The sequence below is a fragment of the Limnohabitans sp. T6-20 genome, from assembly GCF_003063505.1.
Taxonomy (GTDB): Bacteria; Pseudomonadota; Gammaproteobacteria; order Burkholderiales; family Burkholderiaceae_C; genus Limnohabitans_A.
The window spans coordinates 224093-278777 of record NZ_NERW01000002.1; the positions used below are offsets into that span (position 1 = coordinate 224093).

The 54685-nt window shown below is 57.7% G+C and carries 56 protein-coding genes, 3 tRNA genes and 1 other RNA gene (2 of these 60 cut by a window edge); 36 read left to right on the forward strand and 24 right to left on the reverse strand.

Going from position 1 to position 54685, the window contains the following annotated elements; genetic code table 11:
- The 4 genes in view from B9Z33_RS07290 to gyrA are tightly spaced (at most 40 nt apart) and all read right to left on the reverse strand, a layout consistent with a single transcriptional unit that may run on beyond the window.
- Positions 1-254: the beginning of a prephenate dehydrogenase/arogenate dehydrogenase family protein gene (locus tag B9Z33_RS07290; protein WP_108286370.1), read on the reverse strand. The gene continues 643 nt to the left of window position 1, outside the view; the window shows 254 of its 897 coding nt (coding positions 1-254); the start codon lies at positions 252-254; its stop codon lies off the left edge, out of view.
- Positions 251-1351, reverse strand: a complete 1101-nt coding sequence (pheA, locus tag B9Z33_RS07295; RefSeq protein ID WP_108286371.1) for a prephenate dehydratase — start codon at positions 1349-1351, stop codon at positions 251-253. The genes B9Z33_RS07290 and pheA overlap by 4 nt, the downstream gene beginning before the upstream one ends.
- A gap of 40 nt (positions 1352-1391) precedes the next feature.
- Positions 1392-2483 carry a 3-phosphoserine/phosphohydroxythreonine transaminase gene (gene serC / locus B9Z33_RS07300; RefSeq protein ID WP_108286372.1) on the reverse strand — a complete coding sequence of 364 codons (1092 nt, stop codon included), beginning with the start codon at positions 2481-2483 and terminating at the stop codon, positions 1392-1394.
- 3 nt (positions 2484-2486) lie between these two features.
- Positions 2487-5144, reverse strand: coding sequence for a DNA gyrase subunit A (gene gyrA, locus B9Z33_RS07305; protein WP_108286373.1), 2658 nt, complete (start codon positions 5142-5144; stop codon positions 2487-2489).
- A 234-nt stretch (positions 5145-5378) separates the two neighbouring features.
- Between gyrA and ompA the strand changes: the two genes are divergently transcribed.
- The 4 genes from ompA (at position 5379) to ssrA (ending at position 7912) form a co-directional block, all read left to right on the forward strand.
- Positions 5379-6026, forward strand: a complete 648-nt coding sequence (gene ompA / locus B9Z33_RS07310; RefSeq protein ID WP_108286374.1) for an outer membrane protein OmpA — start codon at positions 5379-5381, stop codon at positions 6024-6026.
- Between the two features lie 92 nt (positions 6027-6118).
- The gene (gene ubiG, locus B9Z33_RS07315; RefSeq protein ID WP_108286375.1) at positions 6119-6838 is read left to right on the forward strand and encodes a bifunctional 2-polyprenyl-6-hydroxyphenol methylase/3-demethylubiquinol 3-O-methyltransferase UbiG; all 720 of its coding nucleotides are present in this window, start codon (positions 6119-6121) and stop codon (positions 6836-6838) included.
- A gap of 6 nt (positions 6839-6844) precedes the next feature.
- Positions 6845-7510, forward strand: a complete 666-nt coding sequence (locus tag B9Z33_RS07320) for an HAD-IA family hydrolase (RefSeq protein WP_108286376.1) — start codon at positions 6845-6847, stop codon at positions 7508-7510.
- Positions 7511-7523: 13 nt separating this feature from the next.
- Positions 7524-7912: a transfer-messenger RNA gene (gene ssrA / locus B9Z33_RS07325) on the forward strand.
- A 292-nt stretch (positions 7913-8204) separates the two neighbouring features.
- Here ssrA and B9Z33_RS07330 read toward each other — a convergent pair.
- Entirely contained in the window at positions 8205-8705 is a 501-nt protein-coding gene (locus tag B9Z33_RS07330) for a hypothetical protein (protein WP_108286377.1), read from the reverse strand.
- 807 nt (positions 8706-9512) lie between these two features.
- On the opposite strand from B9Z33_RS07330, the gene B9Z33_RS07335 reads away from it, so the two are divergent.
- The 6 genes from B9Z33_RS07335 to B9Z33_RS07360 all read left to right on the forward strand — a co-directional run bounded on the left by B9Z33_RS07335 (position 9513) and on the right by B9Z33_RS07360 (position 14604).
- Positions 9513-9998, forward strand: coding sequence for a hypothetical protein (locus B9Z33_RS07335; protein WP_146183838.1), 486 nt, complete (start codon positions 9513-9515; stop codon positions 9996-9998).
- An 86-nt stretch (positions 9999-10084) separates the two neighbouring features.
- Complete coding sequence (locus tag B9Z33_RS07340) at positions 10085-10507, forward strand: hypothetical protein (RefSeq protein WP_108286379.1); 423 nt, start codon at positions 10085-10087, stop codon at positions 10505-10507.
- Positions 10508-10607: 100 nt separating this feature from the next.
- Complete coding sequence (locus B9Z33_RS07345) at positions 10608-12314, forward strand: DUF4384 domain-containing protein (protein ID WP_233252763.1); 1707 nt, start codon at positions 10608-10610, stop codon at positions 12312-12314.
- Between the two features lie 3 nt (positions 12315-12317).
- A complete protein-coding gene (locus B9Z33_RS07350; RefSeq protein WP_108286380.1) occupies positions 12318-13466 on the forward strand; it encodes a tetratricopeptide repeat protein in 1149 nt (382 codons plus the stop codon).
- 407 nt (positions 13467-13873) lie between these two features.
- Positions 13874-14242: a glutaredoxin domain-containing protein gene (locus B9Z33_RS07355; RefSeq protein ID WP_108286381.1), complete on the forward strand. Its 369-nt coding sequence runs from the start codon at positions 13874-13876 to the stop codon at positions 14240-14242.
- Positions 14243-14256: 14 nt separating this feature from the next.
- A complete protein-coding gene (locus B9Z33_RS07360) occupies positions 14257-14604 on the forward strand; it encodes a hypothetical protein (protein ID WP_233252764.1) in 348 nt (115 codons plus the stop codon).
- A 31-nt stretch (positions 14605-14635) separates the two neighbouring features.
- Here the strand turns inward: B9Z33_RS07360 and B9Z33_RS07365 are convergent, their stop codons facing one another.
- Complete coding sequence (locus B9Z33_RS07365; protein WP_108286383.1) at positions 14636-15286, reverse strand: response regulator; 651 nt, start codon at positions 15284-15286, stop codon at positions 14636-14638.
- A 282-nt stretch (positions 15287-15568) separates the two neighbouring features.
- Here B9Z33_RS07365 and B9Z33_RS07370 point away from each other — a divergent pair, with 282 nt between their 5' ends.
- The 3 genes from B9Z33_RS07370 to B9Z33_RS07380 are packed head-to-tail and all read left to right on the forward strand — an operon-like array spanning position 15569 to position 19351.
- Complete coding sequence (locus tag B9Z33_RS07370) at positions 15569-17290, forward strand: long-chain fatty acid--CoA ligase (RefSeq protein ID WP_108286384.1); 1722 nt, start codon at positions 15569-15571, stop codon at positions 17288-17290.
- On the forward strand, positions 17287-18300 hold the full coding sequence (locus tag B9Z33_RS07375; RefSeq protein ID WP_199220310.1) for an LLM class flavin-dependent oxidoreductase: 1014 nt from the start codon (positions 17287-17289) through the stop codon (positions 18298-18300). Before B9Z33_RS07370 ends, B9Z33_RS07375 begins: the two co-directional genes overlap by 4 nt.
- Before the next feature lie 31 nt (positions 18301-18331).
- A complete protein-coding gene (locus B9Z33_RS07380; RefSeq protein ID WP_108286385.1) occupies positions 18332-19351 on the forward strand; it encodes a methionine synthase in 1020 nt (339 codons plus the stop codon).
- On the opposite strand, the gene B9Z33_RS07385 is transcribed toward B9Z33_RS07380, so the two are convergent.
- Positions 19342-19806, reverse strand: a complete 465-nt coding sequence (locus tag B9Z33_RS07385) for a hemerythrin (protein WP_108286386.1) — start codon at positions 19804-19806, stop codon at positions 19342-19344. The two genes, B9Z33_RS07380 and B9Z33_RS07385, sit on opposite strands and share 10 nt — an antisense overlap.
- Before the next feature lie 177 nt (positions 19807-19983).
- Between B9Z33_RS07385 and B9Z33_RS07390 the strand changes: the two genes are divergently transcribed.
- Entirely contained in the window at positions 19984-20736 is a 753-nt protein-coding gene (locus tag B9Z33_RS07390; protein WP_108286387.1) for a 2OG-Fe dioxygenase family protein, read from the forward strand.
- A gap of 12 nt (positions 20737-20748) precedes the next feature.
- On the opposite strand, the gene B9Z33_RS07395 is transcribed toward B9Z33_RS07390, so the two are convergent.
- Positions 20749-21234, reverse strand: coding sequence for a YajQ family cyclic di-GMP-binding protein (locus B9Z33_RS07395; protein WP_108286388.1), 486 nt, complete (start codon positions 21232-21234; stop codon positions 20749-20751).
- A 40-nt stretch (positions 21235-21274) separates the two neighbouring features.
- Here B9Z33_RS07395 and murB point away from each other — a divergent pair, with 40 nt between their 5' ends.
- On the forward strand, positions 21275-22327 hold the full coding sequence (murB, locus tag B9Z33_RS07400) for a UDP-N-acetylmuramate dehydrogenase (RefSeq protein ID WP_108286389.1): 1053 nt from the start codon (positions 21275-21277) through the stop codon (positions 22325-22327).
- A 170-nt stretch (positions 22328-22497) separates the two neighbouring features.
- Here murB and B9Z33_RS15420 read toward each other — a convergent pair whose 3' ends face one another.
- Positions 22498-23235 carry a hypothetical protein gene (locus B9Z33_RS15420; RefSeq protein WP_158270191.1) on the reverse strand — a complete coding sequence of 246 codons (738 nt, stop codon included), beginning with the start codon at positions 23233-23235 and terminating at the stop codon, positions 22498-22500.
- A gap of 119 nt (positions 23236-23354) precedes the next feature.
- Here B9Z33_RS15420 and B9Z33_RS07405 point away from each other — a divergent pair, with 119 nt between their 5' ends.
- Positions 23355-23591: a helix-turn-helix domain-containing protein gene (locus tag B9Z33_RS07405; protein ID WP_255418205.1), complete on the forward strand. Its 237-nt coding sequence runs from the start codon at positions 23355-23357 to the stop codon at positions 23589-23591.
- A 191-nt stretch (positions 23592-23782) separates the two neighbouring features.
- Here the strand turns inward: B9Z33_RS07405 and argG are convergent, their stop codons facing one another.
- The 4 genes from argG to B9Z33_RS07425 form a co-directional block, all read right to left on the reverse strand.
- Positions 23783-25123 (reverse strand): argininosuccinate synthase, encoded by a 1341-nt coding sequence (argG, locus tag B9Z33_RS07410; protein WP_108286391.1) that lies wholly within the window; start codon positions 25121-25123, stop codon positions 23783-23785.
- A gap of 7 nt (positions 25124-25130) precedes the next feature.
- Positions 25131-25448 (reverse strand): pyrimidine/purine nucleoside phosphorylase, encoded by a 318-nt coding sequence (locus B9Z33_RS07415; protein ID WP_108286392.1) that lies wholly within the window; start codon positions 25446-25448, stop codon positions 25131-25133.
- A 135-nt stretch (positions 25449-25583) separates the two neighbouring features.
- Positions 25584-26237, reverse strand: a complete 654-nt coding sequence (locus tag B9Z33_RS07420; protein WP_108286393.1) for a glycine zipper 2TM domain-containing protein — start codon at positions 26235-26237, stop codon at positions 25584-25586.
- 93 nt (positions 26238-26330) lie between these two features.
- Positions 26331-26675: an arsenate reductase gene (locus tag B9Z33_RS07425; protein WP_108286394.1), complete on the reverse strand. Its 345-nt coding sequence runs from the start codon at positions 26673-26675 to the stop codon at positions 26331-26333.
- Positions 26676-26725: 50 nt separating this feature from the next.
- Between B9Z33_RS07425 and folC the strand changes: the two genes are divergently transcribed.
- The 9 genes from folC to B9Z33_RS07470 all read left to right on the forward strand — a co-directional run bounded on the left by folC (position 26726) and on the right by B9Z33_RS07470 (position 33917).
- Positions 26726-28015 (forward strand): bifunctional tetrahydrofolate synthase/dihydrofolate synthase, encoded by a 1290-nt coding sequence (gene folC / locus B9Z33_RS07430; RefSeq protein ID WP_108286395.1) that lies wholly within the window; start codon positions 26726-26728, stop codon positions 28013-28015.
- Between the two features lie 10 nt (positions 28016-28025).
- The gene (locus B9Z33_RS07435) at positions 28026-28838 is read left to right on the forward strand and encodes an SPOR domain-containing protein (protein ID WP_108286396.1); all 813 of its coding nucleotides are present in this window, start codon (positions 28026-28028) and stop codon (positions 28836-28838) included.
- Position 28839: 1 nt separating this feature from the next.
- The gene (locus B9Z33_RS07440) at positions 28840-29334 is read left to right on the forward strand and encodes a CvpA family protein (protein WP_108286397.1); all 495 of its coding nucleotides are present in this window, start codon (positions 28840-28842) and stop codon (positions 29332-29334) included.
- A 38-nt stretch (positions 29335-29372) separates the two neighbouring features.
- Complete coding sequence (gene purF, locus B9Z33_RS07445) at positions 29373-30887, forward strand: amidophosphoribosyltransferase (protein WP_108286398.1); 1515 nt, start codon at positions 29373-29375, stop codon at positions 30885-30887.
- A gap of 9 nt (positions 30888-30896) precedes the next feature.
- Positions 30897-32108, forward strand: coding sequence for an O-succinylhomoserine sulfhydrylase (locus B9Z33_RS07450; RefSeq protein WP_108286399.1), 1212 nt, complete (start codon positions 30897-30899; stop codon positions 32106-32108).
- Position 32109: 1 nt separating this feature from the next.
- The gene (gltX, locus tag B9Z33_RS07455) at positions 32110-33504 is read left to right on the forward strand and encodes a glutamate--tRNA ligase (RefSeq protein WP_108286400.1); all 1395 of its coding nucleotides are present in this window, start codon (positions 32110-32112) and stop codon (positions 33502-33504) included.
- Positions 33505-33579: 75 nt separating this feature from the next.
- Positions 33580-33655, forward strand: a tRNA-Ala gene (locus B9Z33_RS07460).
- A gap of 53 nt (positions 33656-33708) precedes the next feature.
- Positions 33709-33784: transfer RNA gene (locus B9Z33_RS07465), tRNA-Glu, on the forward strand.
- Between the two features lie 56 nt (positions 33785-33840).
- Positions 33841-33917, forward strand: a tRNA-Asp gene (locus tag B9Z33_RS07470).
- Positions 33918-34184: 267 nt separating this feature from the next.
- Here B9Z33_RS07470 and B9Z33_RS07475 read toward each other — a convergent pair.
- Genes B9Z33_RS07475 through B9Z33_RS07490 form a run of 4 tightly spaced genes read right to left on the reverse strand, consistent with a single transcriptional unit; the run spans position 34185 to position 37059 of the window.
- On the reverse strand, positions 34185-34856 hold the full coding sequence (locus tag B9Z33_RS07475) for a Crp/Fnr family transcriptional regulator (RefSeq protein ID WP_108286401.1): 672 nt from the start codon (positions 34854-34856) through the stop codon (positions 34185-34187).
- A gap of 8 nt (positions 34857-34864) precedes the next feature.
- Positions 34865-35281: a RidA family protein gene (locus B9Z33_RS07480; RefSeq protein WP_108286402.1), complete on the reverse strand. Its 417-nt coding sequence runs from the start codon at positions 35279-35281 to the stop codon at positions 34865-34867.
- Positions 35282-35300: 19 nt separating this feature from the next.
- Positions 35301-36503: an acyl-CoA dehydrogenase family protein gene (locus B9Z33_RS07485; RefSeq protein ID WP_158270192.1), complete on the reverse strand. Its 1203-nt coding sequence runs from the start codon at positions 36501-36503 to the stop codon at positions 35301-35303.
- Between the two features lie 46 nt (positions 36504-36549).
- Positions 36550-37059: a flavin reductase family protein gene (locus tag B9Z33_RS07490; protein ID WP_108286404.1), complete on the reverse strand. Its 510-nt coding sequence runs from the start codon at positions 37057-37059 to the stop codon at positions 36550-36552.
- Between the two features lie 198 nt (positions 37060-37257).
- Here B9Z33_RS07490 and B9Z33_RS07495 point away from each other — a divergent pair, with 198 nt between their 5' ends.
- The 3 genes from B9Z33_RS07495 (at position 37258) to B9Z33_RS07510 (ending at position 40596) form a co-directional block, all read left to right on the forward strand.
- The gene (locus B9Z33_RS07495) at positions 37258-38277 is read left to right on the forward strand and encodes a TRAP transporter substrate-binding protein (RefSeq protein ID WP_233252765.1); all 1020 of its coding nucleotides are present in this window, start codon (positions 37258-37260) and stop codon (positions 38275-38277) included.
- A gap of 24 nt (positions 38278-38301) precedes the next feature.
- Positions 38302-39609 carry an amidase gene (locus tag B9Z33_RS07500; RefSeq protein ID WP_108286405.1) on the forward strand — a complete coding sequence of 436 codons (1308 nt, stop codon included), beginning with the start codon at positions 38302-38304 and terminating at the stop codon, positions 39607-39609.
- 552 nt (positions 39610-40161) lie between these two features.
- Positions 40162-40596 carry an Hsp20/alpha crystallin family protein gene (locus B9Z33_RS07510; RefSeq protein ID WP_108286407.1) on the forward strand — a complete coding sequence of 145 codons (435 nt, stop codon included), beginning with the start codon at positions 40162-40164 and terminating at the stop codon, positions 40594-40596.
- Positions 40597-40660: 64 nt separating this feature from the next.
- Here the strand turns inward: B9Z33_RS07510 and B9Z33_RS07515 are convergent, their stop codons facing one another.
- The gene (locus B9Z33_RS07515; RefSeq protein WP_108286408.1) at positions 40661-41239 is read right to left on the reverse strand and encodes an HPF/RaiA family ribosome-associated protein; all 579 of its coding nucleotides are present in this window, start codon (positions 41237-41239) and stop codon (positions 40661-40663) included.
- Positions 41240-41442: 203 nt separating this feature from the next.
- Between B9Z33_RS07515 and B9Z33_RS07520 the strand changes: the two genes are divergently transcribed.
- Positions 41443-41904 (forward strand): CBS domain-containing protein, encoded by a 462-nt coding sequence (locus tag B9Z33_RS07520; protein WP_108287045.1) that lies wholly within the window; start codon positions 41443-41445, stop codon positions 41902-41904.
- A 300-nt stretch (positions 41905-42204) separates the two neighbouring features.
- Positions 42205-42639, forward strand: coding sequence for a host attachment protein (locus tag B9Z33_RS07525; RefSeq protein ID WP_108286409.1), 435 nt, complete (start codon positions 42205-42207; stop codon positions 42637-42639).
- Here B9Z33_RS07525 and B9Z33_RS07530 read toward each other — a convergent pair.
- Together B9Z33_RS07530 and metK are read right to left on the reverse strand one after the other, a co-directional pair.
- On the reverse strand, positions 42616-43248 hold the full coding sequence (locus B9Z33_RS07530; protein ID WP_108286410.1) for a phosphoribosyltransferase: 633 nt from the start codon (positions 43246-43248) through the stop codon (positions 42616-42618). The genes B9Z33_RS07525 and B9Z33_RS07530 overlap by 24 nt on opposite strands.
- A gap of 191 nt (positions 43249-43439) precedes the next feature.
- A complete protein-coding gene (gene metK / locus B9Z33_RS07535; RefSeq protein WP_108286411.1) occupies positions 43440-44621 on the reverse strand; it encodes a methionine adenosyltransferase in 1182 nt (393 codons plus the stop codon).
- A 177-nt stretch (positions 44622-44798) separates the two neighbouring features.
- Here metK and B9Z33_RS07540 point away from each other — a divergent pair, with 177 nt between their 5' ends.
- Together B9Z33_RS07540 and B9Z33_RS07545 are read left to right on the forward strand one after the other, a co-directional pair.
- The gene (locus B9Z33_RS07540) at positions 44799-45020 is read left to right on the forward strand and encodes a SlyX family protein (RefSeq protein WP_108286412.1); all 222 of its coding nucleotides are present in this window, start codon (positions 44799-44801) and stop codon (positions 45018-45020) included.
- Positions 45020-46138, forward strand: coding sequence for an RNA methyltransferase (locus tag B9Z33_RS07545; RefSeq protein ID WP_233252766.1), 1119 nt, complete (start codon positions 45020-45022; stop codon positions 46136-46138). Before B9Z33_RS07540 ends, B9Z33_RS07545 begins: the two co-directional genes overlap by 1 nt.
- A 67-nt stretch (positions 46139-46205) precedes the next feature.
- Here the strand turns inward: B9Z33_RS07545 and B9Z33_RS07550 are convergent, their stop codons facing one another.
- The 3 genes from B9Z33_RS07550 to B9Z33_RS07560 are packed head-to-tail and all read right to left on the reverse strand — an operon-like array spanning position 46206 to position 49167.
- Positions 46206-47102, reverse strand: a complete 897-nt coding sequence (locus tag B9Z33_RS07550) for a DMT family transporter (protein WP_108286413.1) — start codon at positions 47100-47102, stop codon at positions 46206-46208.
- A 9-nt stretch (positions 47103-47111) separates the two neighbouring features.
- A complete protein-coding gene (locus B9Z33_RS07555) occupies positions 47112-47612 on the reverse strand; it encodes a methylated-DNA--[protein]-cysteine S-methyltransferase (RefSeq protein WP_108286414.1) in 501 nt (166 codons plus the stop codon).
- A gap of 7 nt (positions 47613-47619) precedes the next feature.
- Complete coding sequence (locus B9Z33_RS07560) at positions 47620-49167, reverse strand: DNA-3-methyladenine glycosylase 2 family protein (RefSeq protein WP_108286415.1); 1548 nt, start codon at positions 49165-49167, stop codon at positions 47620-47622.
- A 151-nt stretch (positions 49168-49318) separates the two neighbouring features.
- Between B9Z33_RS07560 and B9Z33_RS07565 the strand changes: the two genes are divergently transcribed.
- From B9Z33_RS07565 to B9Z33_RS07580, 4 genes are read left to right on the forward strand one after another with little or no spacing between them, the layout of a single operon-like run.
- Positions 49319-50722: a phosphomannomutase/phosphoglucomutase gene (locus B9Z33_RS07565; protein WP_108286416.1), complete on the forward strand. Its 1404-nt coding sequence runs from the start codon at positions 49319-49321 to the stop codon at positions 50720-50722.
- A 26-nt stretch (positions 50723-50748) separates the two neighbouring features.
- Positions 50749-51828 carry a glycosyltransferase family 4 protein gene (locus B9Z33_RS07570; RefSeq protein ID WP_108286417.1) on the forward strand — a complete coding sequence of 360 codons (1080 nt, stop codon included), beginning with the start codon at positions 50749-50751 and terminating at the stop codon, positions 51826-51828.
- A complete protein-coding gene (locus B9Z33_RS07575) occupies positions 51828-53183 on the forward strand; it encodes a 3-deoxy-D-manno-octulosonic acid transferase (protein ID WP_199220311.1) in 1356 nt (451 codons plus the stop codon). Before B9Z33_RS07570 ends, B9Z33_RS07575 begins: the two co-directional genes overlap by 1 nt.
- A gap of 5 nt (positions 53184-53188) precedes the next feature.
- On the forward strand, positions 53189-54037 hold the full coding sequence (locus tag B9Z33_RS07580; RefSeq protein ID WP_233252767.1) for a glycosyltransferase family 2 protein: 849 nt from the start codon (positions 53189-53191) through the stop codon (positions 54035-54037).
- Positions 54038-54079: 42 nt separating this feature from the next.
- Here B9Z33_RS07580 and B9Z33_RS07585 read toward each other — a convergent pair whose 3' ends face one another.
- Positions 54080-54685, reverse strand: partial view of an O-antigen ligase gene (locus B9Z33_RS07585; protein ID WP_146183840.1) — the 3' portion only. 600 nt of this gene lie beyond the right edge of the window; only the last 606 of its 1206 coding nucleotides appear in the window; its start codon lies beyond the right edge, outside the window; it ends in the stop codon at positions 54080-54082.

Here is a 54685-nt window from a genome sequence, read left to right on the forward strand (position 1 = left end):
TCGCGCATGGCGGCAAAGCTGCTTTGCATGGCACCCACAGGCACGGCCAGCAAGACCAAATCTGCGGCTTGCACGGCCTCGGCCACGCTGGTGCAGGCTTGGTCAATGACTTTAAGTTCAAGCGCGCGTTGGCGGGTTCTTTCAGAAGCGCTGAAGCCGACGATGGTGTGCACTAAGTCAGCTTTGCGCAAGGCGAGCGCAAACGAGCCACCCATCAGGCCGCAGCCAATCAGGGCCAGGCGCTGGAACGTCATTCCGAAATGGGGTAAGACCCCAAGACCTTGTAGAAGGCGCACAGGCCTTGCAACTCTTGCAAGGCAGCGGCCACATGCGGTTCGCTGATGTGGCCTTGCAGGTCGATGTAGAAGTAATACTCCCACTGGCCCGATTTGGCGGGACGCGACTCAAAGCGGGTCATCGACACGCCGTTGTTTTTGAGCGGCACCAACAGGTCGTGCACGGCACCCGGGCGGTTGGGCACCGACACCACCAAGCTGGTGCAGTCCTTGCCCGAGGCGGGTGGGGTGGCCAAGGTTTGGGGCAGGGCGATCACGGCAAAGCGGGTGCGGTTGAAAGCCTCGTCCTGGATGGCATGGTGCACGATGTGCAAGCCAAACTGGCTGGCTGCGCGTTCGCTGGCCAAGGCGGCCCAGGCGGGGTTGGTGGCGGCCAAGCGGGCACCTTCGGCATTGCTTGACACAGCGCGGCGCTCCACATGCGGCAGGTGCTTGGACAGCCAGCCTTGGCACTGGGCCAGCGCTTGGGGGTGGGCCATCACGACCTCGATGCCGGCGTCCGAGTTGAGCTGGCGCAGCAAGTTGAAGCGCACTTGCAAGCTGACTTCACCCACCACATGCACGGGCGAGCGCAAGAACAGATCGAGCGAGCGTGCCACCACGCCTTCGGTGGAGTTTTCCATGCCGACCACGCCATATTGGGCGGTGCCCGCAGCGGTGGCGTGGAAGACTTCGTCGAAGTTGGCGCAGTAAATCAGGTTGGCGGCGCTGCCAAAAAATTCAATCGCGGCTTGCTCGCAAAACGTGCCTTGGGGGCCAAGCACCGCCACGCGTTGTGGCGCTTCGAGGGCCAAGCAAGCCGACATGATTTCTCGCCAAATCGAGGCAACGTGCTCGTTTTTGAGCGGGCCGGGGTTGGCTTGGGTGATTTTGTCGATGACTTGCGCCACGCGGTCGGGGCGAAAGAAGGGCGAGCCTTCGGCGCGTTTGATCTCGCCCACTTGCTCGGCCACATGGGCGCGCTGGTTCAGCAGGCTCAGCAGCTGTTTGTCCAACGCGTCAATTTGCACGCGCAAGGCACCCAGGGCATCCGACTGAATGGGTTGTTGGCTCATGTCTCGTGTTCTTTCTGGCGGCCTGTTTCGGGTGAAAACTTCAGGCCTGTGTTTTTTCAAATTCGCGCATGTAGGCCACCAGTGCCTGCACGCCTTCAATAGGCATGGCGTTGTAAATGCTGGCGCGCATGCCGCCGACCGATTTGTGCCCTTTGAGCTGCAGCAAGTTGGCGGCTTTGGCTCCAGCAAGAAATGCCTCGTTGCGTGATTCGTCACGCAGGAAAAACGGCACGTTCATGCGCGAGCGGCAATCCTTGGCCACCTTGTTCACGTACAAGCTGGAGTTGTCCAGAAAGTCATACAGCAGCTGCGCTTTGGCGATGTTGCGTTGTTCCATCGCTGCCATGCCGCCGTTCTTCTTGAGCCACTGAAACACCAGCCCGGCGATGTAGATGCTGTAAGTGGGCGGCGTGTTGTACATCGACTGGTTGTCGGCCACCAGCTTGTAGTCAAAGGCGCTGGGGCAGTGGGGCATGGCATGGCCGATCAGGTCTTCGCGCACGATGACCAAAGTCAGGCCGGCTGGCCCCAGGTTTTTTTGCGCGCCGCCAAAGGCCAGACCCACGCGCGACCAATTCACTGAGCGTGATGCGACATGGGATGAAAAATCCACCACCAGGGGGGCATCGCAACCCAAGGTTTTCAGGTCGGGCAGCTCATGAAACTCCACGCCGTGGATGGTTTCGTTGCCACAGATGTGCACGTAGCGGCTGTCTGCACCAATTTGCCAAGTGGCAGGCGAGGGCAAGGTGGTGAAGCCATCGGCCTGCGCCGTGGCGGCCACACGCGCTGCGCCGTATTTACCGCCTTCTTTGTGCGACTTTTGGCTCCAGCTGCCCGTCAGCACAAAGTCCATGGCCCCGCCTTGCGACAGGTTCAAAGGCACGATGGCGTTTTCTGCCAGGCCTCCGCCTTGCATGAACAGGATCTTGAAGTGGGCAGGCACCGCCAGCAGTTCGCGCAGGTCGGCTTCGGCCTGCTCATAAATGCTGATGAATTCTTTGCCGCGATGGCTCATTTCCATCACGCTCATACCCGAACCGTGCCAGTCCAGCATCTCGGTTGCAGCTTGTTGCAACACGGCTTCGGGCATCACGGCAGGGCCTGCCGAGAAGTTGAAAGCGCGCCCCATCACTTATTCCGCCGCAGGTGCATTTTCGTCAGGCGTGCCATCGGTGTCGCTTTCCGAGGCTTCGCCTTCAGACGCATTTGCGTCATTTTCGACAATGCGTTGCAAGCCGGACAGCTTGGCACCTTCGTCCAGACCGATCAAGGTCACGCCCTGCGTGGCACGGCCCAACTCGCGGATTTCGGAGACGCGGGTGCGCACCAAAACGCCGGTGTCGGTGATCAGCATGATTTCATCGTCGGCATGCACCAAAGTGGCAGCCACCACTTTGCCATTGCGCTCGGATTGCTGGATGGCGATCATGCCTTTGGTGCCCCGGCCATGGCGGGTGTATTCGGCAATCGAGGTGCGTTTGCCATAGCCATTTTCAGTGGCTGTCAGCACGCTTTGCGTTTCGTCGCCCGCCACCAGCATGGCGATCACGCTCTGGCTTTCTTCGATCATCATGCCGCGTACACCGCGGGCACTGCGGCCCAAGGGGCGCACGTCGTTTTCGTCAAAGCGCACTGCTTTGCCGCCATCGCTGAACAGCATCACATCGTGCTTGCCGTCGGTCAAAGCCGCGCCAATCAAGTAGTCGCCTTCGTCCAGGTTCACGGCAATGATGCCGCCCTTGCGCGGGTTGCTGAATTCATCCAGCGAAGTCTTCTTGACCGTGCCCATGGATGTGCCCATGAAAACGTAGTGGTCGGCAGGGAAAGTGCGCATCTCACCAGTCAGGGCCAGCACGACGTTGATTTTTTCGCCTTCTTGCAGAGGGAACATGTTCACGATCGGACGTCCGCGTGAGCCACGTGAACCCGCAGGCACCTCCCACACCTTGAGCCAGTACAGGCGGCCGCGGTTCGAGAAGCACAGCAGGTAATCGTGTGTGTTGGCAATGAAGAGCTGGTCGATCCAATCGTCTTCTTTGGTGACGGCGGCTTGTTTGCCCCGGCCACCGCGCTTTTGCGAACGGTATTCGGACAGGGGTTGACTCTTGATGTAACCGCTGTGCGACAAGGTGACGACCATGTCGGTCGGTGTGATCAGGTCTTCTGTGGCCAGATCTTGTGCGTTGTGCTCGATCTCGCTGCGACGGGCACCGATCTTGGTTTGCCCAAATTCCTGGCGCACAGTGCCCAGCTCATCGCCAATGATGGTGGAAACGCGTTCGGGCTTGGCCAGGATGTCCAGCAGGTCTTCGATTTCGGACATGACCTCTTTGTATTCAGCCACGATCTTGTCTTGTTCCAGACCCGTCAGACGTTGCAAACGCATCTGCAAAATTTCTTGCGCTTGCGTGTCGGACAAGCGGTACAGGCCGTCCTGGCCCAAACCATATTCACGCTCCAGGCCTTCTGGGCGGTAGTCGTCAGCGTTGATCACCGAGCCGTCATCACGGGCCCGCGTCAGCATGGTGCGCACCATCTGGCTGTCCCAGGCGCGGGTCATCAGCTCAGCCTTGGCCACAGGTGGTGTGGGCGCGCCACGGATGATGGCAATGAAATCGTCGATGTTGGCCAGAGCCACGGCCAGGCCTTCCAGCACATGGCCACGGTCGCGTGCCTTGCGCAACTCGAACACGGTGCGGCGTGTCACCACTTCGCGGCGGTGTTGCAAGAAGACCTGGATCAGGTCTTTCAGGTTGCACAACTTGGGTTGCCCGTCGATCAGGGCCACCATGTTCATGCCGAAAGTGTCTTGCAGCTGGGTCTGTTTGTACAGGTTGTTCAGCACCACTTCGGGCACAGCGCCGCGCTTGAGCTCCATCACCAGGCGCATGCCCGACTTGTCGGACTCGTCCTGGATGTGGCTGATGTCTTCGATTTTCTTTTCGTGCACCAATTCGGCCATGCGTTCCTGCAAGGTCTTTTTGTTGACCTGATAGGGCAGTTCATCGACCACGATGCACTGGCGTTGGCCTTTGTCGATGTCTTCAAAGTGGCACTTGGCCCGCATGATCACGCGGCCACGGCCGGTGCGGTAACCGTCCTTGACACCGCTCATACCGTAAATGATGGCCCCTGTCGGGAAATCGGGTGCCGGCACAATTTCCATCAGTTCGTCGATGGATGCTTCGGGGTTGCGCAGCAAATGCAGGCAAGCATCCACCACTTCATTCAGGTTGTGTGGAGGGATGTTGGTGGCCATGCCCACGGCAATACCGCCCGAGCCGTTGATCAGCAGGTTGGGCAGGCGCGAAGGCAGCACCAACGGTTCTTTTTCCGAACCGTCGTAGTTGGGGCCGAAATCGACGGTTTCCTTGTCGATGTCACCGAGCATTTCGTGGGCGATCTTGGCCAGCCGGATTTCGGTGTACCGCATGGCCGCGGCGTTGTCGCCGTCCACCGAGCCGAAGTTACCTTGACCATCCACCAACATGTGGCGCATTGAAAAGTCTTGTGCCATTCGGACGATGGTGTCGTACACCGACTGGTCGCCGTGTGGGTGGTACTTACCAATCACATCACCCACGATACGGGCTGACTTTTTGTAAGGACGGTTCCAGTCGTTGTTCAGCTCGTGCATGGCGAACAGTGCGCGGCGGTGAACCGGCTTCAAGCCGTCGCGGGCATCAGGCAGTGCGCGACCCACGATCACGCTCATGGCGTAATCGAGGTAGCTGCGCCGCATTTCCTCTTCCAGACTGATGGGCAGTGTTTCTTTGGCGAACTGGGTCATAAAAGATAGAGGGGTATTGGACGCAATGTGAAACCCTGATTTTAGGTGCAAGCGGATGTCGCGGATATGCAACATTTGTCATTCATTCCAAGTGAGGCCTAGTTTGTCAGCACATGATTTATGAATTCCCTCTTCCGTCTATGGCACAATATTTGTCAACGGTTCAGGTGACGGTCATCTGGAGCGTATTTTTTTCGCAGCGAGTCTGCGGCTTTATCCCTTAAGAGGAAGACCATGAAGAAATTCAACAAAGTGGCGATGTTGTTTGCCTCCGCAGCTCTCGTAACAGCCGCAGGCGCTCAATCTGTTGACAACTGGCGCAACGGTTCCGGCGATCTCGTTTGGAAAAACGGCACCCAAGAACTGTGCTGGCGCGATGCCAACTGGACACCTGCTACTGCAGCTGCCGGTTGCGATGGCGCTATCGTCGCTCCTAAAGCAGCTCCTGCACCAGCACCAGCTCCACAGGCTGCTCCGGCACCAGTGGCACCTAAGGCTGCTGCTCCAGCCCCTGCACCAGCTGCTGCAACCAAAGTCACTTATGCCGCTGACGCATTCTTCGACTTCGACAAAGCTGTGTTGAAAGCTGAAGGCAAAGCCAAGCTGGACGACCTGGTTGGCAAAGTCAAAGGCATCAACTTGGAAGTCATCATCGCTGTGGGTCACACCGACTCCGTGGGTTCGGATGCTTACAACCAGAAGCTGTCTGTCAAGCGTTCTGACGCTGTGAAGGCTTACTTGGTGTCCAAAGGCATCGAGAAAAACCGCGTTTACACCGAAGGCAAAGGCGAGAAGCAGCCAGTTGCTGACAACAAGACTTCTGCTGGCCGTTCCAAGAACCGCCGCGTGGAAATCGAAGTTGTGGGCACACGCGCCAACTGATCGTTCCTGATCACAAGAAAAAGCCCCAGCGATGGGGCTTTTTTTCGCCTGTGCTTTTTGGCCTGGCAGTCTCTTGACCGACAATCCAAGTCATGAACGCATCCACCACACCCGATTCCAACGTCGATCCGGCCGAATTGGCCAAATTTTCTGATCTGGCCCACCGTTGGTGGGATCCGGAAAGCGAATTTCGCCCTTTGCACCTGATCAACCCTTTGCGCTTGGAATGGATCAATGGGCTGGCGCCCTTGGCGGGATTGAACGTCGTGGATGTCGGTTGCGGCGGGGGCATTCTTGCCGATGCCATGGCCCGTAAAGGTGCGCAGGTTCTCGGTGTCGATCTGGCCACAAAATCCCTCAAGGTTGCCCAGCTGCACGCGTTGGAAGCGGGCACGATGGGTGTTCAATACCGCGAAGTCAGTGCCGAGACCTTGGCTGCAGAACAAGCTGCGCAGTTTGATGTGGTGACTTGCATGGAAATGCTGGAGCACGTTCCTGATCCGGCGTCCGTGGTGAGGGCGTGTGCCCAAATGGTCAAACCCGGTGGTTGGGTTTTCTTTTCCACGCTCAACCGCAACCCCAAGTCATTCCTGTTTGCCATTGTGGGTGCCGAATACATCCTGAACTTGCTGCCCAAGGGCACCCACGAATTTGCCCGTCTGATCAAGCCCAGTGAGCTGGTCACTTGGGCCAGAGAGGCGGGGCTTCAGCCCCAAGGCTTCAAGGGCATGGAATACAACCCGTTTACCAAACGCTATTGGCTTAGCCAGGACACCAGTGTGAACTACTTGCTGGCTTGCCAAAAAGGATAAGTACGCATGTTTAAGAACGTAGAAGCCGTGCTGTTTGACCTGGATGGTACCCTGATCGACAGTGCCCCCGATTTGGGCGCAGCGGTCGACAAAATGCGCGTTGACCGTGGTTTGTCGTCTTTTCCGCTGGAACACTATCGCCACATGGCAGGGGCTGGCGCACGCGGCATGATCGGTATTGCTTTCGGTTTGACGCCCGAGCATCCGGAATTTGAGGCCATGAAGGAAGAGTTTTTTGTCAACTACGAAAACTGCATGACAGAGCGCACGCGCATTTTTGATGGCGTGGTCGACATGATTGCCATGTTGGTTGCCCAACGGTTGCCGTGGGGCGTGGTGACCAACAAATCCAGTCGCTTCACCGATCCCTTGACTTCGGCGATGCCACTTTTCTCGACGGCAGGCGCCATTGTGAGCGGCAACACCACGCCGCATGCCAAACCGCATCCTGAGCCCTTGTTTGAGGCTGCAAGGCGTTTATCGATTGATCCTGCACGCTGTGTTTATGTGGGCGATGATGAGCGCGACATCGTCGCGGGACTGGCCGCTGGCATGGGCACGGTCGCTGCCACTTACGGTTATTTGGGCCAGCAGACCGATATTTCGCGCTGGAAAGCCCATTTGCACATTGATTCGCCGATGGATCTCTTGAAATTCCTGAACAAGGCCTAAAATAGGAAGCTCAGGGGCTGCACTGGTTTCGACATGGGTTCGGACGCGTGGCAGGGCATGTCGAGGTTCTGATCCTCGTAAAACAGCAGAAAAAAAACTAACTGCAAACGACGAACGTTTCGCACTCGCCGCTTAATCCGGTGAGCCTTGCAACAGTTGGCCGATAGGCTGGGTTAGGGTGATGGGGGTGTTAAAGCCTCCAAAGTCCTAGCTGCAAGGTAAAACATATGGGCTGGCATCACCTCGGGTACCTTGGGGTGGTGTGAGAAAAAAGGGTACTGGCTGGGTGTTCAGCGTGTCGCTGCGCGGTTCATTTGGCGAGACTCAAATCAGACGACTACACATGTAGAACTGTACGAAAAAGACTTATGGACGGGGGTTCAAATCCCCCCAGCTCCACCAATACGAATTGTCCCTCTTGAGTACGAAAAGAGGGACACTGTCCCCCTCTAGATGGAGGCATCAGAGGGGGATATTCTTTTTTATTGGCACTTAATGGTTAATTCGAGAGACGTTTTCTCGGATAACTGCAAACCAAGCCAGTTGTTGCTATTTCTAGTTCTGTCGGAACTATGCCCGTGGATCAGAAGGCATGCCGACGGAGTCATTTCACTTCCACCCACAAAAACTTATTTGATATCAAGGAGTTAAGGTTTCTCCTGCTTGGACTCGGAACGACTCTAACGAGCAACAATCAGCTTGAATCTGTTTTGTCTGGTTGCACGTGCTCGCGGCCCAGTTTAGCGGGCTTGTTGTCTTGGTTTTTCAGGGTTTGAGGGAAGACGATCGATTGTTGTTCGTATGCCTGTATGTCTTCAATTCGATAGAGCACACGGCCAAGCATCTTCAGATAGGGCAGCCCTTGATCAGTTGAGCGCCAATATTGAAGCCGAGATGTTGAGCAGTGCCATCTGGCGGCAAGCATCTGGTCTGTAAACAGGGCTGAATCGGTCGTGATGCCAGTTGGAGGTAACTTTGGGGCTTTCTTCTTCCTGGGCTTGGTAACCCAACGCTGATTTCGTTCAATCAGTGTTTCCAGTGCTTGCACCTCACGGCTAAACAGCGGGGTGCGAGTAGTCACCTTCCCATCGACAAAGTTGGTGACGGTCTCTTCGCGCGCTCTATTTTTTATTTCCTCAAGGCGCTTTTGTGCATCCTTGACTCGTTGGATCCGTTCTTTCTCGCGCTCTCGCATACTGCATCTTTAAGTTGTGAAAGGGAGGCATTGTCGAGTCTAGGCTGATTGCCGTCGTTCACGGCTCATCGACTGACCGGCAGCCGCCGACCCATTGCAGCCGGTCACATCTTCTAAGACGTTGACTTGTGTGCAGCGGTGCTGCCGGTCGTGTCCCGCAGTCACTTTTGGGCTTCAACGCTGAAGCAGTCAGTCGAACACACTACACCCTTCATCTACGCAGACCGGTTTCAGGAGACAAACTGACGGTGGCAAAGATCAGGATCGCAGCAATGCAATGAAGTTTCGCTTTTGTCGGTGCGAACGCGTACTGCCGAACCAATGCTGCATTTCGGTCTTTGCATGTCGACATCCGGTTCGCAGCGAATTGCTGCCTTCGTCAACTTCGTGCTGTCGAACCCAGTCGTTGAGGGTTTTCGGCATTCAGCCGATCTTGGGTGCAATGGAAACAATGGTTGCCCACAGGAGGGTACTCGCCGCGGTGTTCGAGCACCAAACGCAAAGCGCGTTGGCGCACCTCGGGTGAAAACGGTTTGATTTCTTGCTCACGGCTCCATCTTCTCAAAGTGTGGCGCCTGCTCAAAATTCGGGGCGATTCAAATTTGAATTTTCAATCTATCTGAAGTTGTACTTGATTAAGGGAGTTACTGAGAGCACCGCAAATTGAGAGACTGAACACAGGCAAAGGAAAAAGTGGACAAAAAACTAAACACAGTGGTCATGTCTTTTTGGAATTTGCCCAAGCTGTCAAAGATCAATTACTGACATTTGACAAAAATTCTCTTCATCTTCATTTAGGAAATCATCATGAAAAAACTTACCAAAACAGCAATCGCTATCATTGCAATAACAACTGGTGCCTTTGCATTCGCTTCTGACAACGGAAACGGTAACGGTAACCATGGCAACGGCAACGGTGGTTCCAGCAGCACACCGACATTACAAGCCACTATGTTGGTCAACACTGCGGTGGTCAACAGCGCATCTGGCGCCAATGGCACTGCGCAACAAAACTTGGCTTCTAACGTGGGCAGCTTCTCATCAACGAATACCGAGCTGCAAATGGTAAGTGCCAAAAATTCGATGATTGCCAACACTGCATCGTTTGGCGGCCAAGCCAGCCAAAACATTGCGTCGAATTCTTCCAGCTCGAATTCGAACGGCTTGCACACCTCCACTTACCAGGTGGCATTCATCAAAGATTCTGCTGTGATTAACCGCGCAAGCTTTGGTGGCAAGGCGGTTCAAAACTTGTCTTCCAACACCAACTGCCTGACTTGCGCACCTCAGTAAGTTAGCCCATCGTGAGCAAGGGGCATCGGGTGTCACAGACAAACGATAGCCACCTTGCTTTTTTTTCATCAGATGAGGTAGGCACCATGAAATTCCACGCACTCTTTCAATTCGGCTGGGTACTTTCAGCGTTGCTCAGCGTCACATCCACACAGGCACAAACAGCTCCCGGCGAAGACCCCGTCACGCTGACTGAAAAAGTCACGCACAACATGCTGCCCTTAAACTCAGCAGTACAAACAGCTTCTAAATCAAACCAAGAAGTTCCTGCGTGGATGGAGGCCAAGATTGCTCGCTTTACAGCCAAAGCTTTTTCAAGCGACACCGCAGGCCTCTTGACCGACGACAGTGTCGCCACCACCGTGGTGAGCGATGGTTTGCGCAAAGTCTGCACACAAGATATTGGTAGCAGCGTTGCCATGCAATCTGCAGCCACCAATGCACGATTAGGCACGGCAGCACCACAAGCCGTGGTGTTGCGCGGGGACTTGATCAATATCTGCCGTTGATTTAAACGCTCATCGCTCATATTCGCGACACACCTTGCAGCCTGATGCATCGCGGGGGCTGACTCTCCATTGACTTTCAAAAAAACTGACAGGTGAAGCCATGTCTTTAGCCCCCATGTCCCTCTTTTCCAAACTTCGCGCCACCAGCAAGCCCATCCTTGTGGTGGCCACGCTCGCACTCACGGCGTGCAGCACGCCCTCAGACGTTCGGCATGACGCGAAGTTTCAAAGCTACGGCAGCATGGCGGACCGCCCCACCATTCGGCCGGTGCGGTCCATGTCGAGTTTTTCTGATTCGCTGCAATGCATGGACAAGCTCATGCGCGATGCACAAATTCCGACCACGCTGATCACAAGCAAACAAATTCCCGACTACTCCACCCGCGCACCCGTTGCCACCAAAGACATGGTGGTCACGGCTTTGCTGCAGATGTCACGCCTGAGCAATGTGTTTCGCTACGTCGATTACGAGGTGGACTTGGTGCGCCAAGACACGGTGCAAAACTTGACCAACATCTTGCTGAACAACAACCAAATCCAGCTTCAGCGCCCTTCGCTGTATTTGTCGGGCGCGGTGTCGTTTGTGGACCAAAACGTGTTGGCCAACCGCATGAATGTGGGCACATCGGCATCGCGTTTGGACACGGGCTACAGCCAAAACAAAAACGCCACCGTGATTGGCTTGGAGCTGCATTTGGGTGACTTCCGCACCCGCACCTTGATTCCAGGCATGGACTCGGCCAACGAAGTGATCATTGGCAACGGCGGCCAAGGCTTGGACCTGGCAGGCCGCATCAGTGAATACGGTTGGCAGTTCAACGTGGGCAAAGACTACGCACAGGGCTCGGGTGCTGCCATTCGCACCTTGGTGGAATTGGCCGTGATTGAACTCACCGGAAAATGGGCGCGCGTGCCTTATTGGCAGTGTTTGACCATGGAGCAAACCCATCCCAACTTCCAACGCCAACTGCGCGACTGGTACGACGAAGGCACAGCCGGTGTGCATCAGGCCTTGGTCAAACGCTCGCTGATTGCCAAGGGTTATCTGAAAGAAGATGCACAACAGTCCGAGAAAAACCAAGTGCAAATCTTTCGCCAAGCACTGGGCCGTTTTCAGTCTGACCAAGGCATGGTGGTGAGCGGTGTGGTGGACTTCAACACCTACGAACACGCCCTGCGCGACTATGTGGCGCTGGACATGGGCGGCAACCTGGTGCGCTACGGCTGGTCGACCACCTCCCCCGAGCCTGTGGCCTTTGACAAAGATGTCTACGCCCCCATCACCAGCTCAGGCAAGTCCTACCACCAGTTTGAAGGCCCTCGCACGATTGACCTGCAAATTGAAAACGTGATGCTCGGCCGCACCAACTTTGAAGTGGGTGAGCAGGTGTTCTTGTCGGCCACCGTGTCTCGCAATGCCTACCTTGCATGCTATTTGTCCAACGCCACCGGCGGTGTGATTCGACTGGTGCCCAACCCCGTGTCATCGCGTGGCCAAGTCAGCGCCAACCAAGCCGTGCGCCTTCCCGATTGGATGAGCCCCAACCCTGGCTTTGTGATTGAAACCGCATCCTCTGGCACCGAAGGCATATTTTGTGTGGCAACCGATGACGATGTGACAGCTAAGCTGCCTGAAATATTGCGTGTGCCCGCGTTGACCCCCATACGTGACATCGTGGGCTTGAAAGACGTTGCTAAGGGCTATGCTGATGTGCTACCCGCCGACACCTACACACAAGCCAGCATGCAATGGGTGGTGACACCTAAGCGGGTGATGCAAGCCCCCAAAACCAGCAACGGGGGATAAGCTATGGCAAAGCCTTTACGCAACACGCCCGCTTGGCGTACCCGAAGTTTTGGCATTGTTCTGGTCCTCGCTGCAGCAGGCGTACAAGCACAAGACCGGCAAGCACCCTCACAAGTGCTGAGCCAATCACTGCCCGATATGGTGCCCTTGCTGGACGGGACCACAGACAAATTGGGGCCTGAGCTGCGCAACGAAGCAAATAACGCCTTGTCGCCCGCACAAAGTCAAGATCTGGAGGAGCTCAAACAGATTGCCAATTCAAGCGCGCAGTCGGGCACGGCTAATGTGGTGGCCGCGCGTGCGGCTTGGGTTTTAGGTTTGATATTTTTGCATGGCACGGGTGTGCGCACAGATGTGGTTCAAGCCCACCAGTTGTTTGAACAGGCCTATGAAAAAGGCGAGCGCCTGGCCAGCGCAGGTTTGGCATGGTGCGCGTTGCAGGGCTGCATCAGCATGCCCAATGTGCAAGCGGCCAAAAAATGGATTGACATTTTGCGTTCGGTTGAACCTGCACGCGCGCGCTATTTTGAATGGCTGTCCAAAACCCGCTTAGCGCCCTTGCCTGTGTTGTCTGTAGAAGAAGGCAATCCACAAGCGGGCATTTTGGTCCATCGCCAGCTGTTGGTGAGTGCAGCCATGGGCGGCGATGTGAACGCACAAATTGAGTTGGGCTTAGAGAGCGCTGTACTCAACCGCTACGACAAAGCGCTGCAATATTTTGAAGCGGCTGCACCCCGCTCGTTGGTGGCTGCTGACAACGCGGCCATCGTCAAAGAGCAAATCATCAGTAAGCACGCCAAAACTGGCGAAGAGATCCAGCCTCCATTCCCATCACACAACGCAGAAGCGCTGTTTAAAGAAGCGCGTCGTTACCACCGGGGCGAAGGCATTCCTGTCAATTACAACGAGGCCATTCGGCTCTACCGCATGGCACAAACGGCTGGCAGCCTGCAGGCAAAACGCATGCTCAATTTGATTTATGCGCGCACTAGCCCCGATGGCCAGCTCGATATGGGTTGGATGCGTCAGCTCAGCGATGCCGATGTCTCAGGCCCCACACCGCAAATGGGGCGCAGCGCAGGCCCGAAGTTGCTACACAGAGAACCCACCCCACTCTATGACTTGTTGCCCAAGCCATGGAAAACCAAGTAGATCGGTCACTCGATACGCTCACAGCGAACGACCGGTTATAGCGGGCGCAAAACATCAGCCTCAAACGAGGGATGTTCGAGTTCAGCCTAGACCGATCTCCAGGGCGGACACACCAACGACGCCTTCTGGCCGGTCGCTGTCATCGGTAGCGATTGCGTTGACCGACAGCTCCCGCCGCAAAGCCGGCTTTTAGAATTCGGGGGATGTGGTCCGTTCGGAGTGGTCAAAATTTCTTCCTTGCATTCACGCTCTATTACCCGCTAGCATGATTGAGTGCGAATAGAAACTTCCTGAGCCGTGAACCATGGACCACCATTCAAAAGCTCAAAGGCATTCGGTGAAATTCACCGAATGCCTTTTTCTTTGATGACCCAGAACTGAATTTTTAATGAAGCAGGAGACTCGCCATGCCTCGTCTTTTAATCAGCGAAAACGCTGTCCATCCAGCGATCCGCCAAAAAATCGCCGACAACCATGTCGATGTGATTCAGCAAGTCATTTCTGCCGTTCAGCAACACCCCGTTGTTGTTGTGGGCATGGCCGGGAATCCGGTGGTGGGCAAGGCCCGCAAGTTGTTGGATGCCGCAGGCGCCCAGCATCATTATTTGGAGTTTGGCAGTTACTTTTCGCAATGGCGCCGCAGAAATGCTTTGAAAATGTGGTCAGGATGGCCCACGTTTCCGATGGTGTTTGTCGGCGGCATTTTGGTGGGCGGCGCGGATGATTTGCGCCAACTTGTTGATTCAGGTGAGCTGAAAAACTTGCTGGACAAATGAGCAAGAGGGTAGCCATGAGCCGACCTGAACATTGGCGCGCAGACAGTGCGGGTGATTCTGTGGTGGTCCTGGATATTCCCGCATCCTTGTCCCGTCACCGTGAATTCGACATTGACGTGACTTTGGTCGTGAGCGTCCCTGTGGAGGGGATTCAAGCATGGCACGAGTTGAATCTGGAGGTCGATGGACGCAAGCAATGGTCACGCCGCATTGTCAGCAGCTGTCCGGGTCAAACCGATGGGCTGGATTACCACTGCCGCATACACCTTGTAGCGGAGCGCGCCCTGCGGGTTCGCGCCTTGGCGTTCACCCGTGGTGCAACAGTGTCGTCTTTGTTCATTGAGGCCAGAGAAGAGCTGTGATCACAGGGTGTGATCACAGTCCTCTGCGCGATCAAGCCACCTGTGCAGATGCTTTCTGGTTATCGCTTGAGTGCAGTTCGATGTATCGGCCTGCCAGGAATGCGGTGAAGAAGCCGTTGAACCAGTCCATGTTGATGGGTTTGGACATGAAGATGGTGCCTTCTGGCAGCCCACCTCGGCCGTCGATTTCTTCGGGCGTCAGCGCAGACAGCACCAAGGTCGTCATGCGATTGAATTGAGAGTTCTGGCGCAGCGTGCGCAGCAACTCAAAGCCGTCAACGCCCGGCATGTCCAGATCGGTGATCAGGACATCGGGCTTGATGCTGGAGATGTCGATCAAGGCTTCTAGGCCTGATGACATGGCTGTGCAGTCCACAGGCATGCTGGATCGGTTGCAGTAACCGCGCAGCATTTCGCGTGTCACCGCATCGTCTTCCACCAACAAAACACGAAGTCTGTTGTCACGCGGCTCATTCTGAATGGTGAGCATGTTGTGCTTGCGTTGGTATTCGCGGATGGAGGGCATCGAAATCCGACGGTGGCCTCCTTGCGTTTTCCAAGCTTGGAGCTCGTTTTTTTCGACCAAGGTCTGGATGGTACCGACCGACAACCCGAGCAGTTTGGCTGCATAGGTGGTGCCGCAGTAGTCTTCCGGGGTGTCAGGTGTGGTGTTTGTTTGCATAATGGATTCATTTTAGTAATAAAAGTACAAAATTCAATCGCCTTAAATCGTTAAAGATTGTTAAATTTTCACTTAAAAGATACAAATTTCCAGTTTGAGGCAATGTTTTTTTGTTTTGCGAACATTTTTGACCCGTATTTCGGCAGCTGTTGGCGTCAAAAAACTCAAATTCACCATCGTCTCAAAAAGTGTTGACTTGGTCCCGGCGGTGACAAAGCCCAGCAAGCCTTCAAGACACGGGGCGATTAACATGCAGCACACACATAAATTAGGAGACTGCTGATGCCCGCTCATGCTGCTGTTTGGCCCGTGCGTTTGCCAGCCAAGATCACCCCGCCAGCCACATCGCTGTGGATGAATCTGGCCATTAGCGCCATGCGCTACCCGGACAAAGCCGCTTTGGTGTTCATGGGGCGTGTGTGGACTTTCAGCGAGTTGATGACCCATGCAGAACAAATGGCCAAACAGTTGGCCATTTTGGGGGTCAAGCCGGGTGACCGTGTTGTGCTCGACATGCAAAATTGCCCGCAGTTGGTGATGACCCATTTCGCCATCTTGCGACTGGATGCCGTGGTGGTGCCTGTCAACCCGATGAACCGTGCGGAAGAGTTGAAGCACTACATCACCGACCCGGACACCCGCGTGGCCGTGACCACCGCAGATTTGGCGCCAGATTTGGCGCAAGCCAGCGATGCACTGCCCGCAGAGCAGCGATTGCGCCATTTGGTGGTGACGCAATTCACCGATGTGTTTGACGGCGAGGCCGTGGGGGCCGAGGATTTGCCTGAGGCTTGGCGTGCCTGGTTGCTGCCTGTGCGTCCATTGCCTGTCATGGCATCGGGTCAAGCCCATGCTTGGCGAGACTTGATGGCGGCACCTTCAACCATGGAATTGCCGCCTGTGAAGGCGGGGTCGGATGATCTGGCCGTGTTGCCCTACACCAGCGGCACCACGGGCTTGCCCAAGGGGTGCATGCACACACACGGCACCATCATGCACAACGCTATGGCCAGTGGTTTGTGGGGCAATGGCACGCCGGAAAACGTGACTTTGTGTGTGGTCCCCATGTTCCATATCACCGGCATGGTCAGCGTGATGCACACCAGCATTTTGCTGGGCGCGAGTCTGGTGATCATGCCGCGCTGGGACCGGGACGTGGCGGGACACCTGATCTCCAAATGGCGCGTCACGCACTGGACCAACATCCCGACCATGGTGATCGACTTGCTGGGCAGTCCACACATGGACCGTTACAACCTGAACAGCCTGGTCTACATCGGCGGTGGCGGCGCGGCCATGCCCGAAGCAGTGGCCCAGCGTTTGCTGGACCAGTTCGGCCTGCGCTATGTGGAGGGTTATGGCCTGACCGAAACTGCCGCGCCATCCCACACCAACCCGCCAGATGCCCCCAAGAAACAATGTCTGGGCATCCCGTTCATGAGTGTGTCCTCGCACATCGTCGACCCCGAGACCTTGGCCGAGTTGCCGCCGGGCGAGTCGGGCGAAATCGTGATCAGTGGACCGCAGGTTTTCAAGGGCTACTGGAAGCGCCCCGAGGCAACAGCCGCTGCATTCTTTGAGCGCGATGGCAAAAGCTTTTTCCGTTCGGGTGACATGGGCAGGGTCGATGACGAAGGCTATTTCTTCATGACCGACCGATTGAAACGGATGATCAACGCCAGCGGCTTCAAGGTCTGGCCTGCCGAGGTGGAGGCCTTGATGTTCCGCCACCCGGCCATTCAGGAGGCCTGCATCATCGCCACCCGCGATGCCTACCGGGGGGAGTCGGTCAAGGCGGTGGTGGTTTTGCGGCAAGACCACAAGGGCAAAGCCAGCGAGCAAGACATCATCGACTGGTGCCGTGAGAACATGGCGGTTTACAAAATGCCCCGCGCAGTGAGTTTTGTCGATGCCCTGCCCAAAAGCGGCAGCGGCAAAGTCATGTGGCGGGCACTGCAAGAAGCCGAAATGGCCGCCTTGGACACCCAAACCCAACCCAAATGAGCCTGAAACTTTCCATTCTTGACCAATCTGCCGCAGCTGTCGGGCGTGGGCAAGACGCCACGATCCGCCAGACGCTGGCGCTGGCCCAGCACGCCGAAGCCTGGGGCTACCATCGCTTCTGGGTGAGCGAACACCACAGCCACCCCAGCATCGTGGGCAGCGCACCTGAGATTTTGATGGCCGCCATTGCCGCCCGCACACAGCGTATACGCCTGGGCAGTGCGGGCGTGATGCTGCCGCACTACTCGGCGCTCAAAGTGGCCGAGCAGTTTCGCGTGCTCGATGCGCTGGCCCCGGGCCGCATCGATTTGGGTGTGGGCCGCGCACCGGGCAGCGACGGGCGCACCGCCCAGTTGCTCAACCCCGACCGCAACGCCTCAGAGCGCTTTCCGCAGCAGGTTATGGAATTGCAGGCCTGGGTCAAGGGCCAGAACCTGCCGCCCAGCCATCCGGGCCACAACGTGTATGCCTACCCGCAGTCGGACACCTCGCCTGATGTCTGGATGCTGGGCAGCTCTGACTATGGCGCTCAGCTGGCCGCGCACCTGGGGCTGCCCTATGCGTTTGCCTACTTCATCACCGATGGGCAGGGCGCTGACGATGCCTTGCAGATTTACCGCGAGACCTTCCGCCCCAGTGCGAGTCTGGCCAAGCCCTTTGCTGCTTTGTGCGTGTGGGCGCTGGCCGCCGACACCGACGAAGAAGCGATGCGCCTGTTCGAGAGCCGCGCCCGCTGGAAGATGGACCGCAACCTGGGCCGCATCGGGGCCTTGCTGCCGCCCGAAGAAGCCGCGCGCGACTACAGCCCGGCAGAGCAGTTCGCGCTGCAGCGCCTGCGCGAAGGGGCCTTGATCGGCTCGGCCGCCACGGTGGGCCACAAGCTGCGCCAGTTGGCGGCCCGCTTGGAAGTCGATGAACTGGTCGTCATCACCTGGACGCATGACCCTGCAGCCCAAATGCGTTCTTATGAACTGCTTGCCCAGGAATTTGCCCTTGCGGCAAACTGCTGAGCTTTGAATTTTCAACCCAAGGACTTTTGACATGTTCACCACCGCGATCGCTGGCAGCTTGCCCAAACCCGCCTGGCTGGCCGAAACCGAAAAACTCTGGCCTCAGTGGACCACCCAGGGCCCCGAGCTGCAGCAAGCCAAGGCCGATGCCACGCTGCTGTGGATCAAGGCGCAAGAAGACGCGGGTTTGGACGTGATCGGTGACGGGGAGCAGGCGCGCCAGCACTTTGTGCACGGTTTTGTCGAGCAGGTCGAGGGCATCGACTTCGTGAACAAAGTCACCATGGGCATCCGCAACAACCGCTACGACGCGCAGGTGCCGCAGGTCATCGCGCCGCTGCGCCTCAAGGGCCGTGTGCACGCCTTTGAAGCTCAACTGGCCCGTGCCCACACCAAGAAAAAGCTCAAATTCACCTTGCCCGGCCCCATGACCATCGTGGACACCGTGGCCGATCGTTTTTATGGCGACAAGGTCAAGATGGCGATGGCCTTTGCCGAGCTGTTGAACCAGGAAGCGCTGGCGCTGCAGGCCGATGGCGTGGACATCATCCAGTTCGACGAACCGGCTTTCAACGTCTACATGGACGAGGCCGCCGATTGGGGGGTGAAAGCGCTGGAGGTGGCCGCGCGCGGCCTGACTTGCACCACCGCCGTGCACATTTGCTACGGCTACGGCATCGAAGCCAACAACAAGTGGAAAGAAACCTTGGGCCACGAATGGCGCCAGTACGAAAAGGTGTTCCCGGCGCTGGCCAAAAGCAGCATTCAGCAAGTCAGCCTGGAGTGCATGCACTCGCATGTGCCCATGGAAATGATGAAGCTGCTCGAAGGCAAAGACGTGATGGTGGGCGTGATCGACGTCGCCAACCCGACCATCGAGACGCCGGAAGAAATCGCCGACACCATTGGCCGCGCCTTGCAGTTCGTGCCCAAGAACCGCCTGATCGCATGCACCAACTGCGGTCTGGCCCCGATGAGCCGAGCCGTGGCCGAGGCCAAGCTCAAGGCGCTGGCCGAAGGGGCCAAGCTGGCCAGCCAGCGTTACGCCTGAGCAAAGGCCCGTGGTGATGCCTCCAAGGCGATGTCGTCGGGCATGCTGAGCACCCCGCTCGCCGGGTCATAACCGACCCGGCGCAGGTGCAGGGCCAGTGCGGCATCCATCGATTGCGAATGGTTGGCGAACCACTGGCCCAGTTCGTCGGCCATTTTGCGAATCAAAGCCAAATCGCCCGATTCACCGGCAGTCAGTCCCTCGTGCATGACTTGCAGCACCACCTTGTGCTGTGTGCTGTGGATGTGGGCTGAAGAAAATTGGCTGGCGTGCATCCAGCGGTCTTCCCGCTCAAAAACGCGGGCGGTGTGCTGAACCAGATCGCGCCAGCGCGAGACCAATGCAGCATCTTCAGCTTCGTGCGCCAGGTCCAGCAAGGCGACGAAGGTTTTCAGGCCGTCATCCATGGCGGGCATGTCGAGCGACAAGCCGTCGCTCCATTGCAATCTGCTCATTGTTTTTTCCCGTACCTCTTTTGTGTCAATGCCTGCAGCTTAGGCGCGCGCCCTCTGGCCATGCTTGATCCACATCAGCTGGCGCACTGAAATGTGTGCTGCTTGAACTTCGCGCAGATTCAGCTCGGCTCAGGGCGTTATGCTTGCCACCTTCGCCAGATTTTTCCGGACGTTTTCATGCCCCAAAACACCTTGCCACCGCCACTGACCGCACCCGACCAGCTCGACGCCACTTTGTTGACGCAAGGCTTTGCCGTGCTGAGCGCGTCCAGCGTTTGCGCGCTGGCCGGGGTGTCCGTGCAAGACCTGCAGGCGTTCGAGTCCAGTTGGGGTGATTTGCCGCCTGACCAGTACCTGAAAGACGGCGGGCGCTATCGCCGTCGTCGTCACGCCAGTTTTGAGGTGACCGCTACCCAAGCCCAAGCTGTAGCCCACCGGGCGCATTGGCAACCGCTGTCTTACAACGCTTTGCACGGCGGCATGCAACGCTGGTTTGAGCCCATGGCCGCCGAAGTGGTGCAACAAGCCGCTTGGCAAAAACTCATGTGTTGGCTGGGGCGTGTCGCGTCTGCGGCGCAAGGGCCGCAGACCTGGTTCACCGAAGCGCATCAGTTTCGCATCGACACCACCGACGGCATTGGCCGCCCGACGCCCGAAGGCGCGCACCGCGATGGCGTGAATTGGGTGGCGGTGTTTCTGATTGGCCGCCACGGCATCAAAGGCGGCGAAACCCGGGTGTTTGACATGGACAGCCCACGGGGCCAGCGCTTCACGCTGACCGAGCCCTGGTCTTTGTTGCTGTTGGACGATACCCGTGTGATCCACGAAACCACGCCCATTCAGCCCGAGCAATCGGGAGGCTGGCGCGACACCTTGGTGATCACTTTGCGCTCAGAGTGCTTCCTGGATGAGCCCCTGCCCAAGGGCTGAGCTCAGGCCGACTTAATCCCTGAAGTTGTCAAAACTCAAGGGCAACTCGGTCATGTCCTTGCGCAGCAGGGCCATGGCAGCCTGCAAGTCATCGCGCTTGGTGCCCGTCACGCGCACCGCGTCGCCCTGGATGGAGGCTTGCACCTTGATCTTGCTTTCCTTGATCAGTTTGGTGATCTTTTTGGCGTCTTCGGTTTCGATGCCATTTTTGACCTTGATCACCTGCTTGACCTTGTCACCGCCGATTTTTTCGACTTTGCCAATGTCCAGAAAGCGCACGTCCACATTGCGCTTGGTCAGCTTGTTGCGCAGGATGTCTTCGACCTGCGTCAGTTGAAACTCGGCATCGCCGAACATCGTGATCTCTTTGTCCTTGAGTTCGATGTTGGCAGACGTGCCTTTGAAGTCAAAGCGGGTGCCGATTTCTTTGGCAGAAGTGTCAACGGCGTTGCGCACTTCGACCATATTGGGTTCGCAAACGGTATCAAACGAGGGCATGGTGGGAAAAATCCGAGGTTGAGAATGCGACAATTCTCCCATGTTCCTTGAGAAAAATGTCCCTCTGCAGCCGTACAACACGTTCGGCATCGCCGCCAAAGCTCAGGCTTTGGTGCGGGTGCGCTCCGAAAGCGACCTGCTGGCCGTGCTGGCGGACCCTCAATTGGCCACTTTGCCCCGGCAAGTGTTGGGTGGCGGCAGCAACATCGTTTTGACGGGCGACGTCAAAGCCCTGGTGCTTAAAGTGGAGGTGCCGGGTCTGCGATTGGCGGCTGAGACCGACAAACACTGGGTGGTCGAAGCGGGCGCAGGCGTTGACTGGCACGACCTGGTGGCCTGGACGCTGGACCAGGGCTACCCGGGTCTGGAAAACATGGCGCTGATCCCTGGCACTGTGGGCGCATCGCCCGTGCAAAACATCGGCGCCTATGGCGTGGAGCTGCAAGACCGCTTTGACTCGCTCGACGCCATGGACATGCTCACGGGTGAGCTGTTCAGCCTGAATGCCGCCCAGTGCGGCTTCAGCTACCGAGACTCGGTCTTCAAACACGCATCGGTTGGCGCTGATGGCTTGGGTCTTGCGGGCAGGGCGGTGATTTTGCGGGTGCGTTTTGCACTGCTCAAGCGTTGGAAACCCGAGCTGGGCTATCTGGACCTGGAGCGCAAAATGGCCGAGACCGGCATCCACAGCCCCGATGCGCGGCAAATCTTTGACTGGGTGGTGGCGATCCGTCGCGCCAAACTGCCCGATCCGGCTGTGATCGGCAACGCGGGCAGCTTCTTCAAAAACCCCACCGTCACCCCCGAGCAATGCGCCGACATCATCGCCCGCGACCCCAAGGTGGTGCACTACCCCATGCCCGACGGCACCATCAAGTTGGCGGCAGGCTGGCTGATCGACGCCTGCGGCTGGAAAGGCAAGACCGTGGGCCACGCCGGGGTCTATGAAAAGCAGGCGCTGGTGCTGGTCAACCGGGGCGGGCGCGAGAACCCTTGCACGGGGGGCGAGGTGATGACGCTGGCCAAGGCGATTCAGACCAGTGTGTACGAGAGGTTTGGGATTCGGCTGGAGCCTGAGCCGGTGGTCATTTAAGACTGGGTGGTGTTTGCCGCGCCGGGTTGTGGCCTGAACGGTCGGCCTCATAACTCGCTTCGCTCGCCAAATCGGCCGATCCGCTCAGGCCACAACCCGGCGCTGTGGCTCGGCTGATCTAAATCAGCAGTTCTTGAACTTTGCAGATCAAGAACTGCGTTGTAGCTAGCTTAGTTTTTTCGACCTAGCAGAACCAATCCATCTGTCTTGCCACTGTTCAGGGCAATGACCGAGAGTGTATTGGGTGTTCTTGTTTTATTTAAAACAGCAATGCCGCTTAGGGAAACGCCGTTACCAAGAACACAAGGGCCAGTTCCAGTGGCACGCACATCAACGATGGCTTTGCCAGAAGCTCTTGGTGTTACCGTACCCGTGGTTGTGCATCCTCCGTCAACAATCGTGAAGGCTCCATTCGCACCAACGGTGAAAGTCAAGTTGGTTATGGCGTAAAGAGCAGTTCGGCCTGAAAGCGTGTAGCTGCCAGCGATTTCAGCAGCTGTGACGCCTTTGTCGTAATTGGCGTCGTAGGCAAGGTCAATCGTGTTGCCGCTGCTGCCGGTAGCCTGAATGCGCTGTTTTTGCGTCACGGTTCCGCTGTAAGAGCCTCTTGCAACACTGTTAGAGCTGAAGGAAAACTCGGAGCCAGAAGCTGAAAACGACGTGCCATTTCCATTGGCTGTACCAGCGATAGCGCTGATCAGTGTGTTTCCTACGACTGCGCCGCCCCACGCTTCGCCATTCTCCAAGATGGCAATGCTGACATTTGCACCATTTGATGAAGTGCCCTCCCAGAATCCCTCTGCTGTATTGACGACTGTTGTGCTGCCGCCGCCATCTCCACCACCACCGCATCCACTCATTACCGCAATCGCGCAGGCGATCAAGCCCAATTTAAGTTCCATGTTCATTTTTGGCCTTTATTTCATTGGTAATCAAAATTACGTTGATTGCACTCATATGTGAATCAAACTCCGTAGATGCAAACTATACAAGAAAACATATTCGAGGGATGTCTGCGAAGCCCTCAATGCCCAAAAATCTCCCCGCAAGTGATAACCTGCGAGAGGTCTTGGCCTATAACATCCGTGTGGCCAGGGTGACCCGCGGTTGGTCACAAGAGGATTTGGCTTTGGAGTGCGAGTTGGACAGAACGTACGTGTCTGCTGTGGAGAGGGCGCGTTGGAACGTGTCGTTGTCAAACATTGAGCGGTTCGCGCTTGCATTGGGTTTGGAGCCTTGGACTCTTCTAAAACCGCCTTTTTAAATTGAGAAGGCTCAATTTCTTGGTCCCCTGTTCAGCCTTGGTGCGGGTGCCTGCCGGACCCGCCGATTTGGCGAGCGAAGCGAGTTATGAGGTGGGCCGGCAGGCACCCGCACCAAGGCGGAAAACACCTGAAACGCAAGCACAAAACAAAAAACGGCCCGAAGGCCGTTTTTCATTTGAAGTGACAGAAATCACTTCTTTCCGCTGCCATCCAACTTGTAGATGTGCGGGCCTTCGCCCACCGACAACAAACCAGCGTGGGCATAAATGCCCAGTTTGGCGCGGGTGTCGGTGATGTCGAGGTTGCGCATGGTCAGCTGGCCGATGCGGTCCAGCGGGCTGAACGGGGCGTCTTCCACTTTTTCCATGCTCAAACGCTCAGGCGCGTAAGTCAGGTTGGGTGAGTCGGTGTTGAGGATGCTGTAGTCGTTGCCACGGCGCAGCTCCAACGTCACGGTGCCGGTCACGGCACGGGCCACCCAGCGCTGGGCGGTTTCGCGCAGCATGATGGACTGGGGGTCGAACCAGCGGCCTTGGTACAACAGGCGGCCCAGGCGCAGGCCGTTGATGCGGTACTGCTCAATGGTGTCTTCGTTGTGGATGCCGGTGACCAATCGCTCGTAGGCGATGTGCAGCAGCGCCATGCCGGGGGCTTCGTAGATGCCGCGGCTCTTGGCTTCGATGATGCGGTTTTCGATCTGGTCGCTCATGCCCAAGCCGTGGCGGCCGCCAATTTCATTGGCTTTGAGGAACAGCTCGACCGGGTCGGCGTATTCCACGCCATTCAGCGCCACGGGCATGCCTTCTTCAAAGCGCACGCTCACTTCTTCGGCCTTGACCTCGACTTCGGGCTTCCAGAACGCCACGCCCATGATGGGGTTGACGATCTTCATGCCGCTTTGCAGGCTTTCCAGGTCTTTGGCTTCGTGGGTCGCGCCCAGCATGTTGCTGTCGGTGGAGTAGGCCTTTTCGGCGCTCATCTTGTAGCCAAAACCGTTGGCTGTCATGAAGGCGCTCATTTCGGCGCGGCCACCCAGTTCGTCGATGAACAGCTGGTCCAGCCAAGGCTTGTAAATCTTGAGGCTCGGGTTGGTCAGCAGGCCGTAGCGGTAAAAGCGCTCGATGTCGTTGCCCTTGAAGGTGCTGCCGTCGCCCCAGATGTTGACGTCGTCTTCCTTCATGGCAGCCACCAGCATGGTGCCCGTGACGGCGCGGCCCAGTGGGGTGGTGTTGAAGTAGGTGATGCCACCGGTGGAGATGTGGAAGGCACCGCACTGGATGGCGGCAATGCCTTCGTGGGCCAGCTGGGTGCGGCAGTCGACCAGGCGGGCTTTTTCAGCGCCGTATTCCATCGCCTTGCGGGGAATCTCGTTGTAGTCGGCTTCGTCAGGCTGGCCCAGGTTGGCGGTGTAGGCGTAGGGCAGGGCGCCCTTTTGCTTCATCCACAACAGGGCAGCAGACGTGTCCAGGCCGCCCGAAAAGGCGATACCAACTTTTTGCCCTTTGGGCAGGTTTTGCAGGATGGTGCTCATGAGGGGATCAACCGAAGTGGCAGATGTAGTGGTAGGGCTCGGTCACGCGGATCTCGAACTTGGAGTTGCCGGGGATGCTGAACTCTTGGCCCGCGCTGGACTTGATCCATTCGGTGCTGCCGTCGAGCTTGTATTCGCAAGAGCCGCCCACGCATTCCATGATTTCAGGAGCGCCAGTGTTGAAGGTCAAAGTGGCGGGCAGGATCACGCCCACCGACAGTTTGGTGCCGTCGGCCAGGGTCAGACCGTGGCTGACGCATTTGCCGTCAAAGTAAACATTGGCTTGGGTGTTGACGGAGACGCCGTCGATTTTTTCGGTGGTCATGGGTGTGTTTCCTGGGGCGGGCAGGGCCCGCGTCTATGGAAAAGGGCGTCTTGAGACGCCCTTTGTGTCAAATCAAGCCCGCATTTTAGGCCAGACCGTGCAGGGCCTGACGGGGCGTCCTGCCGGGCAGCGCTTTCAGCGCCAGTGGCCGTGGCGGTAGCCGCCGCCCCATCCCCAACCCAGGTTGACACTGGTGTAAACCGGCGGGTAACTGCGGTAGACCGGGGTGGGCACGTAGACCACGCTGGATTCGGTGACCACGGTCTCGGGCGGCTGGGCGCTCACGAGTGTGCCCGTGGGGGCCTCAGAGCGCGGCGCGCCCATGGGCGTCACTTGCAGCGGAATGGTGGGGCCGGGGTCTTGTGGCAACTGCACGTTGTATTGCTTGCCCGCGTATTCATAGACCACGTTGTAGCCGATCAGGCGGTTTTCGTAGACGGTTTGGGTGGTGCAAGTGGTTTGAGGCGGGGGTGGGTTGTTTTGGCTTTCCACTTTGTTGCCCAGCACGGCCCCCCCGATCACCCCGGCCATGGTTGCCAGGCCCTGGCTGTCGCGCCCCCCGAGTTGGCTGCCAATCACGCCACCGGCGATCGCGCCAATGATGGCGCCGCCACCGGATGTCTGCGTGGGCGCCTGAGGTGCGCTCTGCACGCAGGTTTGGCGAGGCACCGCCACTTGCTGGTAAACAGCCGTGCGTGAGATCACTTGACCCACTTCTTGGGCCTGCGCGCCAGCTGCTGCGACGCACAAAAGGCTGCCGATCAGGCTGGGTAGGGTCAGTTGTTTCATGGGTTCATGTCCTTGCGTTCACCGAATTCGTGAGTTTATGCCGGGCGGGCCGTCTGAACGGCGGGGTTTGGGTAAAGTTTTGTGACGCAGCGCTTAAGCGGGCCACTGGTCGGGGGTGAACCCAACCGTGATTTGGCCCGATGGCCAGGCAATCACCGGGCGTTTGATGGTGCTGGCGTGCTCCAGCATGACTTTTTTGGCGCTGGCGCTGTCGGTCACGCTGGCTTGCAAGGCCGGGTCGAGCTTGCGCCAGGTGGTGCCTTTGCGGTTGAGCAGGGTTTCCCAGCCCACGGCAGCCAGCCAAGTCTCGACCTCGGCTGCCGGGACACCTTGCTTCTTGAAGTCATGAAATGTGGCATCAAGCCCGTGGCCTGCCAGCCAGGTGCGGGCTTTTTTGACGGTGTCGCAATTGGGAATGCCGTAAACAATGGGGTGCATGGGGATTTGCTCAAGGGGATAGTGACAAGACTGGGCGACAATCGCCGCCTATGAAGACTCTACAGGAATGGCTCGACTGGTGCGAGCAGCTACACCCCGTGGCCATTGACATGGGCCTGGACCGCGTGAAAACCGTGGCCGACCGCATGGATTTGCGGTTCGATTGCCCGGTCATCACTGTGGCGGGCACCAACGGCAAGGGTTCGACCTGCGCCATGCTCGAGGCGGTGTTGCTCCAAGCGGGTTACCGCACCGGCGTCTACACCTCGCCGCATCTGGTGCATTTTGAAGAGCGCTGCCGTTTGCACGGTGAATCGGCCTCGGCAGAGGTGTTTGCCGAGGCGTTTGCTGCTGTCGATGCGGTGCGCGGCGATGTCAGCCTGACCTATTTCGAGTTCAGCACCCTGGCGATCCTGCACCTCATGGCCCAATCGAATCTGGACGTGGCCATTTTGGAAGTGGGTCTGGGCGGGCGGCTGGATGCGGTCAACATCATCGATGCCGATTGCGCCGTGATCACCAGCATCGACATCGACCACACGGCCATTTTGGGCAAAGACCGTGAAAGCATCGGTTTTGAGAAGGCGGGCATCATGCGCGCCGGGCGTCCGGTGATCGTCAGCGACCCGGTGCCGCCGCAAAGCGTGATCGACCACGCAGCCTCCTTGGGGGCCGATCTTTGGCTGTTTGGCCGGGATTTCAACTTTTCAGGTGACAAGCAGCAGTGGGCCTGGGCGGGGCGCGAGCGCCGTTACAGCGGCATGGCTTATCCGGCCCTGCGCGGGGCCAATCAGTTGATCAACGCTTCGGGCGTCTTGGCCGCGCTGGACGCCCTGCGTCAGCGCATCCCTGTCACGGCGCAAGCGGTGCGCAATGGGCTGGCCATGGTGGAGCTGCCGGGGCGGTTCCAGATCGTGCCGGGGCAGCCGGTGCTGGTGTTGGATGTGGCGCACAACCCCCATTCGGTGGCGGCGCTGGCGGCCAATCTGGACGCCATGGGTTTTTACCCCACCACCCACGCGGTGCTGGGGGCCATGGCCGACAAGGACCTGCTGCCCATGCTGCAGCGGGTCAACCCGATGGTGGACAAGTGGTATTTCACCGATTTGCCCTTGCCCCGAGCCGCGAAAGCGCTGGATCTGGAGCAGGCCTGGCGCGCTCAAAACACCCGGACCGACACCTCGTCCAGCGTCCATGCCGACCCCATGCTGGCGCTGCAGGCGGCCATCGATGCGGCTGACCCGGCTGATAGAATCGTCGTCTTTGGCTCCTTCTATACCGTGGGCGGTGTTTTGAAAGACGGCATACCGCGTCTGCAAGCCAAACACCTCAGCCCGTGAGCACCACGCCATGGCCTTTTTTAAGTTCCGATTTCCTGGTCAAACCGCTTCTGCCGAGGCGGTGACCTCTGGCCCCAACGAAAACATCGAAGTCGTTCGCCGCCGTGCGCGGCATCGTTTGATGGGGTCTGTTGTGCTTGTGTTGATCGCGGTTGTGGGTTTTCCGCTGCTCTTTGACACCCAGCCACGACCTGTTGCGGTCGACACCCCCATCGTGATCCCCGACCGGCAAAGCACATCGCCTTTGACCAGCGGCACACCTGTGCCTGCAACGCAAGCACCCGCCAAGCCTTTGCTTCCTGCATCCGAAGCCGTCTCGCCCCAAGCCAGCCTGGATGCGCGTGAAGAGGTGGTTTTGCCTGCACCGCCCGTGGTGGCGCCTGTGCCTGAGACGCCCAAAGTGACGCCGCCCGCAGAAAAGACCAAAGAAAAAGAAACCGTGGCCAAAAAAGAGCCTGCGGTCAAAGAAGAAACCAAGCCTGCTGCCCCCAAGGCTGAAAAGCCGGCCCCTGCGGCCAAGCCCAAAGACGACGGCGGCAAAGCCCAAGCGCTGCTGGAGGGCAAGTCGGAGGGCAAGTCCGCCAAGGCCACCGCTGGCCGTGCGGTCATCCAAGTGGGCGCGTTTTCTGATGCCGCCAAAGTGCGCGATGTGCGCCACAAGCTGGAGCAGGCCGGGTTGAAAACCTACACCCAGGTGGTGGAGAAAGACGGCAAGAGCACCACCCGAATTCGTGTGGGCCCCTATGAAACGCGTGAAGAGGCCGACAAAGTCGCCGCGCGCATCCGCAAGCTTGACCTGCCGGCATCGGTCTTGAAGCTCTGACATGGCGACGGCCCTCACCGATTGGATTTTGTTGGGGGTGTTACTCGCCTCCATGGTGGTGGGGCTTTGGCGTGGGCTGGTGTATGAGGTTTTGTCGCTGGCTGGTTGGGTCGCGGCTTTTGTCGTTGCGCAGTGGCTGGCCCCCGATGTGGTGGGTTGGTTGCCATTCATCAAGGGTGCGCCTGCATCGGTGCAATACGCGGTGGCGTTTGCCGTGGTCTTTGTGGTCACCGTGTTTGCGGCGGGGCTGGTGTCCTGGCTGATCAAGAAATTGGTTGAAACCGTGGGCTTGCGCCCTGTAGACCGCACTTTGGGCGGTGTATTTGGCTTGGCTCGTGGCGTGGTCTTGCTGCTGGCCTTGACGGTGGTGTTGCAGCTGACAGGGCTTTCACGAGACGCATGGTGGTCAACAGCCCAAGGTCCGGTTTGGCTTGAGCTTGTCCTCACGGGCTTGAAGCCGCTTTTGCCGCAGACCTTTGTGGAATATTTGCCCTGAATTGCTCAGAGTTATTCGATTTTTGAACGGAAAAAAGTATGTGTGGAATTGTCGGCGTTGTCAGCAGCGCACCGGTCAATCAGTTGATTTATGACGCCTTGTTGCTCTTGCAGCACCGGGGGCAAGACGCGGCGGGCATTGTCACGCAGCTTGATCGCAAATTTTTCATGCACAAGGCCAAGGGCATGGTGCGCGACGTGTTCCGCACCCGCAACATGCGCAGCTTGCCCGGCAATTGCGGCCTGGGCCAAGTGCGTTACCCCACGGCAGGCAATGCCTTCAGCGAAGAAGAGGCCCAGCCTTTTTATGTGAACGCGCCGTTTGGCCTCGTGCTGGTGCACAACGGCAACCTGACCAATGCCCACGCGCTCAAGGCCGAGTTGTTTTCCAACGACCACCGCCACATCAACACCGAGAGCGACTCCGAGGTGCTGCTCAACGTGCTGGCCCACGAGCTGGAAAAGACCACCCGTGGCTTGCCCCTGAAGCCGCTGGACGTGTTCGAGGCCGTGCGCGGCGTCAACCGCCGTGTCAAAGGCTCTTACGCCGTGATTGCCTTGATCGCAGGCCACGGTTTGGTGGCTTTCCGTGATCCGCACGGTATCCGCCCCTTGTGCATGGGCCGTGGCGAAGATGGCTCCATCATGTTGGCCAGCGAGTCCGTGGCGCTGGATGGCACCGCACACCAGTTCGAGCGCGATGTCGCGCCCGGCGAGGCCATTTTTGTGGACCTGGAAGGCCAGATGCACAGCGCATCTTGCAGTGACAAGGCCCAACTGAGCCCTTGCATTTTCGAATACGTGTACCTCGCGCGCCCCGACTCCACCATGGACGGCATTTCGGTGTACCAAGCCCGCTTGAATCTGGGCGAGACACTGGCCAAGCGCGTCATCTCCACGGTGCCGCCCAGCGACATTGATGTGGTGATTCCGATTCCGGAGTCCAGCCGCCCCAGTGCCACGCAGCTGGCGCATCTGCTGGGCATTCCTTACCGCGAAGGTTTTGTCAAAAACCGCTATGTAGGCCGCACCTTCATCATGCCGGGCCAAGCGGTGCGTAAAAAATCGGTGCGCCAAAAACTCAACACCATCGTCAGCGAATTCAAGGGCCGCAACGTGTTGCTGGTCGATGACTCCATCGTGCGCGGCACCACCAGCCGTGAGATCGTGCAGATGGCGCGAGACGCGGGTGCGCGCAAGGTCTACATGGCCAGCGCAGCCCCCCCAGTGCGCTACCCCAACGTTTATGGCATCGACATGCCGACCAAAGAAGAGCTGGTGGCCCACGGCCGCAGCATCGAAGAAATCCGCCAGATCATTGGCTGTGACGCCTTGATTTATCAGGACGTCGAAGCCATGAAAACGGCAGTGGCCCAAACCCGTGTCAATGCGGCTGGCGCACTGTCCGATTTTGATGCCTCTTGTTTTGACGGCATTTATGTCACGGGCGATATTTCGGCCGACGACATCAGCCGCTTGAACGAGACCCGACCCCAGGTGGAAGAGGGTGCCGATGACAATTCGCGTTTGGCTCTGCCCAACGCCAGCGTGTGAGCCACAGCCATGACTGAACCATCCCGATTTGACGATTTGCACATCGAAACCCTCGCAGTGCGCGCAGCGGTCGAGCGCAGCCAATACGGCGAAAACTCTGAAGCCCTGTACCTGACCAGCGGCTATGTGCAGCCCTCGGCAGAAGCGGCGGCACGCCGTTTCGCTGGCGATGAAGAAGGCTACACCTACGGTCGCTACGGCAACCCCACAGTCACCAGCATGGAAATGCGCTTGGCCGCCCTGGAAGGCACCGAGGCAGCCATGGGCACGGCTTCGGGCATGTCGGCCATCCTCATGATGTGCATGGGCCTGCTCAAGGCGGGTGACCATGTGGTGTGTTCTCGCTCCATGTTCGGCTCCACCATCAAGTTGATTGGGTCCGATCTGGCCAAGTTTGGCGTGGAATCCAGCTTCGTGTCGCAGACCGATTTGCCTGCTTGGCAAGCGGCCATCCGCCCCAACACCAAGTTGTTGTTTGCTGAAACACCGACCAACCCGCTGACCGAGGTCTGCGACATTCAGGCCTTGGCCGACATGGCCCACAACGCCGGGGCTTGGTTTGCCGTGGACAACTGCTTCGCCACACCCGCCTTGCAGCGTCCGGCGGCCATGGGTGCCGACATCATCATGCACTCGGGCACCAAATACCTCGATGGCCAAGGCCGCGTGATGGCGGGGGCCTTGTGCGCCTCGCAGAAAATGATCACCGAGAAGTTTTTGCCCGTACTCAAAAGCGGCGGCATGACGCTGGCACCCTTCAACGCCTGGGTGGTCCTCAAGGGCCTCGAAACCCTGGACCTGCGCATGCGCGCCCAAACCGCGCGTGCCCAAACACTGGCCGAATGGCTGGAAAAGCACCCGGCTGTGGCCCGCGTTTACTACCCTGGCTTGGCCAGCCATCCCCAGCACGATCTGGCCATGCGTCAGATGTCTGGTTTGGGCGGTGCGGTGCTGTCGTTTGATGTGAAGGCGGACGGCCCCGAGCAGGCCCGCCAACGCGCTTTCCATGTGATGGACCAGATGCAAATGCTGTCCTTGGCCACCAACCTGGGCGACACCAAAACCATGGTCGCCCACCCGGCCAGCACCTCGCACGGCCGCCTGACCGAAGCCCAGCGCCAAGCGGCCGGCATTGGTCAGGGCCTGATCCGTGTGGCCGTCGGCCTCGAATACCCGCAAGACATTCAAAAAGACCTCTCCCGTGGTCTCGACACCCTCTGATATGACCCTTCCTGTACGCACGCGCACCCGCTTTGCCCCATCGCCCACAGGCTTCATTCATCTGGGCAACATCCGCTCGGCCCTGTACCCCTGGGCTTTTGCCCGTGCCACGGGTGGTGACTTCATCTTGCGCATCGAAGACACCGACCTGGACCGTTCTACGCAAGCGTCTGTTGACGTGATCATCGAAGGCATGGCCTGGTTGGGGCTGGACCACGACGAGGGTCCGTTCTACCAAATGCAACGCATGGACCGCTACAAGGCGGTGCTGGCCGACTTGATTGCCGCGGGCCATGTCTACCCTTGCTACATGAGCATGGCGGAACTCGACGCCTTGCGCGAACGACAGATGGTCAACAAGGAAAAGCCCCGTTACGACGGCACCTGGCGTCCGGCAGAGGGCAAAACCTTGCCCGCGATTCCCGAGGGTGTGAAGCCTGTGTTGCGCTTCAAAAACCCGATCGGCGGCGTGGTGGCCTGGGACGACAAGGTCAAAGGCCGCATCGAGATCAGCAACGACGAGCTCGATGACCTGGTGATCGCCCGCCCTGACGGCACGCCCACCTACAACTTCTGCGTGGTGGTGGACGACATCGACATGCAGATCACGCACGTGATCCGTGGCGACGACCATGTGAACAACACGCCACGCCAGATCAACATCTTCAAAGCCTTGGGCAAAGAGCCTCCGGTGTATGCCCACTTGCCCACCGTGCTGAATGAGCAGGGCGAGAAGATGAGCAAGCGCAACGGGGCCAAGGCGGTCACGGCCTACCGCGACGAAGGTTATCTGCCCGATGCCATGGTCAACTACCTGGCGCGTCTGGGCTGGAGCCACGGCGATGACGAAATCTTCAGCCGCGCCCAGTTCCTCGAGTGGTTCAACCTGGACCACCTGGGCCGCAGCGCCGCACAATTTGACGAAGCCAAGCTCAAGTGGGTCAACGCCCAGCACCTCAAGGCCCTGCCCGACGAGGAATTGGCTCAGCATGTTCAGCCCTTCCTGGCCAAACTGGGTGTGGTGGCCGATGAGCGCCTGGCCAATATTTGCGGCCTGTTCAAGGACCGCTGTGACACGCTGGTCGTTTTGGCCCAATGGATTTCGGCGTTTTATTTGGACGTGGTGCCCAATGCCGAAGAGAAAGCCCAGCATGTGACCGATGCGGTCAAGCCTGCTTTGGCTGTGTTGGCGGGCAAGCTGTCCAGCTGTTCGTGGGACAAGCCATCCATTGCGGCGGCGATCAAGGAAACCTTGGCCGCAACCGGCCTCAAGATGCCTCAAATCGCCATGCCTGTTCGGGTGTTGGTGATGGGCACGGCCCAGACTCCATCGCTCGATGCGGTGCTCGCTTTAAGCCAGAGAGAAAAAATTCTGGAGCGCTTGAAAAACGCCTGAAATTCTGTCTATAATTCAAGTCTCGACACCAACGAGGCATAACGAAAAAGCAGCAATGCTCGACGTTTTACCAAAGGGGGTATAGCTCAGCTGGGAGAGCGCTTGCATGGCATGCAAGAGGTCAGCGGTTCGATCCCGCTTACCTCCACCAACGTGTTGAGAATGTTCGCAAGAACAAGTTTCGAAAGAAACAGTCCAGGTTATGACCCTATCGTCTAGAGGCCTAGGACATCACCCTTTCACGGTGAGTACCGGGGTTCGAATCCCCGTAGGGTCGCCAAGTTTTGTAGCACTTGGTCAGTTGCACAAGCAGCCTGACAAAAGTTACAGCTACCAGGAGTGGTAGTTCAGTTGGTTAGAATACCGGCCTGTCACGCCGGGGGTCGCGGGTTCGAGTCCCGTCCACTCCGCCATTATTCATGATGGTTTCCATTAAAGTGCCCACTAACATAGTGGGCATTTTTTTATTCCAAATTGGAATAAATTATTCAAAGACGCTCAAGCGTCACCCGCTGCGGATCATAGCAATCCACTTGACCGGTGTCCAAAACGCGCCAGATCCTGCGAACCGAGGGTGTACAGACACCAGCTGCCCAAGCGGGGCAGGGCCTCTAGCCGTGGCGCATGATGAGACTGCTCGGATACCAGAAAGCTTGGATGAGCCACACAATACCGGCTGATCAAAGATGAAGGCGTGATACGTCCAAGATCCAGATTTGTTTTCCGCGAGTCTGAATGGCGTTCGTTTCACGGAGTTTTTTCAGGACACGTGTGATCGTCACACGAGAGGTTCCCGTCATGGCCGCAATTTGATCGTGCGTCAATGCGATATCAATGAGCACGCCACCATCTTGGGGTCTGCCATAGAGCTCTGCCAGTCGTCTGAGCAGTTCCGAAATTCGAGACTCGGGGTTGGCTGATGCGAGGTATTGAGCCCGGATACCAAGAACACGCTGCTTCATCGAAGTTATTTTGAGCAGTGCGAGCGCAAAATCTGGGGCAAGCTGAAACGCTTTTCCGACCTCATTGGCGTCAAAAACGATGACTTCGGTATCTTCCTGGGCTACAGCAGAAGAAAAGCGGGGCTGACCGTCAAAGGCCGCCCCTTCACCACAAATGGCCCATTGACCCATCACCTCCAAAACGAACTCTGTTCCGTCTTCACGGCCAGTGAATATTTGGATTCGCCCGCGCAGGATGAAGAAAAATTCAGTATCGACTGCTCCCTGTCGATAAAGGAACTCCCCTTTTTTGAAGGTCTTTTTTCGTCCCAGATGTGCAGCGCGAATGATGGGGCCCACCGCAACCTCATTGAGTCGCCAGGTCTCGGTGGACGGTACATTCTTGGCCATTTCGAGTTTCAGTTATTTCGTGCTGCTGCGACTGCTTTGATTTCGATGAGCATGTTCGGACGTGCTAGCGAGGCGATGCCCAGGATGGTCCATGCAGGAAAGTCAGTCTTGATGAACGCATCTTTAATTTCCCGAAAAACAGTCAGCTGTTCATCAATGCGAACATGATAGGACACCAGCTCCACCAAGTCCTCAAAGCCTAAGCCTTCGTGCTTGAGAATCGCACCAAGGCGCTGAAAAGCCAGTCTGATTTGTTCTTCGGCGCTCTCTGGCACGGTTCCATCTGGACGCAATCCCACTTGCCCAGCAATGAAAACCAAGCCACCTGCCTTGACAGCGGGTGAGTATTTGAAGAGATCAAAAACCTTGTTGCTCCCAAAAGTTGGGTCGTTTTCGGGCAGGCGAAGGCGTTCAATGGTGCTCATGGTGGGTCCTTTTTAAAAATCAAATACGCGCATTAGGGGGTAACGGCAAGCCCAGCAAGGCCAGGCCTAACAGTTCTGCAGAGGGATTGGCCTGCATCAGGAAATGCGAGGCCATGCTGTGCAAGTCCCTGAAGTAGCGCTCGATGGGGCCAGTCGGAAGCAAGCTTCCGCCCAAATTCCTGACCAAAGCGTCGCATGCAGTGAGCGTCGTGTCACAGATGGTGGAGCCATTGGTTCGGTAACGTGCGCGCTGTTCAATGGAGAACGGGACACCCGCTACAGCTTGATCCCACATTTCATCGACATCATGCATCAGCTGATTGAATGCCATGTCAATGTGGCTCGCGGCTTTACCCAGCTCGGCAAGAGAGAAGCGATCTTCAATTTGCGGAGCCTTCAATCCTGCAGGTATTCTCTTTTTGATCGTGTCGATGTAAATGTCCAGCATGCCCGCAGCCACAGAGGTGATGGCGGCGGCCACCGACATCACAAAGAGGCTCGTGTGTGGGATACGGTACATGGGCCCTCGGTTGCGCTCAACGCCGGGGAATTTTAGTTGCAGAATGTCTGTCCACAGCAGCGATCTGTATGCTGGAACGCGCTCTTCGTTGAGATAGACATCCTTGCTGCCTGTCCCCTGCATGCCGAAAACATTCCAGCTGTCATGATCGATTCGGAAACTCGACTGTGGCACCAGTAGAAGCCTCATTTCACTTGTGCCGTTTTCAAGCGGCACCTCCACGAGAGTGGCAGCCCAGTCCGCGATGTCAATCCCTGATGCGTATGTCCATTTGCCAGTCAGAACATAGCTATCGCCTTCTTGACGTGCGGAAACTCCTCTGCCTACATTGCCCGTCAGTGCTATGACGATAGCGTCCTTTCCCCCGGCAAAAACATCGTCCTGTGCACGAGTGCTGAACATACCCGCCATCCATGGGTGAAGACCAGCGAGGCTCAGAATCCATGCCGTGGCACTGTCTCCGCGCCCAATTTCTCTTGCCACGCGCCACAGCGTTGAAGGACGCATGCCATAACCGCCATTCTCTTTGGACTGGCAGATTTTGAAAAATCCAGCTTCTCTCAGTGCCGTCCCGATTTCGGATGAGATACGCTTTTGAGAGTCGTGCAACGGCCCCTGTTGTTTTAAGAGAGGAATCAAAGCTCGTGCGTTTTCTAACAACGAAGCCACGCTGGGTTCAGGTGAATTTAGGCGCATGTTCATGGATGACTCGACGGTGTGTGATTGAGAAAGTGACCGATTCAACGTCTTATGCAGCCAATGGCAAATTGGCATACCTTCCTGATGCATAGACAAGTGCTGGAGAAGCTAAATTGCCACCGCACATCGAATCGACTTGGCCGTAGACCACAGTGTGGTCACCCATTGTTTGAGTCGAGTGAATAACGCAGGCAAAACTGGCGTTGGCACCCTCCAATAGAGGTGTTCCTTGCTTTGTGAATTGCCAGCTGGCGGGACATTGGTCTAAGAACTTTCCGCTGTAGTGCCTGGAGATAGCGTCTTGATCGGCTGCAAGAATGTTGACGGAAAAATTTTTCTCTTTGAGCAATACAGGCAACATCCGACTCTCATTACGAATGCATGCCAAAAGAATGAGTGGTTCGAGACTGACTGAAGTCACAGCGTTGGCGGTCATGGCAAATACTGAATCTGATGATTGCGTCGCGATGACCGTAACGCCTGTCACCATGCGTCCCATGAGCGATCGGAAATGTTGTTGCTGTGTTGTCATGCGGTAGCTCCAGATGAGTTGACTCATGATCCATCTTCTGCCCGCTTATTTCCGTATCTGCGGATACAGCTTTGAGATTTTTTATTCCGGGAAATCACCTAGGAGCAACGGGTCAACTTTGTATCGCTAGATACAGAGAGCCAAGTGCATGCAGACCTAAAGTAGTGTCCATTGCAGATCAGAACACTGCAGTTGTGCTCTTCATTTTCAAAACAGGAGATATTCATGTTCAACTTCAAGGCCCACCCCGTCTTACAGGTAGCGTTTTCGCTTGCAGCTTGTATGCCTGTTGCGGCGAATGCGCAAAAGATGCTTGCATCTACCTGGATGCCTCAGACCCATGAAATTTCTCGCACGATGATGGATTGGGCGAAAGAGGTCGAGCGCGCCACCGATGGTCGGGTAACGTTCCAGCTCCTTCCCAAGCCCGCTTCAACGCCTCCAGGAAGTTTTGATGCTGTTCGCAATGGTGTCGCTGACCTCAGCTTCACAGTCCATGGTTATACGCCTGGGCGATTTGTGCTGACTCAGGTCGCAGAATTACCATTTCTGGGCGATTCAGCAGAAGCCGTTTCTGTGGCCTATCAAAAAATTTACGAAAAGCACTTCGCGCATCTGGGGGAGCACCAGGGTGTCAAGGTCTTGGCTGTTTTTACGCATGGGCCGGGGATCGTTCATAACAGCAAGCGTCCAGTCAACTCCATCGAAGACCTGCAAGGTCTCAAGCTCAGGGTGGGCGGTGGAATGGTCAATGAAATCGCTAAATCGGTAGGTATGAACGTGACTTTGAAGCCCGCTCCGGATACCTTTGAACTACTCAGTAGTGGGGTCATGGATGGATCGCTGTTGCCCGCGGAATCGATCGACGCTTATCGATTAGACAAATTGATCAAGTACTCCACAACATTTCCAGGGGGACTCTACAACACAAGCTTTGTCATGATGATGAATTCCAAGAAGTTTGATGCGCTTTCTGATAAAGATCAAAAAGCCATTGAAAAACTGGCAGGAGTTGAGTTGGCGCGAAAGCTAGGCCGGGCTTGGGACCGAGCCGACCGTAAAGGCATGGCTTATATGCAAGCGGGTGGTGTGAGCGTTGTGAAGGCTTCACCTCAATTTGTCAATCAGATTCAAAGCAGGGTGGCTTCATTAGAGACCCGTTGGGTGGATGCATCGAAGGCTAAGGGCGTACAGAACCCAGCCGCTGTGCTCAAGGAGTTCCGGCAGTTGGCCGCCTCACAATGATCCAATTGCTTTCAATGAGACTGCTTGGATTTCACGCGCATCATGACGATTGAAAAATTTCAAAGACATAGAGCCTGTGGCGATCTGAGCGCCTTGTCGCTTGTGCAGAGTGGGCTGGAGCGTATCCATTCGATGGATGGTGAGCATGGTGCCTGGGTGCATATCGCAGATCCGGCCTCGCTGCTCCAGTTGGCGGCGGCCAGTGATGCGCGGTGGAAGTCAGGAGCATCCCTTTCGCCGCTTGATGGCTTGCCTTTTTCTGTCAAAGACAGCCAACACGTGGCCGGGATGCCAACGACGTTTGGCTCACTGGCCGCTGATCCTGTAATCCCTGCGCAATCGAGTCCAATTGTTGAGCGTTTGCAAAAAGCAGGTGCGATTGCGCTGGGCAAGACCTCATTGCCCGAGTTTTCATGGAAGGCTACGACAGAGAGTCCGAGATCGGGGATCACACGTAATCCGAGATACCCGCAATACTCTCCCGGTGGAAGCAGTGGTGGGGCCGCAGTGAGTATTGCCCAAGGTGCTTGTTTCCTGGCAACAGGTACAGATGCAGCAGGTTCTGTCAGGATACCGGCGGCATTCACTGGCACTGTTGGATTCAAACCCAGTGACAGCATTGCACTGTCCACGGGGGCTGTAGAGGGCTTCAAGCGGATTGGTCACTGGGGCTTGCATACTCGGACTGCGGCCGACCTCAATATGGTGTGGAGTGCTTTGTACGAGAGTGCTGGTGCGCCAAATCAATTGCGGTGGGCATGTATTGATCCATCAACACGCATGGGGCGCCGAGCAAAATTGTTTTACGACGCCCGGGTGGCGCGTATGGTCGAGCTCTTTGGCCCTCCGACAGCGGTTTTTCGACCGGATTGGTTGTCTGCGGGCCAAGCCATTTACAGTTTGTACTTGCGGGGGTGCTCTGAGACAGTTGCACGCATCAACATGTCGGGACTTCAGCAAGTTGATCTTGGTCTTGCCGACTTTGCCAATCGCGGTGCTTTTGTGAGTGCGCAACAGCTCGCGCAGGCAATTGACATTCAGGACAGACTGCGCAGCATGCTCGATCAGATGTTTGAATCAGTTGACATCCTGGTGATGCCCACCGTAGCCTTTGATCCTCCTCTGATTGGCAAGGAGTCTCCTGAAGAGGCCGGCGTTAAAGATTGGCTTGATTGGGCGCACTGTACTTATTTGACTAACCTGACTGGTCACCCTTCGCTTAGCCTACCTGGGGAGCTCGAGGGTGTACCCTTTGGGATGCAGGTAATTGGTCAAAAGGGGCGAGACGCTGAGTTGTTGGCCGCATGCGTGAAAATCGAAAGATTGATGTGAATTGAATCGCCATTTAGCAGCTTGATCTGACGACATTCAAATTGGTCTTTTCTTTTACGGAGGGTCTTTTGGGGTAGCTGGTAAAAAAGCCTCCTGCAGGCCCACTAAATCAATGTGGTTATTGAGATGTCCACTCCGCCAAAAAAATGAAAAACCGTTGTAAGTCTCTGATTTACAACGGTTTTTTGTTTTTGAATCTACTTGATTGAATTAGGGATCTTGTCAAGGCGCAGGCGTGATCTCTCATCCCCCGGTTGCGCTTTTCAACGCTTACCATGGTGTGCTCGACCGCGGCCATGAAATCTGCCAAGTGAACGCCACCGGTTTTGCGGTCTATTGTCACAATCGCCGCTTCATTCACCAGATTGGCCCACTCTGCTCGGGCGAAGCCAGGGCATCCCATTGGTGAAATGGGCAACAGACATCGTGCGCAGAAAAAACGACAGTGGCCAAGGGGCTTGCAAAAGCCCTTGGGGCGATGCGTAATTCCACCGCGCTCCTTGTTGTCAGGCAGCAGGGATGCTGCCTATTTGGATAGATGGAGAACACACCATGAGCAACCTCACACGATTCAACCCATTCAGCGAATTGCGCGACCCTTTCAATGAGGATTTTTTCAAAGGGTTTGCGATGCGTCCTATGCACCGACTGATGGAGGGCGAGCCTCAGATGCGGCTGGATTTGACAGAAGATGACAAAAATTTCTTTGTCAAAGCCGAAATTCCAGGCGTCAAGAAAGAAGACATCAAAGTGTCTGTGGAGGGCAATCAGGTGTCCTTGAGCGCCGAAGTGAAAAAGGAAAAAGAAGAAAAAGAGGGCTCCAAGATCATTCGCAGTGAGCGCTATTACGGAAGCGTCGCACGCAGCTTCACCTTGGATGAAAGCGTGGACCAAGCTAAGGCTTCCGCCAAATACGAAGACGGTGTGTTGCAGCTGACTTTGCCGAAGAAACCCAACGGCCAAAGCCATTTGCTCAAGATTGCCTGATGACCCGGCTTGGGCTGCGGCCCAAGTGGTGCAAAGCCATTTTTGTGGGGCTTGACCCCACTTCTCACACCAGAATGTGGTGTTTGCCGATCGGGTGCACGCTGCTGGCCTGTGGACCTTCATCGCCGATGTCTTCGACGTAATACACAGGTGTACCGATCTGCAGCTTGTCCAGGTCCTCGCCCACGAGGCTGTTGCGATGGAAATAAAGCCAGCGACCATCGACCGATTCAATCCGCCCGAACGTTTTGTCTGGCGCGATTTCAGTGATGTGTCCATGCGGTCTTTCTTCGTGCTGTTTGACATGGCCTTGCTGGTGCCTCACCAGGTCTTCCAGTTGACGGCGCATGGCATCGAAAGCATCTCGAATGGCCACATACACGTCGATGTAAGCGTTGTTCTGGTCGGGCTGTCGGTCTGCAATCAGTTCATGCCCGGGAACCTTCACACCCATGCGCACATGGAAATGGTTGCCTTGGGTGTGATGTCGGTGCAGCTGTTCGATGGTGACATGGCAGTTGTGGAGGCTGGGGTGAAACTTTCCCAGTTTGTCGGCTTGGTGGCGTATGTGGGTCTCAAGGGCCTCGGAGTGGGCCAGATGATGAAAATGGATTTCCAGAGGAACGGGTGCTGTGGGTTTCATGGTTTTTCCTGTAGTCGAGACCCCATGGGACATTAACGGAGCCGGCACGGGTAGAGAGGATCGTCATGCCATGGTGGCGGGCTTTGGATGCCTGGTCTGTCTCTTGACTCACCGAAGCGGTTTGCAGGCGGTTAACCAAGGCACTGACAACCGAGGGTGCGCAAGGCACGATGCCAACCGGGTGACATCTCTAAGGAATCATGATGGGTAAACAATTGACAGCGGGCGATATTTGCAAACGCAAGGTCACCGTGGCTTACAAAAAAACCAGTGTGGTGGCTGCAGCGCAGCTCATGCGCGAAGACCACGTGGGTTCCTTGGTGGTGGTCAATGACGAGAACGGCAGTCGTCAGGTGTGTGGCTTGATCACCGACCGTGACATCGTGATGTCTGTGGTCGCCACCGGTTTGGTGCCTGAGCCTTTGTGTCTGGAGGACATCATGACTGAGCGTGTGGTCACGGTGAACGAAGCCGACTCCTTGCTGGACATGATGCGCTGCATGCGTGAGCATGGTGTGCGGCGCTTACCCGTGGTCGGGCAGCAGGATGAGCTGATGGGGATCGTGAGCATGGACGATGTGCTGAAAATACTTGCCCAAGAGATGAACGCGTTGGTGGGCACCATGGAGACAGGCATCAGGCAGGAGCGAGAGCGCCGTCAGTGAGCCTATTTGTGGCGATGAAAATGCATTCTGGCGGTTCAGGGTTGGGGTTTTGGCTCATCTGGCTGACAGGGTGAGGCTTGGCTTTGTGCTGCGCATCCATTAAGCGCATGCTGTTGCAGAGGTCTTGAACAGCATGCATTGCCGCATGTCTCTGGGCTACAAAAATGGGATGCCGATCAACCCCCTCGTTAGGGCCACGACTTGAGCCAAAGGGTCTAGACCAACAGGTCAATTGACGACCGAGTGGGCCTCCCGAACAATGAAACACGGTTCAGACTGAAAAGTGAAAAGGATCAGAGCATGGCTCAAAAACATTGGATATTGGTGGCCAACGCTTCACAGGCGAAAGTTTGGGAGCGCACATCGTTCAACGAGCCCTTGGTGGAAGTGATCGATTGGATTCATCCGGAAAGTCGCATGCCTGCAAGCCAGACCGAGCGTGCACCATTGGGGCATTCAGAAGCAGGTCGGGCGGGTTTGGCGCCCCGTGCAGAACTTAAACAGCTGCATCGCAGCGAGTTTGCCAAGACGTTGGCGAAGTATTTTCACGAAGCGGTGATGAACCACCGCATGAACGCCTTGGCCTTGTTCGTCTCCAACCCCTTCATGGGCGAGTTGTTGTCGCACCTGGATGCGCCCGTGCAACAGGCCCTTATGGCCCAACATGTGCTCGATTTGACGTCCTTGAATGTGTCTGAGCTGGACAAGCGCCTACGCAGTGAATTTCGTTTGTAACGACGCCAGCACCTGCGCATCGTCCACCTGTGGGAACTGTTGGTAAAACTGCGCGACCGCCATGAAGTCCTCGGGGGCATGCAGGCACACCATTTCGTCGGCCAGGGGTTTGATTTTGGCAAGCGCATCCGGGCTGGCCACCGGAACAGCGCAGACCAAACGCTGCGGGTGGTGTTGGCGCACGGCTTTGAGTGCCGACATCATGGTGGCCCCTGTGGCCAGGCCATCGTCCACCACAATGACCACACGTCCCTGCACTGGGATCGGCGCCCGAATTTGGCTGTATTGCTGGCGTCGGGCCTTCAGTGTTTTCATCTGCAGTTTGATTTCATCTTTCACATATTGCGGGTCGATGCCCAGCGTTGCAGCGTAGGGCGAGAGGTAGGCCCGCCCTGTTTCGTCCACAGCGCCGATGGCCACTTCGGGCTGAGACGGTGCGCGCAGTTTTCGCACCAGCACCACATCCATTTGCCCATGCAACACATCCGCAATCCAGGCACCCATGGGCACAGCGCCTCGGGGTATCGCCAGAATCAAAGGGTTTTGGCCTTCGTACTTTTTGAGTGCCTTGCTTAATTGGCGGGCAGCGTCCAGGCGGTCTTTGAACATGGCGGATTCCGTTGCTGTGGTTGGATCGCATTGTCAAAAAAACGGCGGTTTGGGTCTGTACCTGGCACCACAAACCCAGCGCCCAGTGCAGGGTTTACTCATCCATGCGCATGAAAAAAGCCGCTCAACGGACGCTGAGCGGCTTGTGCTTTGCGCCCCGTCCCTGTCGGGGGCTTGGCGTTTGCTTGGGCTTACAGACCCGCAGCCGCCTTCAATGTGGCGGCACGGTCGGTACGCTCCCACGTGAAGTCGGGCTCGTCGCGGCCAAAGTGGCCGTAGGCGGCGGTCTTGCTGTAGATCGGGCGCAGCAAGTCCAACATCTGGATGATGCCCTTGGGGCGCAGGTCAAAGTGCTCGGCCACCAGGGCCGACAATTTTTCGTCCGAGATCACACCCGTGCCTGCGGTGTTGACGGTGATGTTCATGGGGCGGGCCACGCCAATCGCGTAAGCCACCTGCACCTGGCACTGGGTGGCCAGACCTGCGGCCACGATGTTCTTGGCCACGTAGCGGGCGGCATAAGCGGCCGAGCGGTCCACTTTCGATGGGTCTTTGCCCGAGAACGCGCCACCACCATGGGGGCAAGCGCCGCCGTAGGTGTCCACAATGATCTTGCGGCCTGTGAGACCGCAATCGCCCTGGGGGCCGCCGATGACGAAGCGGCCTGTCGGGTTGATCAGGTATTTGGTGTCTTGCAGCCACTCTTTGGGCAGCACCGGCTTGATGATTTCTTCGATGATGGCTTCGGTGAAGCTGGCTTTCATCTTGGTGGCAGTCTCCGACTGGTCGGGGCTGTGCTGGGTGGACAGCACCACAGTGTCGATGCTGTGGGGCTTGCCGTCCACATAGCGCATGGTCACCTGGCTCTTGGCGTCGGGGCGCAAGAAGGGCAGACGTCCGTCCTTGCGCAGCTGGGCCTGGCGCTCGACCAGACGGTGCGCGTAATAGATCGGGGCGGGCATCAGTTCAGGCGTTTCCGAGCAGGCATAACCGAACATCAGGCCCTGGTCGCCCGCACCGATGTTGAGGTGGTCGTCCGATGCGTGGTCAACGCCCTGGGCGATGTCGTTGCTCTGCTTGTCGTAGCAGACCATGACCGCGCAGCCTTTGTAGTCGATGCCGTAGTCGGTGTTGTCGTAGCCGATGCGCTTGATGGTGTCGCGGGCGACCTGGATGTAGTCGACGTGCGCGTTGGTGGTGATTTCTCCGGCCAGGACCACCAGACCGGTGTTGGTCAGGGTCTCGGCGGCCACGCGGCTGCGGGGGTCTTGCTCGAAAATGGCGTCGAGGATCGCGTCCGAGATCTGGTCGGCGACCTTGTCGGGATGGCCTTCGGAGACAGATTCCGAGGTGAAGAGGAAATTGCTGGACATGAAAAAGGCTCCTAAAGTTTCAGAGGTTTGTCGGCGTTGCCGACCCTGAAAACCCGGAGCCTGGCGAACGCTTTAGCAGGTTTTATGAATCGCCCTGCAAGTAGTTCAGATAACTCGGCGATGGGCAGATTATAAAAGATGTCAGAACACCCGCCGAAATCATGTCCAATACAGCCTATGGACATCCCCACCCCGATTGAAAACCGCTTGGTCGACCTGGAAATCAAGGCCGGCTTCACCGAAGATCTGCTCGACCAGCTCAATGCGCAGGTCTACCGCCAGCAGCAGCAAATTGACGCGCTGATCCAGGAGCTGCGCCAGATGCGAGATCGTCTGCCCGAATCGGGTGGCGGCGCCGAGGTGCGCAACCTGCGTGATGAAATCCCACCGCATTACTGATGAACATCCACAGCGTTCAGGACATTCGCGACCACTTGCGCGCGCTGGGGGCGAACGCCCTGCACGAGCAGCGCGTGCTGCGCCTGTGGACGCAAGCCAAACCGCAGGGCAGCGGGCGCAGGCCACTGGAAAGCTTCATGCCCACCGCTGTGCGCGAGGCTTTGCCAGCGCTCAGCGCCACGCTGGCGGGCCTGGCCACGCTGCGCGAGCAACACCCGGGGCAAGACGGCTCGGCCCGGTTGCTGGTGGGCCTGCAAGACGGCCAGACAGTCGAAAGCGTGCTGCTGCCGCGAGACGGCCTGTGTGTTTCGTCGCAAGTCGGTTGTGCCGTGGGTTGCGTGTTTTGCATGACCGGGCGCGAGGGGCTGATCCGCCAGGTGGGCAGCGCCGAGATCGTGGCCCAGGTGGCGCTGGCGCGCACACTCAGGCCGGTCAAAAAAGTGGTGTTCATGGGCATGGGCGAACCTTCGCACAACCTCGATCAGGTCATGGAAGCCATCAACCTGCTGGGCACGGTGGGCAACATCGGTCACAAGAATCTGGTGTTTTCTACCGTGGGCGATGCGCGGGTGTTTGAACGCCTGCCGCAAGGCCGGGTTAAACCGGCGCTGGCTTTGTCGCTGCACACCACGCGGGCCGATTTGCGGGCGCAACTGCTGCCGCGTGCCCCGCGCTTTGACCCGCAAGATTTGGTGGAGGCGGGCGAGGCCTATGCCCGCGCCACCGGCTACCCGATCCAGTACCAGTGGACGCTGATCGAGGGTGTGAACGACAGCGATGACGAAATCGAAGGCATCGTGCGATTGCTCAAGGGCAAATACGCGCTGATGAACATGATCCCCTACAACGCGGTGCCCGACTTGCCCTATGCGCGCCCGAGTTGGGAGAAGGCAGCGGCGATTGCCCGCACGCTGCACCAGCGCGGTGTGCTGACCAAGCTGCGCCAGTCAGCGGGGCAAGATGTGGATGGCGGTTGTGGCCAGCTCAGGGCGCGGGATGTGCAGCGGGTACAAGCCCCCATCAAGATGCCCGCGGGCTTGTGTGGGAGCGAGCCCCTGCGCGCGAATGCTCGCGGTACCACGGTACATATTTGGCCGCAGGGGCGGCCTCCCACATGACCGCAGTGCAGCCCCATGTCGATGTCGGGGCAGCCTCCAACGCCAATGCGGTGGCGCTCGTCATGCTTCAGCGCCCCGGCAGCTTGACCAGTCCGCTGGAGAGCGATGTGCCCAGCAAAATCACCGCGCCGCACAGCAGCATCCAGGCGGTCACGCTCTCGCCCAGAAAAAGCACACCATATGCGATGGCAAACACCGGCACCAAAAAGGTGACGGTGAGGGCACGCGCAGGCCCCGAGTTTTCGATCAACTTGAAATACAGGATGTAGGCCACGCCCGTGCACATCACCCCGACCACCAACAAGGCCCCCCAGGCCGAGGCGCTGGGCCAGTGGTCAGGGCTGAACCACAGCGCAGGCAAGGCCAGGGCCAGGGTGGCCCCGATCTGGCTGCCGGTGGCCGTGACCAAGGGCGGCAGACTGGGGATATGCTTTTTGGTGAAGCTGGCAGCCAATGCATAGCAAGTGGTGGCGGCCAGACAGGCCAGTACCGCCCAGGCCGGGGCGATACCCGAGGCGTTGGGTTTGAAGCTGGCTTGCCCCCCGGCCAGCAGGACCACGCCGCCAAAACCGATGGCCAAACCCAGCGTGCGCGACAGGCTGGGCTTATCACCCAACCAGACCCAAGCCACCACCGCGCCAAACAGCGGCACCGTGGCGTTCAGAATCGATGAAAAACCCGTGGTGATGTGCATCACCGCAAAGGAATACAAGGCAAACGGAACGCCGCTGTTGAGCACGCCGACAAACAGCACGGGCTTCCAGTGTTGGCGCAGTGCGCCCCAATGGCCTTTGGCCAGCATCAGGGGCAGCAAAAAGAGCGAGGCGATGGCGACCCGAATGGCGGCGGTGGGCAGAGCCCCCAGTTCCACCGCTGCCAGGCGCATGAACAGAAACGAGGAGCCCCAGATGGCGGCCAGGATCAAAAAATCGGCCAGCCAGCCTTTGGCGTGAGGAGAGGTCATTGAAATTTGTCAGAGGTCCGGGTGGCCTTCGAGCTTCAGCAGCGCTTGTTTGCGCCACAGCCCGCCTGCGTAACCCGTGAGTTGGCCGCCAGCACCCAGGATGCGGTGGCAGGGCACGATGATACTCACCGGGTTGCGGCCCACCGCAGCGCCCACGGCGCGCACGGCTTTGGGCTTGTCCAATCGCCGCGCCAGATCGCCGTAGCTTTGGCTGGTGCCCAAAGGGATGGACAGCAGTGCTTGCCACACGGATTGTTGAAAAGGGGTTCCGACTGACAGGTCCAAGGGCAAGTCAAACCGCTGAAGTTCACCAGCAAAGTAGGCCGGCAGTTGTCGCGAGGCTTCTTGCAAGAAGTTGTTGGAGGTTTGCGGTGTCCAGTTTTGCATGCGCTCTTCGGACGGGCCGTGGCGCTGTCCTTCAAACCACACGCCGCACAAGCCTTCCATGGTGGCGGCGAGGATCACGGGGCCCAAAGGGCTGTCCAGTCGTTGGGTGTCAATGTTTTTCAAAAGGGGCCTAGGGTGTGGTTTGCAAGCGCTGCCAGGCAGCGATCAGGGCATAGCTGCGAAAGGGTTGCCAGGCCAGACCCAGCTGTGCCACGGCTTTTGTGGGCGTGGGGTGCTGACGCACACCCAAAGCGGTTTGCAGTGCCACGTCTTGTACTGGCCAAGCATCGAGCCAGCGCAAGGCGCGCATGGCGATGTAATGGGCTGTCCATGGACCAATCCCGGGCAAGGCCAACAGGGCTTGCAAGGTGGGCTCGAGCGGGGCTTGGGCATGCAACTGCAAAGCACCCGACTCGACGGCCCGCGCCAGCCCTTGAATGGCCTTTTGGCGTTGGCGCACCACGCCCAGGCTGCCCATGACCGCGGCGTTTTCCTCCAGCGCCAGGGTGGCTGCGCTGGGGAAAGTCCGGCTCAGTTCGAGCCAAGGGGTTTCACAGGGCGCGCCCAAGGCATTGACCAGCCGCTGACCCAAGGTGCGCGCGGCCTTGACGGTGATTTGCTGGCCCAGGATGGCGCGCACGGCCAGCTCAAACCCATCCAGGCCACCTGGCAAACGTTGGCCCGAAGCGTTCGGGAAATCCGGACCGATCACCTGCGCAACGGCAGCCGGCTCGGCATCCAGGTCCAGCCAGTCACGGACCTGGGCCACCAGATCAGGCAGCACCGGCAACAAGTTCGGGCTCACCCCAAGATGCAGCCAAGGCCTTTCAGTGTCCCATTGCACTTCGATCCAACCGCAGATCACGTCTTGCTCGTGTGGCCAACGCACGGTTCGGCGCAACACGGCGTGCGGTCCTTCACCTTGCCAGCTTTCAATGCCTGGCAGTGAACGGTCTTTGAAAAATTGCCAGAGCGCACCGATTTGGCAAGGTGGCCGATAGTGCAGCACCAGCGTCAGGGGGGCGCTGTTGGATGAGGTGGTCTGGCGTTGATTCCGTGTCGGGCGCAACTGTCCAGGGCTCAGTTGGTAATGTTGGGCAAAAGCCGCGTACATGCGTCGGGTTGAGCGGAAACCACTGGCTTTTGCGACCTGCGCCACCGACAAGGGACTGTCGTGTAACCATTGTTTGGCCCGCAGCAAGCGTTGGGTTTGCAGGTATTGCACGGGCGAAACGTGCCAATGCAGCGCGAACATGCGTCGAAGGTGGCGGTCGCTCACGCCCAGTTGGGTCGCCAGTGTGGTCATGGTGGGCGCTTGACGACCCCGTTGGATGGCGGCGTGCAGGTGCTTGGCGGCAAATTCGGCCAGTACAGTGCCCGCATTGGTGGTGGACCAAAAACGCCGTGCGGGGGCCAATTCGGGTCGGCAACGCAGGCAGGGCCTGAAACCATGGGATTCCGCTTGGGCGGGGGTTTCAAAAAACAGACAATTTGTGGCGCGGGGTAGTTTCACCCGGCAAACAGGACGGCAATAAATCCCTGTGGAGGTGACGCCGGTGAAAAAAATACCATCCCATGCCGCGTCTCTGTCGGCCATGGCTTTGTAGCAGCGCACCGCATCCAGGCTTTGTGGTCCTGTGCGGCGGATGTGTGGCGGGGACGGCTCAGGGCAATTCATGAGTGCATGTTAGCTATAAATGCGCTGGAATCGTCTTGCCGATGTGTCGTTTTCGGACCTTTGATGGCGCACAGCACAGGGGCTGTGGCCACCTACAATGCAGGCTGGCTTCACTGTTCGGTTCAGAGAGCCTTTTTGATGGATTCATCGCATGCAAGTTACGCCTTCTATTTTCAAAGCCTATGACATCCGCGGCGTGGTGCCGTCCACCCTCAACGAGCAAGTGGCTGAGGGATTGGGGCGTGCCTTTGGCACCCAAGCCATGGCCGAAGGGCAGACCACGGTCGCGGTGGGGCGCGATGGGCGGCTGAGCGGGCCCGGTTTGTCGGCCGCGCTGATTCGCGGGCTGGTGGCCGCAGGCGTGCAGGTGATCGACATCGGCTTGGCGACCACCCCCATGCTGTACTTTGCGGCGAACACTGCTTGCCAAAGCGGCATTCAGGTGACGGGAAGCCACAATCCGAAGGATTACAACGGTTTCAAAATGGTTCTTGCAGGTCGCGCCATTTACGGCGACGAGATCCAAGCTTTGCGCCAAATGATGGAGACCGAAACCTGGCAGCTGCGTGACGGCGGCAGCGTCCGGTTGCTGGATGTGTTGGCCGACTACACACAGCGCATCGTCGGCGACATTCGCTTGGCGCGCCCCATGAAGATCGTGGTCGATTCGGGCAACGGCATTGCGGGTGCCTCGGCCCCCGGCATCTTCCGCGCTTTGGGCTGCGAAGTGATCGAGCTGTTCAGCGAGGTCGATGGCAACTTTCCGAACCACCACCCCGACCCGAGCAAGCCCGAAAATTTGCAAGACCTGATCCAGGCCCTGAAAACCACCGGGGCCGAGCTGGGCCTGGCGTTTGACGGCGATGGTGACCGGCTGGGCATCGTCACGAAAGACGGCAACAACATTTACCCCGACCGCCAGATGCAGCTGTTCGCACAAGATGTGCTCAGTCGCGTGCCGGGCGGCACCATTTTGTTTGACGTGAAGTGCTCGCAGCGCTTGGCCCCGGCCATTGAGGCCGCAGGCGGCAAGCCTTTGATGTACAAAACCGGGCACTCGCTCATCAAGGCCCAAATGAAGGTCATTGAGGCCGCAGGCGGCCAAGCCCCTTTGGGTGGTGAGATGAGCGGCCACATCTTCTTCAAGGAGCGCTGGTATGGCTTTGACGACGGCACCTACGCGGGTTGCCGCTTGCTCGAGATCTTGAGTCAAAGCCCTGATGCCAATGCCGTGCTCAACGCCTTGCCCGCCAGCTTCAGCACGCCGGAGCTGAATGTGGCCTGCGCCGAAGGCGAACCGCACAGCGTGACGAGTGCTTTGCAAGTGCTGGCCGGTGATGCTTTCAAAGCACCCGCCCAAATTTTCACCATCGACGGCCTGCGCATTGACTGGCCCGATGGCTTTGGCCTGATCCGGGCATCCAACACCACGCCTGTGCTGGTGCTGCGTTTTGAGGGGCAGACCGAAGCGGCCTTGCACCGCATCGAGACCGACATGCTGGCCCTGCTGCGTTCGGTCAAGCCTGACGCGCAGATTCAGGCTGCGACGCATTGAGTCGGCCCGCTCAGGAAAAACCATTCATGAACAAGCCCGATTCTGTGTTGAGCCAAGACCCCGAGGTCATCGTCTTCAACCTCAAGCAGCGCTACACAGGCGTGTCAGCCACCATCAACGCGCTGGTGCCCTTGCAGGCCAAGCAGTGGCGGCTGGGCTTTTGCGGCACACGCATGTCCAACGGCATCGAGGGCATGACACTGGGGCAGGCGATTGAGCTGTCGCGCAAGCCGCCCGCCGGGCGGGCTTTTCGCATCTGGCATGTGCGGCGCGACCCGGAAATGATGGCCGCTATTTTTACGCGGGATGTGCTGCGTTTGCCCATCAAGCTGGTGTTCACCTCGGCAGCCCAGCATTTGCATGGCTGGTTTCCACGGTGGCTGATCTCCAAAATGGACGCGGTCATCTCCACCACCCCCTTGGCTGCCAGTTTTGTGCCCAACACCACCGCTGTAGTGCCCCATGGCATTGATTTGTCTCGCTTCAGCCCGCCGCCTGACAAGCTGAATGCCTGGGCCGATTCGGGTTTGCCGGGGCAATACGGCATAGGTGTGTTTGGCCGTGTGCGACCCGATAAGGGCAGCGATGTGTTTGTGCAAGCCATGATCCAGGCTTTGCCCCAGCTGCCGGGTGCCACGGCGGTCATCGCTGGATTGGCTCAGCCCCAGCATCAGGCCTACCAGCAAGATCTGCAGCGTCAAATCGATGCGGCAGGCTTGCACGATCGCATCGTTTTTCTGGGGGAAGTGCCCGCGGGAGAGGTGCATCTGTGGTATCAGCGCTGTTTGTTGTGTGTGGCTTGCCCGCGCTACGAACCGTTTGGCCTCACCCCTTTTGAAGCAGCCGCAACCGGGTGCGCATTGGTGTGCTCGCGAACGGGCGCTTTTGATCAATTGGCCATACGCGGCCAAACCGGCGAGATGGTGGATACCGGTGATGTCGAAGGACTCACCCGTGCTGTTTTGTCGGTGATGGCTGATCCGCTGCATGCCGCCCGCATGGGCGAGGCTGCGCGTGCGCGTGTAACAGAGCATTTTTCTCTGGCCCGTGAGGCAGAGGGTATCGGCCGTGTTTACCTGGCACTCTTTGAAAAGGCTGGCGTTTGATGGCGCAGGCCTCGTATCCGTTGACGCTGGTGGAACGTTTGGCGTTGGCCGCATACGATTTTGTGTTGAGTGCTTTGCAGCCCATGCTTCGCCGCAAACTCAGCCGTCGTGCCCAGAAGGAACCGGAATACGCGCTCAACGTCGCGCAACGCTTTGGACAATATGTTGGCGATTTGCCCGATGGTGGCTTTGTCTGGCTGCATGCGGTTTCGTTGGGTGAGACCCGCGCCGCAGCGCTGCTGTTGCCCACTTTGCGAGCTGCGTTTCCTGGCATGCGTCTTTTGTTGACGCACGGCACGGCCACAGGTTGTGTGCAGGGACGTTCTTTGTTACAGCCCGGAGATGTGCAGGTTTGGGTGCCTTGGGACACGGCGCAGGCAACGCATCGGTTTTTGACGCATTTCAAGCCCCGTATGGGACTGCTCATGGAAACAGAAGTCTGGCCGCGGCTGGTCGTTGCTTGTCAGCGCGCGGGTGTGCCGTTGTGTTTGCTCAATGCGCGCATGAGTGAAAAATCATTGCGCCAAGCCATGCGTTTGGCCGTGCTTTCTGGCCCTGCTTATCGGGGCTTGACCTTGGTGCTGGCGCAATCCGAAGCAGATGCGCAGCGATTGCAAAAGTTGGGTTGCCAGGATGTTCGGGTTGTGGGCAATCTTAAATTCGATGTGAACGTCTCTGACCAAGCCCAGATGCTGGCCAAACGCTGGCGAGGTGTTCTGTCTGCTCGCCCTGTCGTGATGCTGGCCAGCACGCGTGACGGAGAGGAATCTTTGTGGCTTGAGGCCTTGCAGTCGAATCCAGAGCGATTGGCTCGACTCAAGGCGCACCATGTTTTGTGGCTAGTGGTGCCTCGCCATCCTCAGCGTTTTGACGAAGTGCACGCCCTGATCGAACAAGCGGGGTTGCGCTGTGTGCGCCGAAGCGCGTGGGCTGACGGTGAGCCTGATGCCGAGACCATGGCATCAGCCGATGCGGTGTTGGGTGACAGTTTGGGTGAAATGCAGGCCTATTACCTGGTGAGTCGCATGGCGCTGCTGGGCGGCAGCTTTGCACCCTTGGGTGGGCAAAACCTGATTGAAGCGGCCGCTTGCGGATGTCCCGTGATCATGGGGCCGCACACCTTCAATTTTTCTAAGGCGGCCGCATTGGCCAAGCAAGAAGGCGCTGCGTTGCAGGTGCAAGATATGCAAGCTGCATTGGACCTTGTGGCCTTGGCATTGGCCGAGCCTCAATGGCACCAGCAAGCGCAATGGGCCTCAGTACGGTTGCTTCAAAACGGGCGCGGTGCTGTGGCTCAGCACATCCAAGCGTTGCGTTCGTCACCTCATTTCAACCTGAGCGGGGTGGGGGTATGACCCTTATGTATTTTTCGCAAGTCACGGTGGTGGTTGTGACTTACAACAGTGCGCATTGTTTGTCGATGCTGTCACCGTTGCTGTCCATTTGTCCGCATGTGGTCATTTCCGATAATGGCAGCGATGACGACACGGCCTCCAAGTCGCAGATGCTCTGGCCGCATGCCACTGTGCTTGCGCATGGGCGCAATCTTGGTTTCGGTGCCGCCAACAACCGGGCGCTTGCCTTGGTCAAGACGTCTTTCGCGTTGTTGCTCAATCCCGACTGCGAGATGTCACCGCAAGCATTGCAAGCATTGTTGGCATCCGCACAGGATTTTCAAGATGCAGCGATTTTGGCCCCTCAGCTCATGGCGACAGAAAGCAGACCCGAAGTCAATTACCGTTGGCCCTCAGGCTATTGGACCAGCCGTGGAAAGGCTGCCGAAGGACCCTTGTGCGTAGGTTTTGTGTGTGGCGCTGTCATGTTGTTGCGCATGGACCGAATGTCCCTTACAGGCTTCTTTGATGAACGGTTCTTTTTGTATTACGAAGACGACGATCTGTGCCTGCGCGTTTTTCAGGCCAAGTTGCCCATCGTGCTTTGCCCTCAAGTGAGGGTTCTTCATCGGTCTCGTGGGTCGGTTCGCGGCCGATCACCTTTGCGCAGCGAATATTTGCGTGGTTACCACCATGCACAATCCAAACTGGTTTTTCTGAACAAGCATGAGTCTTTGCAGGCTGCAAAGCATTTGCGCAGGCGACTCATCTGGATGACGGCGCTGGCTTTGCCGCTGAGGGTCGTCTTGTTTTCCCCCAAGTTGGTGGCCCGCATGTGGGGCCGCTGGCGGGGTTTGCTGGAATGGAGTGTGTGAGTTGACGGTTGAGCTTGTCTTCAGCGTTTTTGAGTGGTCGTCTCATGATTTTTTGTAGCAAGAAGCCAGCAAGAAGATCATGACAAAGCCAATGCCCGCGTCTCTCATCGGGGAGTTCACCAATCCAGTGATGATAAAAGTCAAGCAGAGCATCAAACCCACCGCTCCGTAGATGGTCACTTGTCGCCAAAAGGTTCTGATGAACCAGCTGATCACAGCCAGAGTTGTGAGCAAGCCCACCCAGCCGCTTTCCATGGCGAACAACAAAAAATCATTGTGTGGTTGCCTGATGCCTGCCACCGATGGACAGCCTTGTTGTGCGAACGGGGCCCAATAATCCACAAAACTCCCGATGCCCCTGCCAAACCACGGGTGAAGCAGCAATTGATCCCAAGCCATCTTGTACATGGCGAATCGCACACCGACGCTGCTTTCACAATTGCCGCTACCGATGACGGTTTGAAGTTCAACCATGGCTTGGGTAAATCGTGCGGATATGTGTGGGAAAAATGTCCAAGCCATCAAAGTCAAAAAAACACAAAGCGCTATCGCAACCAATCCGCCTCGTATCGATCGATGGTGGTGCATCAGCAAGATCAAAGGCATTATCAGCAAAACGATTTGGGCATTTCTTGAAAAGCTGAAAAT

What these genes read in the sequence shown, in the direction of transcription:
- B9Z33_RS07570 (WP_108286417.1), top strand. Translation starts at nt 50,749, where the DNA reads ATGAACAAGCCCGATTCTGTGTTGAGCCAAGACCCCGAGGTCATCGTC.
- B9Z33_RS07580 (WP_233252767.1), top strand. Translation starts at nt 53,189, where the DNA reads ATGTATTTTTCGCAAGTCACGGTGGTGGTTGTGACTTACAACAGTGCG.
- gltX (WP_108286400.1), top strand. Translation starts at nt 32,110, where the DNA reads ATGACCCTTCCTGTACGCACGCGCACCCGCTTTGCCCCATCGCCCACA.
- B9Z33_RS07375 (WP_199220310.1), top strand. Translation starts at nt 17,287, where the DNA reads ATGAGCCTGAAACTTTCCATTCTTGACCAATCTGCCGCAGCTGTCGGG.
- B9Z33_RS07345 (WP_233252763.1), top strand. Translation starts at nt 10,608, where the DNA reads ATGTCTTTAGCCCCCATGTCCCTCTTTTCCAAACTTCGCGCCACCAGC.
- folC (WP_108286395.1), top strand. Translation starts at nt 26,726, where the DNA reads ATGAAGACTCTACAGGAATGGCTCGACTGGTGCGAGCAGCTACACCCC.
- gyrA (WP_108286373.1), bottom strand. Translation starts at nt 5,144, where the DNA reads ATGACCCAGTTCGCCAAAGAAACACTGCCCATCAGTCTGGAAGAGGAA.
- B9Z33_RS07485 (WP_158270192.1), bottom strand. Translation starts at nt 36,503, where the DNA reads ATGAACATGCGCCTAAATTCACCTGAACCCAGCGTGGCTTCGTTGTTA.
- metK (WP_108286411.1), bottom strand. Translation starts at nt 44,621, where the DNA reads ATGTCCAGCAATTTCCTCTTCACCTCGGAATCTGTCTCCGAAGGCCAT.
- B9Z33_RS07565 (WP_108286416.1), top strand. Translation starts at nt 49,319, where the DNA reads ATGCAAGTTACGCCTTCTATTTTCAAAGCCTATGACATCCGCGGCGTG.
- ompA (WP_108286374.1), top strand. Translation starts at nt 5,379, where the DNA reads ATGAAGAAATTCAACAAAGTGGCGATGTTGTTTGCCTCCGCAGCTCTC.
- B9Z33_RS07480 (WP_108286402.1), bottom strand. Translation starts at nt 35,281, where the DNA reads ATGAGCACCATTGAACGCCTTCGCCTGCCCGAAAACGACCCAACTTTT.
- B9Z33_RS07370 (WP_108286384.1), top strand. Translation starts at nt 15,569, where the DNA reads ATGCCCGCTCATGCTGCTGTTTGGCCCGTGCGTTTGCCAGCCAAGATC.
- B9Z33_RS07560 (WP_108286415.1), bottom strand. Translation starts at nt 49,167, where the DNA reads ATGAATTGCCCTGAGCCGTCCCCGCCACACATCCGCCGCACAGGACCA.
- B9Z33_RS07540 (WP_108286412.1), top strand. Translation starts at nt 44,799, where the DNA reads ATGGACATCCCCACCCCGATTGAAAACCGCTTGGTCGACCTGGAAATC.
- B9Z33_RS07320 (WP_108286376.1), top strand. Translation starts at nt 6,845, where the DNA reads ATGTTTAAGAACGTAGAAGCCGTGCTGTTTGACCTGGATGGTACCCTG.
- B9Z33_RS07495 (WP_233252765.1), top strand. Translation starts at nt 37,258, where the DNA reads ATGTTCAACTTCAAGGCCCACCCCGTCTTACAGGTAGCGTTTTCGCTT.
- B9Z33_RS07510 (WP_108286407.1), top strand. Translation starts at nt 40,162, where the DNA reads ATGAGCAACCTCACACGATTCAACCCATTCAGCGAATTGCGCGACCCT.
- B9Z33_RS07385 (WP_108286386.1), bottom strand. Translation starts at nt 19,806, where the DNA reads ATGAGCAGATTGCAATGGAGCGACGGCTTGTCGCTCGACATGCCCGCC.
- B9Z33_RS07550 (WP_108286413.1), bottom strand. Translation starts at nt 47,102, where the DNA reads ATGACCTCTCCTCACGCCAAAGGCTGGCTGGCCGATTTTTTGATCCTG.
- B9Z33_RS07350 (WP_108286380.1), top strand. Translation starts at nt 12,318, where the DNA reads ATGGCAAAGCCTTTACGCAACACGCCCGCTTGGCGTACCCGAAGTTTT.
- ubiG (WP_108286375.1), top strand. Translation starts at nt 6,119, where the DNA reads ATGAACGCATCCACCACACCCGATTCCAACGTCGATCCGGCCGAATTG.
- B9Z33_RS15420 (WP_158270191.1), bottom strand. Translation starts at nt 23,235, where the DNA reads ATGAACATGGAACTTAAATTGGGCTTGATCGCCTGCGCGATTGCGGTA.
- B9Z33_RS07380 (WP_108286385.1), top strand. Translation starts at nt 18,332, where the DNA reads ATGTTCACCACCGCGATCGCTGGCAGCTTGCCCAAACCCGCCTGGCTG.
- B9Z33_RS07340 (WP_108286379.1), top strand. Translation starts at nt 10,085, where the DNA reads ATGAAATTCCACGCACTCTTTCAATTCGGCTGGGTACTTTCAGCGTTG.
- B9Z33_RS07335 (WP_146183838.1), top strand. Translation starts at nt 9,513, where the DNA reads ATGAAAAAACTTACCAAAACAGCAATCGCTATCATTGCAATAACAACT.
- B9Z33_RS07405 (WP_255418205.1), top strand. Translation starts at nt 23,355, where the DNA reads ATGCCCAAAAATCTCCCCGCAAGTGATAACCTGCGAGAGGTCTTGGCC.
- B9Z33_RS07415 (WP_108286392.1), bottom strand. Translation starts at nt 25,448, where the DNA reads ATGACCACCGAAAAAATCGACGGCGTCTCCGTCAACACCCAAGCCAAT.
- B9Z33_RS07435 (WP_108286396.1), top strand. Translation starts at nt 28,026, where the DNA reads ATGGCCTTTTTTAAGTTCCGATTTCCTGGTCAAACCGCTTCTGCCGAG.
- B9Z33_RS07575 (WP_199220311.1), top strand. Translation starts at nt 51,828, where the DNA reads ATGGCGCAGGCCTCGTATCCGTTGACGCTGGTGGAACGTTTGGCGTTG.
- B9Z33_RS07515 (WP_108286408.1), bottom strand. Translation starts at nt 41,239, where the DNA reads ATGAAACCCACAGCACCCGTTCCTCTGGAAATCCATTTTCATCATCTG.
- purF (WP_108286398.1), top strand. Translation starts at nt 29,373, where the DNA reads ATGTGTGGAATTGTCGGCGTTGTCAGCAGCGCACCGGTCAATCAGTTG.
- B9Z33_RS07545 (WP_233252766.1), top strand. Translation starts at nt 45,020, where the DNA reads ATGAACATCCACAGCGTTCAGGACATTCGCGACCACTTGCGCGCGCTG.
- B9Z33_RS07360 (WP_233252764.1), top strand. Translation starts at nt 14,257, where the DNA reads ATGAGCCGACCTGAACATTGGCGCGCAGACAGTGCGGGTGATTCTGTG.
- B9Z33_RS07440 (WP_108286397.1), top strand. Translation starts at nt 28,840, where the DNA reads ATGGCGACGGCCCTCACCGATTGGATTTTGTTGGGGGTGTTACTCGCC.
- pheA (WP_108286371.1), bottom strand. Translation starts at nt 1,351, where the DNA reads ATGAGCCAACAACCCATTCAGTCGGATGCCCTGGGTGCCTTGCGCGTG.
- B9Z33_RS07525 (WP_108286409.1), top strand. Translation starts at nt 42,205, where the DNA reads ATGGCTCAAAAACATTGGATATTGGTGGCCAACGCTTCACAGGCGAAA.
- B9Z33_RS07490 (WP_108286404.1), bottom strand. Translation starts at nt 37,059, where the DNA reads ATGAGTCAACTCATCTGGAGCTACCGCATGACAACACAGCAACAACAT.
- B9Z33_RS07420 (WP_108286393.1), bottom strand. Translation starts at nt 26,237, where the DNA reads ATGAAACAACTGACCCTACCCAGCCTGATCGGCAGCCTTTTGTGCGTC.
- serC (WP_108286372.1), bottom strand. Translation starts at nt 2,483, where the DNA reads ATGGGGCGCGCTTTCAACTTCTCGGCAGGCCCTGCCGTGATGCCCGAA.
- argG (WP_108286391.1), bottom strand. Translation starts at nt 25,123, where the DNA reads ATGAGCACCATCCTGCAAAACCTGCCCAAAGGGCAAAAAGTTGGTATC.
- B9Z33_RS07425 (WP_108286394.1), bottom strand. Translation starts at nt 26,675, where the DNA reads ATGCACCCCATTGTTTACGGCATTCCCAATTGCGACACCGTCAAAAAA.
- murB (WP_108286389.1), top strand. Translation starts at nt 21,275, where the DNA reads ATGTTCCTTGAGAAAAATGTCCCTCTGCAGCCGTACAACACGTTCGGC.
- B9Z33_RS07450 (WP_108286399.1), top strand. Translation starts at nt 30,897, where the DNA reads ATGACTGAACCATCCCGATTTGACGATTTGCACATCGAAACCCTCGCA.
- B9Z33_RS07395 (WP_108286388.1), bottom strand. Translation starts at nt 21,234, where the DNA reads ATGCCCTCGTTTGATACCGTTTGCGAACCCAATATGGTCGAAGTGCGC.
- B9Z33_RS07365 (WP_108286383.1), bottom strand. Translation starts at nt 15,286, where the DNA reads ATGCAAACAAACACCACACCTGACACCCCGGAAGACTACTGCGGCACC.
- B9Z33_RS07390 (WP_108286387.1), top strand. Translation starts at nt 19,984, where the DNA reads ATGCCCCAAAACACCTTGCCACCGCCACTGACCGCACCCGACCAGCTC.
- B9Z33_RS07330 (WP_108286377.1), bottom strand. Translation starts at nt 8,705, where the DNA reads ATGCGAGAGCGCGAGAAAGAACGGATCCAACGAGTCAAGGATGCACAA.
- B9Z33_RS07520 (WP_108287045.1), top strand. Translation starts at nt 41,443, where the DNA reads ATGGGTAAACAATTGACAGCGGGCGATATTTGCAAACGCAAGGTCACC.
- B9Z33_RS07530 (WP_108286410.1), bottom strand. Translation starts at nt 43,248, where the DNA reads ATGTTCAAAGACCGCCTGGACGCTGCCCGCCAATTAAGCAAGGCACTC.
- B9Z33_RS07475 (WP_108286401.1), bottom strand. Translation starts at nt 34,856, where the DNA reads ATGGCCAAGAATGTACCGTCCACCGAGACCTGGCGACTCAATGAGGTT.
- B9Z33_RS07355 (WP_108286381.1), top strand. Translation starts at nt 13,874, where the DNA reads ATGCCTCGTCTTTTAATCAGCGAAAACGCTGTCCATCCAGCGATCCGC.